64 protein-coding genes are annotated in these 56482 nt (G+C 29.1%); 20 read left to right on the top strand and 44 right to left on the bottom strand.

Annotated features, from left to right (window positions below; translation table 11 throughout):
• A partial coding sequence (locus CAMP5063_RS05285; RefSeq protein WP_337194943.1) for an autotransporter outer membrane beta-barrel domain-containing protein occupies nucleotides 1-1208 on the top strand: 1208 nt, incomplete at its 5' end.
• Between the two features lie 24 nt (nucleotides 1209-1232).
• Nucleotides 1233-2126, top strand: coding sequence for a signal peptide peptidase SppA (gene sppA, locus CAMP5063_RS05280; RefSeq protein WP_337194942.1), 894 nt, complete (start codon nucleotides 1233-1235; stop codon nucleotides 2124-2126).
• Here the strand turns inward: sppA and ribD are convergent.
• Nucleotides 2123-3115: a bifunctional diaminohydroxyphosphoribosylaminopyrimidine deaminase/5-amino-6-(5-phosphoribosylamino)uracil reductase RibD gene (gene ribD, locus CAMP5063_RS05275; RefSeq protein ID WP_337194941.1), complete on the bottom strand. Its 993-nt coding sequence runs from the start codon at nucleotides 3113-3115 to the stop codon at nucleotides 2123-2125. The genes sppA and ribD overlap by 4 nt on opposite strands.
• 103 nt (nucleotides 3116-3218) lie before the next feature.
• Between ribD and CAMP5063_RS05270 the strand changes: the two genes are divergently transcribed.
• Nucleotides 3219-3884: a BspA family leucine-rich repeat surface protein gene (locus CAMP5063_RS05270; RefSeq protein ID WP_337194940.1), complete on the top strand. Its 666-nt coding sequence runs from the start codon at nucleotides 3219-3221 to the stop codon at nucleotides 3882-3884.
• Here CAMP5063_RS05270 and CAMP5063_RS05265 read toward each other — a convergent pair.
• The 11 genes from CAMP5063_RS05265 to CAMP5063_RS05215 all read right to left on the bottom strand — a co-directional run bounded on the left by CAMP5063_RS05265 (nucleotide 3881) and on the right by CAMP5063_RS05215 (nucleotide 15223).
• A complete protein-coding gene (locus CAMP5063_RS05265; protein WP_442863209.1) occupies nucleotides 3881-5260 on the bottom strand; it encodes an McrC family protein in 1380 nt (459 codons plus the stop codon). The genes CAMP5063_RS05270 and CAMP5063_RS05265 overlap by 4 nt on opposite strands.
• 5 nt (nucleotides 5261-5265) lie before the next feature.
• Entirely contained in the window at nucleotides 5266-6927 is a 1662-nt protein-coding gene (locus CAMP5063_RS05260; protein ID WP_337194938.1) for an HTH-like domain-containing protein, read from the bottom strand.
• A 115-nt stretch (nucleotides 6928-7042) separates the two neighbouring features.
• On the bottom strand, nucleotides 7043-7465 hold the full coding sequence (gene rimP / locus CAMP5063_RS05255; RefSeq protein ID WP_337194937.1) for a ribosome maturation factor RimP: 423 nt from the start codon (nucleotides 7463-7465) through the stop codon (nucleotides 7043-7045).
• Entirely contained in the window at nucleotides 7455-7817 is a 363-nt protein-coding gene (gene rbfA / locus CAMP5063_RS05250; RefSeq protein ID WP_149061987.1) for a 30S ribosome-binding factor RbfA, read from the bottom strand. Before rbfA ends, rimP begins: the two co-directional genes overlap by 11 nt.
• Nucleotides 7814-10444: a translation initiation factor IF-2 gene (gene infB / locus CAMP5063_RS05245; RefSeq protein ID WP_337194936.1), complete on the bottom strand. Its 2631-nt coding sequence runs from the start codon at nucleotides 10442-10444 to the stop codon at nucleotides 7814-7816. Before infB ends, rbfA begins: the two co-directional genes overlap by 4 nt.
• The gene (locus CAMP5063_RS05240; RefSeq protein WP_133319640.1) at nucleotides 10425-10691 is read right to left on the bottom strand and encodes a DUF448 domain-containing protein; all 267 of its coding nucleotides are present in this window, start codon (nucleotides 10689-10691) and stop codon (nucleotides 10425-10427) included. Before CAMP5063_RS05240 ends, infB begins: the two co-directional genes overlap by 20 nt.
• Nucleotides 10692-10715: 24 nt before the next feature.
• A complete protein-coding gene (gene thrB, locus CAMP5063_RS05235; protein WP_337194935.1) occupies nucleotides 10716-11594 on the bottom strand; it encodes a homoserine kinase in 879 nt (292 codons plus the stop codon).
• A gap of 9 nt (nucleotides 11595-11603) precedes the next feature.
• Complete coding sequence (locus CAMP5063_RS05230) at nucleotides 11604-12011, bottom strand: tRNA threonylcarbamoyladenosine biosynthesis protein TsaB (protein ID WP_165955275.1); 408 nt, start codon at nucleotides 12009-12011, stop codon at nucleotides 11604-11606.
• Between the two features lie 41 nt (nucleotides 12012-12052).
• Complete coding sequence (gene lpxC, locus CAMP5063_RS05225) at nucleotides 12053-12937, bottom strand: UDP-3-O-acyl-N-acetylglucosamine deacetylase (RefSeq protein WP_220566489.1); 885 nt, start codon at nucleotides 12935-12937, stop codon at nucleotides 12053-12055.
• Nucleotides 12938-12939: 2 nt separating this feature from the next.
• On the bottom strand, nucleotides 12940-14319 hold the full coding sequence (locus tag CAMP5063_RS05220) for a M23 family metallopeptidase (RefSeq protein ID WP_442863208.1): 1380 nt from the start codon (nucleotides 14317-14319) through the stop codon (nucleotides 12940-12942).
• A gap of 76 nt (nucleotides 14320-14395) precedes the next feature.
• Nucleotides 14396-15223, bottom strand: a complete 828-nt coding sequence (locus CAMP5063_RS05215; RefSeq protein ID WP_133319645.1) for a prephenate dehydrogenase — start codon at nucleotides 15221-15223, stop codon at nucleotides 14396-14398.
• 77 nt (nucleotides 15224-15300) lie between these two features.
• Here CAMP5063_RS05215 and bamA point away from each other — a divergent pair, with 77 nt between their 5' ends.
• From bamA to CAMP5063_RS05180, 7 genes are all read left to right on the top strand, one after another.
• Nucleotides 15301-17517 carry an outer membrane protein assembly factor BamA gene (gene bamA, locus CAMP5063_RS05210; RefSeq protein ID WP_337194933.1) on the top strand — a complete coding sequence of 739 codons (2217 nt, stop codon included), beginning with the start codon at nucleotides 15301-15303 and terminating at the stop codon, nucleotides 17515-17517.
• Between the two features lie 50 nt (nucleotides 17518-17567).
• Nucleotides 17568-18410, top strand: a complete 843-nt coding sequence (gene accD / locus CAMP5063_RS05205) for an acetyl-CoA carboxylase, carboxyltransferase subunit beta (protein ID WP_263660733.1) — start codon at nucleotides 17568-17570, stop codon at nucleotides 18408-18410.
• A 2-nt stretch (nucleotides 18411-18412) separates the two neighbouring features.
• A complete protein-coding gene (locus CAMP5063_RS05200; protein ID WP_337194932.1) occupies nucleotides 18413-18868 on the top strand; it encodes a 23S rRNA (pseudouridine(1915)-N(3))-methyltransferase RlmH in 456 nt (151 codons plus the stop codon).
• 8 nt (nucleotides 18869-18876) lie between these two features.
• A complete protein-coding gene (dksA, locus tag CAMP5063_RS05195; protein WP_133319649.1) occupies nucleotides 18877-19233 on the top strand; it encodes an RNA polymerase-binding protein DksA in 357 nt (118 codons plus the stop codon).
• Nucleotides 19230-20213 (top strand): hypothetical protein, encoded by a 984-nt coding sequence (locus tag CAMP5063_RS05190; RefSeq protein WP_263681163.1) that lies wholly within the window; start codon nucleotides 19230-19232, stop codon nucleotides 20211-20213. Before dksA ends, CAMP5063_RS05190 begins: the two co-directional genes overlap by 4 nt.
• Nucleotides 20210-21136, top strand: a complete 927-nt coding sequence (locus CAMP5063_RS05185) for a tRNA dihydrouridine synthase (RefSeq protein WP_220566496.1) — start codon at nucleotides 20210-20212, stop codon at nucleotides 21134-21136. The genes CAMP5063_RS05190 and CAMP5063_RS05185 overlap by 4 nt, the downstream gene beginning before the upstream one ends.
• 61 nt (nucleotides 21137-21197) lie before the next feature.
• On the top strand, nucleotides 21198-21518 hold the full coding sequence (locus CAMP5063_RS05180; protein ID WP_039617382.1) for a hypothetical protein: 321 nt from the start codon (nucleotides 21198-21200) through the stop codon (nucleotides 21516-21518).
• On the opposite strand, the gene recO is transcribed toward CAMP5063_RS05180, so the two are convergent.
• From recO to CAMP5063_RS05040, 28 genes are all read right to left on the bottom strand, one after another.
• On the bottom strand, nucleotides 21502-22116 hold the full coding sequence (recO, locus tag CAMP5063_RS05175) for a recombination protein RecO (RefSeq protein WP_133319653.1): 615 nt from the start codon (nucleotides 22114-22116) through the stop codon (nucleotides 21502-21504). The two genes, CAMP5063_RS05180 and recO, sit on opposite strands and share 17 nt — an antisense overlap.
• Entirely contained in the window at nucleotides 22117-22629 is a 513-nt protein-coding gene (locus CAMP5063_RS05170) for a cysteine hydrolase family protein (RefSeq protein ID WP_133319654.1), read from the bottom strand.
• A complete protein-coding gene (locus tag CAMP5063_RS05165; RefSeq protein ID WP_039627820.1) occupies nucleotides 22622-23383 on the bottom strand; it encodes an ATP-binding protein in 762 nt (253 codons plus the stop codon). Before CAMP5063_RS05165 ends, CAMP5063_RS05170 begins: the two co-directional genes overlap by 8 nt.
• Nucleotides 23380-24066: a 5'-methylthioadenosine/adenosylhomocysteine nucleosidase gene (locus CAMP5063_RS05160; RefSeq protein ID WP_337194931.1), complete on the bottom strand. Its 687-nt coding sequence runs from the start codon at nucleotides 24064-24066 to the stop codon at nucleotides 23380-23382. Before CAMP5063_RS05160 ends, CAMP5063_RS05165 begins: the two co-directional genes overlap by 4 nt.
• Nucleotides 24063-24983 (bottom strand): ACP S-malonyltransferase, encoded by a 921-nt coding sequence (fabD, locus tag CAMP5063_RS05155; RefSeq protein WP_263665004.1) that lies wholly within the window; start codon nucleotides 24981-24983, stop codon nucleotides 24063-24065. Before fabD ends, CAMP5063_RS05160 begins: the two co-directional genes overlap by 4 nt.
• Nucleotides 24983-25567 carry an FKBP-type peptidyl-prolyl cis-trans isomerase gene (locus CAMP5063_RS05150; protein WP_263660726.1) on the bottom strand — a complete coding sequence of 195 codons (585 nt, stop codon included), beginning with the start codon at nucleotides 25565-25567 and terminating at the stop codon, nucleotides 24983-24985. Before CAMP5063_RS05150 ends, fabD begins: the two co-directional genes overlap by 1 nt.
• A gap of 14 nt (nucleotides 25568-25581) precedes the next feature.
• Nucleotides 25582-26574 (bottom strand): tetratricopeptide repeat protein, encoded by a 993-nt coding sequence (locus tag CAMP5063_RS05145; RefSeq protein ID WP_337194930.1) that lies wholly within the window; start codon nucleotides 26572-26574, stop codon nucleotides 25582-25584.
• A gap of 11 nt (nucleotides 26575-26585) precedes the next feature.
• Complete coding sequence (gene pal / locus CAMP5063_RS05140) at nucleotides 26586-27071, bottom strand: peptidoglycan-associated lipoprotein Pal (protein ID WP_133319660.1); 486 nt, start codon at nucleotides 27069-27071, stop codon at nucleotides 26586-26588.
• 66 nt (nucleotides 27072-27137) lie between these two features.
• Nucleotides 27138-28337 carry a Tol-Pal system protein TolB gene (gene tolB / locus CAMP5063_RS05135; protein WP_337194929.1) on the bottom strand — a complete coding sequence of 400 codons (1200 nt, stop codon included), beginning with the start codon at nucleotides 28335-28337 and terminating at the stop codon, nucleotides 27138-27140.
• Nucleotides 28337-29113 (bottom strand): TonB C-terminal domain-containing protein, encoded by a 777-nt coding sequence (locus CAMP5063_RS05130; protein ID WP_264283696.1) that lies wholly within the window; start codon nucleotides 29111-29113, stop codon nucleotides 28337-28339. The genes tolB and CAMP5063_RS05130 overlap by 1 nt, the downstream gene beginning before the upstream one ends.
• Nucleotides 29114-29116: 3 nt before the next feature.
• The gene (locus CAMP5063_RS05125; RefSeq protein WP_133319663.1) at nucleotides 29117-29506 is read right to left on the bottom strand and encodes an ExbD/TolR family protein; all 390 of its coding nucleotides are present in this window, start codon (nucleotides 29504-29506) and stop codon (nucleotides 29117-29119) included.
• A complete protein-coding gene (locus CAMP5063_RS05120) occupies nucleotides 29507-30067 on the bottom strand; it encodes a MotA/TolQ/ExbB proton channel family protein (RefSeq protein ID WP_220566504.1) in 561 nt (186 codons plus the stop codon).
• On the bottom strand, nucleotides 30067-30459 hold the full coding sequence (atpC, locus tag CAMP5063_RS05115; RefSeq protein ID WP_133319665.1) for an ATP synthase F1 subunit epsilon: 393 nt from the start codon (nucleotides 30457-30459) through the stop codon (nucleotides 30067-30069). Before atpC ends, CAMP5063_RS05120 begins: the two co-directional genes overlap by 1 nt.
• A 2-nt stretch (nucleotides 30460-30461) precedes the next feature.
• Nucleotides 30462-31859 carry a F0F1 ATP synthase subunit beta gene (gene atpD, locus CAMP5063_RS05110; RefSeq protein ID WP_133319666.1) on the bottom strand — a complete coding sequence of 466 codons (1398 nt, stop codon included), beginning with the start codon at nucleotides 31857-31859 and terminating at the stop codon, nucleotides 30462-30464.
• 14 nt (nucleotides 31860-31873) lie between these two features.
• Nucleotides 31874-32758, bottom strand: a complete 885-nt coding sequence (gene atpG / locus CAMP5063_RS05105) for an ATP synthase F1 subunit gamma (protein WP_337194928.1) — start codon at nucleotides 32756-32758, stop codon at nucleotides 31874-31876.
• 9 nt (nucleotides 32759-32767) lie between these two features.
• Nucleotides 32768-34273, bottom strand: a complete 1506-nt coding sequence (gene atpA / locus CAMP5063_RS05100) for a F0F1 ATP synthase subunit alpha (protein WP_133319668.1) — start codon at nucleotides 34271-34273, stop codon at nucleotides 32768-32770.
• Nucleotides 34274-34282: 9 nt separating this feature from the next.
• The gene (locus tag CAMP5063_RS05095) at nucleotides 34283-34804 is read right to left on the bottom strand and encodes a F0F1 ATP synthase subunit delta (protein WP_133319669.1); all 522 of its coding nucleotides are present in this window, start codon (nucleotides 34802-34804) and stop codon (nucleotides 34283-34285) included.
• The gene (locus tag CAMP5063_RS05090) at nucleotides 34804-35316 is read right to left on the bottom strand and encodes a F0F1 ATP synthase subunit B (protein WP_133319670.1); all 513 of its coding nucleotides are present in this window, start codon (nucleotides 35314-35316) and stop codon (nucleotides 34804-34806) included. Before CAMP5063_RS05090 ends, CAMP5063_RS05095 begins: the two co-directional genes overlap by 1 nt.
• Nucleotides 35317-35325: 9 nt before the next feature.
• Nucleotides 35326-35751 (bottom strand): FoF1 ATP synthase subunit B', encoded by a 426-nt coding sequence (locus tag CAMP5063_RS05085; protein ID WP_133319671.1) that lies wholly within the window; start codon nucleotides 35749-35751, stop codon nucleotides 35326-35328.
• 63 nt (nucleotides 35752-35814) lie between these two features.
• A complete protein-coding gene (locus tag CAMP5063_RS05080) occupies nucleotides 35815-36666 on the bottom strand; it encodes a ParB/RepB/Spo0J family partition protein (RefSeq protein WP_263659714.1) in 852 nt (283 codons plus the stop codon).
• Nucleotides 36667-36669: 3 nt separating this feature from the next.
• Nucleotides 36670-37452 (bottom strand): ParA family protein, encoded by a 783-nt coding sequence (locus CAMP5063_RS05075; RefSeq protein WP_012660935.1) that lies wholly within the window; start codon nucleotides 37450-37452, stop codon nucleotides 36670-36672.
• Nucleotides 37449-38084, bottom strand: a complete 636-nt coding sequence (locus CAMP5063_RS05070; protein WP_220566507.1) for a biotin--[acetyl-CoA-carboxylase] ligase — start codon at nucleotides 38082-38084, stop codon at nucleotides 37449-37451. Before CAMP5063_RS05070 ends, CAMP5063_RS05075 begins: the two co-directional genes overlap by 4 nt.
• Nucleotides 38065-38976, bottom strand: coding sequence for a methionyl-tRNA formyltransferase (gene fmt / locus CAMP5063_RS05065; RefSeq protein WP_337194927.1), 912 nt, complete (start codon nucleotides 38974-38976; stop codon nucleotides 38065-38067). Before fmt ends, CAMP5063_RS05070 begins: the two co-directional genes overlap by 20 nt.
• A complete protein-coding gene (locus CAMP5063_RS05060) occupies nucleotides 38973-39440 on the bottom strand; it encodes a DUF6194 family protein (RefSeq protein WP_133319675.1) in 468 nt (155 codons plus the stop codon). Before CAMP5063_RS05060 ends, fmt begins: the two co-directional genes overlap by 4 nt.
• A complete protein-coding gene (gene obgE / locus CAMP5063_RS05055; RefSeq protein ID WP_087685080.1) occupies nucleotides 39440-40483 on the bottom strand; it encodes a GTPase ObgE in 1044 nt (347 codons plus the stop codon). Before obgE ends, CAMP5063_RS05060 begins: the two co-directional genes overlap by 1 nt.
• A 95-nt stretch (nucleotides 40484-40578) precedes the next feature.
• Entirely contained in the window at nucleotides 40579-40833 is a 255-nt protein-coding gene (gene rpmA / locus CAMP5063_RS05050) for a 50S ribosomal protein L27 (protein ID WP_039649045.1), read from the bottom strand.
• Nucleotides 40834-40843: 10 nt separating this feature from the next.
• Nucleotides 40844-41152, bottom strand: coding sequence for a 50S ribosomal protein L21 (rplU, locus tag CAMP5063_RS05045; protein WP_263659711.1), 309 nt, complete (start codon nucleotides 41150-41152; stop codon nucleotides 40844-40846).
• A gap of 150 nt (nucleotides 41153-41302) precedes the next feature.
• Nucleotides 41303-42337 carry a cytochrome-c peroxidase gene (locus CAMP5063_RS05040; RefSeq protein ID WP_133319678.1) on the bottom strand — a complete coding sequence of 345 codons (1035 nt, stop codon included), beginning with the start codon at nucleotides 42335-42337 and terminating at the stop codon, nucleotides 41303-41305.
• A 198-nt stretch (nucleotides 42338-42535) separates the two neighbouring features.
• On the opposite strand from CAMP5063_RS05040, the gene plsY reads away from it, so the two are divergent.
• The 5 genes from plsY to CAMP5063_RS05015 all read left to right on the top strand — a co-directional run bounded on the left by plsY (nucleotide 42536) and on the right by CAMP5063_RS05015 (nucleotide 46062).
• Entirely contained in the window at nucleotides 42536-43147 is a 612-nt protein-coding gene (gene plsY / locus CAMP5063_RS05035; protein WP_337194926.1) for a glycerol-3-phosphate 1-O-acyltransferase PlsY, read from the top strand.
• The gene (locus tag CAMP5063_RS05030) at nucleotides 43132-43449 is read left to right on the top strand and encodes a dihydroneopterin aldolase (protein WP_133319680.1); all 318 of its coding nucleotides are present in this window, start codon (nucleotides 43132-43134) and stop codon (nucleotides 43447-43449) included. The genes plsY and CAMP5063_RS05030 overlap by 16 nt, the downstream gene beginning before the upstream one ends.
• A gap of 77 nt (nucleotides 43450-43526) precedes the next feature.
• Nucleotides 43527-44201 (top strand): homeostatic response regulator transcription factor HsrA, encoded by a 675-nt coding sequence (gene hsrA, locus CAMP5063_RS05025; RefSeq protein ID WP_133319681.1) that lies wholly within the window; start codon nucleotides 43527-43529, stop codon nucleotides 44199-44201.
• Between the two features lie 119 nt (nucleotides 44202-44320).
• Nucleotides 44321-44566, top strand: coding sequence for a YfhL family 4Fe-4S dicluster ferredoxin (locus CAMP5063_RS05020; protein WP_012660922.1), 246 nt, complete (start codon nucleotides 44321-44323; stop codon nucleotides 44564-44566).
• The gene (locus CAMP5063_RS05015; RefSeq protein WP_263671103.1) at nucleotides 44566-46062 is read left to right on the top strand and encodes a Ppx/GppA phosphatase family protein; all 1497 of its coding nucleotides are present in this window, start codon (nucleotides 44566-44568) and stop codon (nucleotides 46060-46062) included. Before CAMP5063_RS05020 ends, CAMP5063_RS05015 begins: the two co-directional genes overlap by 1 nt.
• On the opposite strand, the gene CAMP5063_RS05010 is transcribed toward CAMP5063_RS05015, so the two are convergent.
• From CAMP5063_RS05010 to CAMP5063_RS05000, 3 genes are read right to left on the bottom strand one after another with little or no spacing between them, the layout of a single operon-like run.
• The gene (locus CAMP5063_RS05010) at nucleotides 46059-46817 is read right to left on the bottom strand and encodes a hypothetical protein (RefSeq protein ID WP_337194925.1); all 759 of its coding nucleotides are present in this window, start codon (nucleotides 46815-46817) and stop codon (nucleotides 46059-46061) included. The two genes, CAMP5063_RS05015 and CAMP5063_RS05010, sit on opposite strands and share 4 nt — an antisense overlap.
• The gene (fliN, locus tag CAMP5063_RS05005; RefSeq protein WP_133319684.1) at nucleotides 46814-47110 is read right to left on the bottom strand and encodes a flagellar motor switch protein FliN; all 297 of its coding nucleotides are present in this window, start codon (nucleotides 47108-47110) and stop codon (nucleotides 46814-46816) included. Before fliN ends, CAMP5063_RS05010 begins: the two co-directional genes overlap by 4 nt.
• Nucleotides 47107-47529: a chemotaxis protein CheX gene (locus CAMP5063_RS05000; protein ID WP_337194924.1), complete on the bottom strand. Its 423-nt coding sequence runs from the start codon at nucleotides 47527-47529 to the stop codon at nucleotides 47107-47109. The genes fliN and CAMP5063_RS05000 overlap by 4 nt, the downstream gene beginning before the upstream one ends.
• Nucleotides 47530-47648: 119 nt before the next feature.
• Here CAMP5063_RS05000 and pseI point away from each other — a divergent pair, with 119 nt between their 5' ends.
• The 5 genes from pseI to CAMP5063_RS04975 are packed head-to-tail and all read left to right on the top strand — an operon-like array spanning nucleotide 47649 to nucleotide 56143.
• Nucleotides 47649-48683, top strand: a complete 1035-nt coding sequence (gene pseI, locus CAMP5063_RS04995; RefSeq protein WP_337194923.1) for a pseudaminic acid synthase — start codon at nucleotides 47649-47651, stop codon at nucleotides 48681-48683.
• Between the two features lie 2 nt (nucleotides 48684-48685).
• Complete coding sequence (locus tag CAMP5063_RS04990) at nucleotides 48686-50587, top strand: motility associated factor glycosyltransferase family protein (RefSeq protein WP_337194922.1); 1902 nt, start codon at nucleotides 48686-48688, stop codon at nucleotides 50585-50587.
• 56 nt (nucleotides 50588-50643) lie between these two features.
• Complete coding sequence (locus CAMP5063_RS04985) at nucleotides 50644-52380, top strand: motility associated factor glycosyltransferase family protein (RefSeq protein ID WP_337194921.1); 1737 nt, start codon at nucleotides 50644-50646, stop codon at nucleotides 52378-52380.
• Between the two features lie 2 nt (nucleotides 52381-52382).
• Nucleotides 52383-54230 (top strand): motility associated factor glycosyltransferase family protein, encoded by a 1848-nt coding sequence (locus tag CAMP5063_RS04980; RefSeq protein ID WP_337194920.1) that lies wholly within the window; start codon nucleotides 52383-52385, stop codon nucleotides 54228-54230.
• Nucleotides 54231-54262: 32 nt separating this feature from the next.
• On the top strand, nucleotides 54263-56143 hold the full coding sequence (locus CAMP5063_RS04975) for a motility associated factor glycosyltransferase family protein (protein WP_337194919.1): 1881 nt from the start codon (nucleotides 54263-54265) through the stop codon (nucleotides 56141-56143).
• Nucleotides 56144-56170: 27 nt separating this feature from the next.
• Here CAMP5063_RS04975 and CAMP5063_RS04970 read toward each other — a convergent pair.
• A partial coding sequence (locus CAMP5063_RS04970; RefSeq protein ID WP_263673186.1) for a flagellin occupies nucleotides 56171-56482 on the bottom strand: 312 nt, incomplete at its 5' end.

Genomic DNA, 56482 nt, shown 5'->3' with positions numbered 1-56482 from the left:
AGCCAAAACCTGAGCCAAAACCTGAGCATGATAACTCTCAAATAATAGTCAAGCCTATTATAAAAAACAATGCATATAATACTCAAAATAGCACCATAGGACAAGCATTAAGAAGCATTAGAATGATGGATAACTTAAATGAAAACTATAAAAATTATTTTATTTTACTAGATAATGCAGATAAAGAAATCGTTCAAAGTAGTCTAAAAAGCTTGGAATCAAATGATTATTTATCCAATTCAATCCAATTATTAAACACCTACAGTAATTTCGGACAAAATAACATGCTCTCGACTCTTAATCCAACTTTCATAAATACACCTATGGAGGATATTAGATTAGCTAGTAATACTTATCCGACAAATTTATTATATCAAAGTGATGTAGCTAATTTTAATTTTTATGATAATCAAACATATATCTTCCAAATGGGACCTAGTTTTAAAAAAATATATGGTAATGATTTTCATGGAAGCTCCTATGGACTCAATCTTAGCGTAGGAAAAGAAATTAATTCTTCAATGTTCGCAACGCATTTAAGTACTTCATATTCTAATGTTGATTTTTCAACATCTAATATCAAAACAAAAAACGCAAATTTATCAAGCAATTATATTTTGAATTTAGAAAATTTTAAAATTTTAAGCGGTATTGGCATAGGATTATACTCAAGCAACATGCAAAGATATATACTAAATTCAGATACTTTAAAAGGAACATATAATGGATTGATAACTTCTACCCAATTAGGTGTAGCAAAAGAATTTAGTTGTAATAAAAATTTAAATTTAACTCCTTTGGTATATTTTAATTACAATTATTTTCAACAAAATGCATTTAGTGAAAGCGGTGGAATTTTTTCAAAATCTTACGATAGTATAAAACACAACAGCACATCTTTAGTTTTAGGGATTACTTCTTCTTATGTATTACCAAATTTAGATGAAAATAAAAATACTATAACAGGTTCTATATTGTATGAAAAAAGATTAACAGGAAAAAAGATAAGCAATAATGCAAATTTTATTGATTTTAAAAATCAAAAATTTAAACAATACTATGATTTAGATACTAACTTACTCAACATTAACCTTGGGCTAAATTTCAAACCAAATAAAACATTCTTTTTTGATATAAAATTATTAAATGAAATTTATAAAAATCAATATAATGTTAATTTGGTGTCAAATTTTGGATTTAATTTTTGATTAAACAACTTAAAAAGGAAAAGAATGCAGATTATAAAATCATTTTTTAAAGGAATTGGAAAAACCATTTCTTATATCAACACTTATTTTAAAACCTTTGTGTTTTTATTTGTCGTGTTTTTAATCCTTACTCCAAGCGGGGATAATGCCAAACTTTCTAATGCAAACCTAGCTCAAATTAATCTTAAAGGTGAAATTAGCGATGCGAGCAATCTTTTAGAACAAATTTACAAAGTCAAAGATGATAAAGCTATAAAAGGGGTTTTGCTTTTTATAGATAGCCCTGGTGGAGCTTTTGCACCAAGCATGGAAATAGCTTTAGCTATACAAGATCTTAAAGCTAAAAAACCTGTGGTAGTCTATGCAGGTGGAACTATAGCAAGCGGAAGCTACCTAAGCGCAGTGGGAGCTGATATGATCATCGCTAATCCTGCTAGCTTTGTAGGATCTATTGGGGTAATTATGCAAGGTTTTGAAGTAAGTGAGCTTGCACAAAAACTTGGTATAAATGAGCAAACCATCAAAGCAGGAAGCTATAAAGAAGCAGGAACTTTCATGCGTAAATGGAGCACAGAAGAAAAAGACTTTTTGCAAAATTTAGCCAATCAAAGCTATGAACTTTTCACGCAATTTGTCGCTAAAAATCGCAAGCTAGATTTAAATCAAACAAGCTCATGGGCTGATGCGAAAGTGTTTTTAGCAAATGAGGCTTTAAAATTAAAACTCATTGATAAAATAGGCAATTATGAGCAAGCCAAAAAAGAGTTAGAAAAACTAGCCAAAGTGCAAAACCCTATCTGGCAAAAAGAAGATGCTATAGATAAGTTTTTAAAACGATTAGAAGAGCAAAGTGCTAGCTTTTTTGCTAACACTTTAGCGCAATTTTTCACACAAGTAAGCTCACAAAAAATCTACTAAGATTTAATAATCTCATAAAATCCATAAGTATCATTTTCTAAAAAGCCTTTGTATAAAGGCTTTAGCTTTAAATCTAACTTAACATTTTCAAAGGTATTTAAATTCGAGCTTGAAAAAATCAAAAGCATATCTAACTCATCTTTAAAGGCTTTTAAAAAGTTCTCCCCACCCTCATACATGATGAGCTTAGCTTCACTAGGAATGCTTGTAAAAATTTCTCTTTTGGGCACGCTAAATAAAGGAATGTTTGGATCAAAACTTTCTAAATTTTGACGGCTTAGTATGCATAAATTTGGTGCTTTAGCCTGAACTAACCTTGCATCTAAAATAGGCCTATCATACCTTATAGTTTCTCCACCTACTACTAGCAAATCAAGCTTTGAGCGCAATGCATGAGCGTAAGTTCTACTTGCTTTAGAACTTACGATTTTGCCATAAGCAGAACCATTTAAAGAAAGGGCTAGTTTAAAAAATTTAAAACTTGATTTTTGCCATTTTAAAAAAGGTTTTAAAAGCTCTTTGGCTCTTTGCTCGCAAATTCCCATGTGAACTTTTATGCCTTGATCTTTTAAAAATTCTGCCCCACCACTTGCGAGCTTATGCTCATCCTTAGTAGCGATAAAAACTTCACTAAAACCAAGTGCGCTAAAAAGTTTCGCACAAGGTGGGGTTTTACCCTGATGATTGCAAGGTTCTAAACTCACATAAGCACTAGCGCCTTTTAATAACCCTTGATGATTTTGACAAATAAACTCATGCAAATCATTTGCATTTTGTGGTAAATCTAAATTTGGATTAAGCACTTTTAAGGCTTTACTCACTGCTTCAAGCTCTGCATGAGCCTTACCTGCTTCTTTGTGTGCTTCTATGCTTAAAATTTTGCCATTTTTATCTAAGATTACACAACCTACGGCTGGATTGGGGTAGGTCAAAAGCTGATATTTCCAAGCTTCATCTATGGCTAAATTCATATAAAATTCGTGATTCATATTACCTTCTATAATTTTATTTTTAAAAATATAGCAAAATATATTAATCACTTATCAATAAATAATCAATATAATAAAATTAATATAATTAATTAGGAATAATATGATTTGGACTATCGTAGGAATAATGATATTTATACTTTTACTCTTAGCTTTTTGGAAATTATGGCTAGGTTTAGCTTTATTTATATTAATCCCAACACTCATAATTGGAGCAATCGTAGGAATAGGGCTTTTAATATACTATAATATCGATGTTGTTATGCTTGTCTTCTCTTTCATAATTGGTGCTATATTAATAATCGGAGCAATTCTTATAGGTATAGTATTTTTATATTATATTTACACGAAAATTTTATCTTTAAAAAATTATCACCCAAAAACAAAAGATGAGTTAAAAGAGTTGATTGAAGATGAAATTAATTTAAAAGATATAGATACCCGCTTTATCACAGATATGAGCGAATTATTTAAAAATTCTACAAGAAGTGATTTTAAAGGATTAAAATATTGGGATGTTTCAAATGTAAAAAACATGGCTTCAATGTCTGAAGGTTGTGAAAATTTTAATCAGGATTTATCGAGTTGGGATATTTCTAAAGTAAAAAATATGGATTTTATGTTTGAAAATTGCGTTAATTTTAATCAAGACTTATCTAATTGGGATACAAGTAAAGTTGATTATATGCATAAAATGTTTAGAAACTGCCATAAACTTGACAAAAGCATTGCGCAAAAATGGAAACTAGATCAAGATTACTTGTTTTAAAAAGGTAAAGGTGCAAAAAATACCTTAAGCTTTACATGTTCATCGCAAGCTTTTAAAAAACCTTGTGCTAAAAACTTAATATCTTTAGTTTTTAACTTCTCTCTTAAGTCAAAAGTTCTCTCACATAGAGGATAAATAAGATAAATTTCCTTTATCTCGTATTTATTTGCATAAGCAAACATTTGATATAAATCGCCTTGCGATATACCGTGCTTTTTCTCATCTTCGTTATCATCTGGAATTTTCCATTTGGTATCTAAAATCATTTTATTTTCTATATATAAATCAGGCTTTAACATAAAACATTTTTCATCATTTTTTGAAATTAGATATTTTCCACTACTTTGGGTTTTTATATTTTTGCTAGGATTAGCAAGTTTAAACATATAAGCCACATAGTTTTCAAAAAGCTTTTCCATAGGAAAAAGCAAAGCAAAGGCTTCTTTTTTACCTTTATATGGAGCAAAGCTTTGATTTTGTAAAAATACCTTACACCAAGAAAGTATATTTTCATAATAATCAAAATGTCTTGAAATTTTAAAACTAAAATCTTTTTCATAATTTATAGAAAACTCTACCTCATCAAGCATTTGCATAGCTTTGATGATTTTAAATTTATTCAAGCTTGTTTTGGATTTTAAAAAATTTAATGTTGATTTTATCAAACGATTTGGCGCTATGTCTAAAACAAATTCATCGCTACTTGTGAAAAATCTTTCTTTGTGTATTAAATTTGATTTTATATGCTCATTAAAAAGTAATTTTCCTTTTAAAAAAGTTCTGTTTTCTTCGCTACTTACATAAGATCTCATCAAACCTTTTTTATACACACTATCAAATTCATCTAAAAACATCGTGATAAATACTTCAAACAAAGGCATTTTAGCAATTTGTAAAGATGAAATTTGAGACTTTTTAAAGGGAGAATTTTTTAAGGTTTTTAGCATGTTGATTAAAAGATTTTTGGGGTTGAAATTTATTTCTTTTATACTATACCACTTCTTTACTTTAATATTTTTCACAATTTTATATTCTTGGAAATAACTAAAATTAGTATATAATTTATTGTCGTTACTTATTGCATAGGCGTAATTTAACTTACTCTTTGAAACTTTCAAAGATTTATCTTTTTTTTCTTTATAGCTATCCAAATTTGTGCATTTTGGTAAGATCTCTAAAACCCCGCTTTTAGTCTGTATAATACCAACATAATTTTTAGCTTTTAAAGTGTTTTTGTTTTTAAAGCCTAGAAGGCTTTCATTATTTTTTGCAAAATCTTCTAATTCTTTATAAAACTTTTCAGCTTTTTCTTCGAAAATTTCACGCAAATTTTCTTTAGAAAAAACTTGGTGCTCGATGATAGAAAAGGTGTTGATTGTTTTCATTGTTCATATATTTTTATAAAAGTGCTTTTATCCCAATCTTTGCTATTGCTAAATTTATAAATAACCTTATTACTTTCTATAAAATCTGTCATATTTTTTTTATCTTGTTTTTTTAGCATACCATTTTCATTTAAAACCGCGTCAATCAATGCATAATCATTATAAAAATACTCTTGCAAAAGCGGAATGATTTTGTTTTGAAAAACTTTTTTTAATTTCTCTAAATTATCAATGCCTATAAAAAATGCATGTCCTATAGTCTTTTCTCTATCTAGTAAGTATTCTATACGCGTATTGATAGCTTTTAATAATTCTTGCAAATTAACACCTTCGCAATTATCAGACAAAACATTAGGTTTAGGCATCATCTCGATAAATTCAAAGCGTCTTCTTAAAGCTGTATCAAGAGAAGTTATACTTCTATCAGCTGTATTCATAGTGCCTATGATATAAACATTCTTAGGTACTCCGAATTCATCTTTACTATAAGGCAATCTTACTTTTAGCTCTTCATTAGCACCTATTCTTTTGCTAGGTTCTATCAAGGTTATAAGCTCACCAAAAATCTTACTTACATTACCACGATTAATTTCATCTATGATGATTATAAATTTATCATTTAAATGATCTTTTATAGTTTCTATTAAATTACTTGGTGAAATATTTTTTAGTTTATAAACAGTATTTAAATCTAATTCAGTATTACGATTTAATTTATATATATCAATTATCTTATTTTTTAAAATCCATTCAACATCTCTATAAGTTTGATATTCATACAAATCAAATCCGTAATCTTTTTCAAATTCCTCCTCTTTGCTATACTTAACTTCACTTTTTACAACTCCGATAGCCTTTATGGTTTTTTTAGTATCCAACACACAAACTAAATCTCCAATTTTCATACTTTTAAAATTATTAATAGAAGATTCATTGGAAATTTCTTTAGTATTACCCCACCCTATACGAATTTGATTATTCTCAAAACAATATTTTTGCAAAAACTCTGTATCTTTACGACTTTTTTCTCCAAGAGAAATTTTCCAAACACTAGTTTTATTATCAATCTCAAGTTTTTCCAAGTTATTATTTTTTACCTCTTTATTTAAAGCTTCATCACATATTTTCTTGAAAATACCTGATTTTACTTCATACTTCAATTCTTTTTCATCAAATTCAGGTTTGATACCTTCTACAAATTCTTCATATCCATAACTTTGATGAAAAGTTGTAAAAACTATTTGTCCTTTTTTTACATATTCATTAAATTTTGCTTTTTTCTCATATCTACTTGCTAAATTTTCACCTAAAATTTCTAAAGCTTTATCTATCGTATGATAAGTTTTTCCTGTCCCTGGAGGCCCGTAAAGAATTTGATTTAATCTTGGAATGTTTTGATTTTCTTTATTTTTATAACTATTGTGATTATATTGGGTTGTATTATTTTGATTTAATACATCAGCTAAAGAAATAGCCTTTGCTATTTCAGTTGCATAACTTTCAGATATATTTGCATATTTAACAATTTCATTGAGACTATTTTTTCTAATTTCTTCTGCAAATTTAATGCCAAAATAATGAATATAAGTAACTTTATTTCCTTTGGGTGCATTTTCATACATATCCTTTAATTTTAAGCCTAATTCTTCCGCGGTCATTATCACTCCTTGATTAAAAACTAAACATCATGTCTATTTATAGACAATTGAAAAATCGTAGTTTATACAACAAATTATTATATATTAATTTGGTAAATATTTATATTTTAATTTTTTACCACTGCACAAAAGTTTTAGCTTTTCTTATGTCGCTAAAATTTATAGTAGTTTTTTCTTGAGTTTCTAAATTTTCTAAAGTGATATTTTCATCATCTACGGCGATGATTTTTGCTTCGATTTTTTCTTTTTCATTAGTTGTGATTTTTACAAGTTCGTTAATGCTTTTTGCAAAATGCTCGATTTTGCTAAGTTTTCTCTCAAGCCCACAGCTTGATACTTCTAAAAAATACTCCCCACTCACAGGTGGCTCTACATCAAAAATAGGCGATAAAATCTCACTAAGCCTAGCACAATCATCAAGATTTACCCCACCTTCTTTTTGCACATAAATTCTATAAATCTTTCTACCATTTTCACTTGTTAGCTCATCATCATAAAAGCTAAGTCCTGCTTCTTTACAAAGTGCTTCAAGATTCATTTTGTTCCTTTTTGATTTTTTCAAATAAAGCATCCATATGATTTTGATACTCTAATCTATCATCAAATTTAAAGTGAAAATTCGGACATCTATACCACCCTTGCTCACTCATGCAGTAATTTTGCAAAGCACGGGCGGCTTTTTTAAGTTGATTGAGTATGATTTCTTGCTCTTGGGTATTAAAAAACATTTTATCTAAATACACAAAAGCATCATATCTGCCTTTTTTACACTCTACATCCACTACGCACAAGTTTTTTAAAACTTCGTTGTCTAAATTTGCTAAAGCTTCTGGTATAAGCTCTTTTAAAATGCTTTCTGTGCGTAGCTTTTTGATTTCAGCTGGGTTCATAGGCTTACTTGTTCCTCAACTTCTTTATAACTTTCTATATAATCGCCCACTCTCATATCATTACAACCTTCTATGCCTACACCGCATTCATAGCCTTTTGCAACTTCTCTTACATCATCTTTAAAGCGTTTGAGCGAGCTTACATTACCTTCAAATACCACAACCCCATCTCTAATGAGCCTGATTTTCGCGCCACGATTGATTGTGCCTTCTGTCACCATACAACCTGCGATTTGTCCTAGTTTTGGTACATTGATCACTTGGCGAATTTCAGCTTGACCAAGTTGTTCTTCAGAGATGATAGGACTCATCATACCACCTAGTAAGGCTTTTACATCATCAAGCAAATTGTAAATAACATTATAAGTTTTTATCTCTACGCCTTTATCTTTAGCGCGTTCTTTGATCTCACCAGTTGGGCGTATATTAAAACCTAAAACGATAGAGTTTTCACTCGCACTTGCAAGCTCTATATCACTTTGAGTAATCCCACCTACCCCACTATGGATGATATTAACCTTGATCTCATCATTTTTGAGTTTTTCTAAACTAGCCTTAATCGCTTCAAGTGAACCTTGCACATCTGCTTTTAAGATCACAGGAAGGGCTTTTAAATTGCCTTCTTTGATTTTTGCACCAAGCTCATCTATGCTTACTTTAGTGGATTTGCTTAGTTCTTTTTGGCGGTTGTATTCATGGCGTTTATTAGCATATTCTCTTGCTTGCTTATCACTATCTACAGCTATTAGAGTTTCTCCTGCATCGGCTACTTCACTAAGACCTATGATCACCCCGCACTCACCTGGACCTATTTCTTTTAAAGCTTTGCCTTGATCATCACTCATAGCACGCACTTTACCATAAGCTTCCCCTGCTACGACTGTATTTCCTGCTCTTAAAGTACCATTTTGCACGATGATAGTAGCCACAGGACCTCTACCTTTTTGCACTGAAGATTCTATAATACTTGCTTTAGCATGGGCTTTTGGATTTGCTTTAAGCTCTAAAATATCAGCTTGTAATAATACAATTTCAAGTAAATCCTCTATACCATCACCTTTTTTAGCTGAAACTGGCACAAATTCATGGCTTCCGCCCCATTCTACTGGCATGATGTCCATTTCTGCTAGTTGGGTTTTTACCATGTCAGGATTTGCGTTTTCTTTATCCATTTTATTAATAGCAATGATGATAGGCACATTAGCTGCTTTTGCATGATTGATCGCTTCTTTAGTTTGTGGTTTTACCCCATCATCTGCAGCTACTACGATAATAACAATATCAGTTATACTAGCTCCCCTTGCACGCATAGCAGTAAATGCCTCATGGCCTGGAGTATCGATAAAAGTGATTTTTCTACCATTTTTTTCCACCATATAAGCGCCAACATGCTGAGTAATCCCACCTGCTTCGCCACTTGCAATGCGTGATTTTCTTATATAATCAAGCAAAGAAGTCTTACCATGATCAACATGCCCCATAATAGTGATAACCGGAGCTCTTTGGCTTAAATTTTCTTCTGTTTGATTTTCATCATAATCTTTTACATAATCAAACTCATCAGCCTCATCAATGATATTAATCTCCACTCCAAATTCAGCAGCAAGAATTTCTATAGCATCTTCATCTAAAAAGTCATTTTTAGTCGTCATCACACCAAGCATGAAAAGTTTAGAGATAACTTCTCCGGTGTTTTTACCAAGTTTTTCAGCAAATTCATACACACGAATTTCTTTAGGTATACTTACACTTGTTATAGCTTCGCTTTCTTTTTTCTCTACCTTTTTAGGTGGTTTTTTACGACTTCTTCTTTGTATACCACCCTCGCCAAATGGGTTGATAGAGTTATTTAAAGATTGCTTTAAAATATTTGGTTGTTTTTTGTTTGCTGGTTGTGCTGGTTTGTTTTCTTTTACACTAAAATCAGGTAAAACTACCATATCGTCATCTTCTAAAGAAATATCAGCAAAGTCTTTATCTCCTAAAAGATCCATTTTAGTAGTGTTTTCTTTTTTACTTATCGCAGGATGATTTTTCTTTTCTTTTTTCTTTCTTTTTAAATTCTCATCTGAATTTGAAAAAATCATACTAAGGCTCAAGCCTTGAGTATTTTGCATATTAGATTTTTCTTCATTGTTTATTTGGTTTTCTTTACTTTCTTCTTTTTTCTTTTTAACGATAACTAAACCTCTTCTTTTAGCTAAATTTAAATTAGAGCCTAGTTTTTCATCGAATTTAATTTCTTCTTTTTTTTCTTCTAATGCTTCATTTTTAATAGGATTTTCAGGTTGCTTTTCTTCTTTTTTACCTTCTTCTTTCTTTTCATTTGTTGTTTTAACAGGAGTTTTTGTTTCTTTTTTAGTAGTTTTTTTCTCTTCTTTTTTACTTTCTTCTTTTTTAGTAGTTTTTTTTGCCGTACTTTCTTTTTTAGGTTTGGCCACTTTTTTTACCACATCTAGTATTTCGCCTGATTGTACATATTGATAAATCGCTTCTGCGATTTCAGAAGATACTTTTTTGTTAGGGGATTTTATATCCTCTAAGCCTATTTCATTGGCTTTTTCTATAATTTCTTTACTAGTATATCCTAACTCTTGAGCGATTTCGCTAATCTTTACATCTGTCATTAAAAAATATCTCCTTTAAATCCTGCTGATTTATACTGCCATAAAAATTGCCTTTGCAAGCTCTCATAAAAGCCTTTTGCAATGTTTTTTCATCTTTTTCAAAACATGGATTACAAATATATAAACTCCTACCAAATTCCACTTTAGTGATAATTTGAGAATTTTTTATTTGAAATTGATGCAAACTTTGCTTTTCATAACGACCTTTGCAAACAATGCACATTCTAATGGGTATATGGTTTTTCAAAATTATATCTTTTTTTTGGAATTTTTAGCAAATTTTAAAGCCCTCATCATCAAATTCTAAAAGCTCAACTCTAAATTTAGCAAATTTATTTTTGATTTTTTCTTTGATTTGTTTAGCATCATCTTTATAAGCTAGAGTGAAAAAACTCGAACCTGAGCCTGAAAGCGTGCTCATGAGAGCATTATTATCTAAAGCTAATTTTTGTACTTCAAAAAGCTCAGGTAAAAGTTTCATTCTTTGGTTTTGATGAAGTTTGTCTAAACTTGCATATTTCAACACGTCATATTTTTTTTCTAAAAAACAAGCTGTTAAAAATGAAGCATGACAAAGATTAAAAACAGCATCTTCTAGATTAATTTTTTTAGCTAAAACTGTTCTTGATTTTTGAGTATTCATCGCTACATTTGGTATAGTTATAACAGCTTGTAAGTCTTTATCTACTTCTTTTTTTATAGCTAAGACTTTTTGATTGTGATTTAATGCACACACAAAACCTCCAAGAGCTGCTGGAGCTATGTTATCTGGATGATTTTCATATTTTAAAGCTTCATTTAAAATGATATTTTTATCTGCTTTAAATCCGCTTAATTCATAAGCACAAGCAATAGCTCCAATTATTACAGCAGAAGAACTTCCCATACCTCTTGCTAAAGGGATATTATTTTGAAAAACAAAACGAAAATTATCTTTTTTACCGCTAAGTCTTTGATAAATTTCATAAAAAATATTAACAAAAGTATTATTTTTTTTAAGATAGATATTATTTTCACCTTCTCCATGTATGTTAATACTAAAAAAATTAGATTTTTCAACTATAGTTTGATTAAAATGTTTCAAACTCAAGCCCAAACAATCAAAACCAGGACCTAAATTTGCACTTGTCGCAGGAACTAAAATTTTCATTTTTTTACCTTAATTAATTGCATCTAAAACATAAAAAGGTGTATTTTCTTTGCTTAAATTTAAACCTTTTAAACTTTGAGGCATAAAAAAACTTCCTGCTTGTGTCTTCTCTAAAATAATTTCGCCATTGTCTTTTTTTACAAAACATAAATGTTTGTTTGCAGATATAGGAGTGTTGTTATTTAACTCAAAAGCACTAATTGCTTTTAAAGGAATGTTTTTGACTATGGCTAATGTCTCAAAAGAAACATAAGAAATCTTTATACCCATGTAAGAACCTGGCCCATGTACATAAATAAGCTTTTCAAACTCATATTGTGAAAGTAATTCTTGCAATATTTTTGGTAAAACCTCGCTAACTTTTAAATCACTTTCAATAGTATTTAGTAATAAATCATTTTCATAAATACCAAGCATTAAAGGTTTTGCTATGGCATTTAAAAGCAAAGTAACCTTTTTTATGCAAAAACCTTTTCATAAACCTTATGTGTGCTTTTTTCTAAGCTTACTACCTCATATGTACTAGGATCTTTTAAAAGTTCTTTAGTTAAAAGATGATTAAGCTTGTGTGAACCTGCATAAGAAGTATAATCTCCAAAAACTCTACATCCAAGCAAGGTTAAATCCCCAATAGCGTCTAAAATTTTATGACGCACAAATTCATCCTTAAAGCGCAAACCTTCAGGGTTTAAAATACGATTATCATCAATCACAACAGCATTTTCTAGGCTTCCACCAAGACCTAAATTCATAGCTCTTAAAGCTTGAACATCCTTTAAAAACCCAAAGGTTCTTGCTCTTGCTATTTGCTCTATGTAGTTTTGTTTGCTAAATTCAAAACAATAATTTTGTTTGCCTATAATAGGATTATCAAATTCGATTGTATAGTTTATAATAGGCATATCCGTAGGACTTAAACGCACAAATTTATTGCCTTCTTTTACTTCTACACTTTTTTTAATCACTAAAATTTTTTTTGCCGCTTCAAGCTCTTTTATACCTGCTTCTTCAAGCATCATACAAAAACCTATACTGCTACCATCCATTACAGGAGCTTCGTTTGCGTCTAAAACTATACGCACATTATCAATACCATAAGCATTAATCGCACTCATTAAATGTTCTATAGTAGAAACATAACCCCTATGATCGCCTATTACAGTAGCCATTTGTGTATCGATGACATTTTCAGGCTTTGCTTCATAAGAAATTCCCAAATCACTTCTATAAAACACTATACCACTACCAGCTTCTAATGGCTCTAATTTTATACTAATAGGCTCACCCTTGTGCAAACCTATACCAACACCTTTAACTTCTTTTGCTATTGTTGTTTGATTCATTTTTATTCACTCAAAATTCTTTTTTTGCTTGATTCTAATACATTATAGATATTTTCTTTTATCCATTTTGCATCTTGCCATTGCTCAGGACGCACTTCAACACCTTGCACCAAAACACCAAAATGCACATGATCTCCAAGCGCTAAGCCTGTAGTGCCTGTAGTGCCTATAACATCACCTGCTCTAACTCTATCACCCACATTTACATCCACATTAGTGCAATGTCCATAAAGAGTATAAATCCCAAAACCATGATAAATAATAATATTTAGTCCATAAATTCCATTTTCTTGTACAAATACCACTTCACCATCATTATTGCTAATGATAGGCGCTTCTTTTACACTTGCTAAATCAAGCCCCATGTGATAAGAGCTACTAAATGCTTGATTATTATAAGAATAAAACCTATGATCAGCATAATCAGCTACTTTTTGGCCATTTTTTAAAGGCTTGAAAAGATTGACTTTAAAATTATTAATCATAGTATCAGGAACTTTACTCGTAATATCATGAATGATAACTTCATTAGAAGCTCTTAAGTCCTCATTAACAAATTTAAATTTTTCAAGCCTGCTTAACTCTCTATCTTTTGGAGCATATTTTTGTGCTAAAAATTCAATCTTTCCATCTAAAAATCTATCACTTACTTTTATATTTGATACACGGTATTTTTTATTGGTAAAATAATATCTAATTCTTTGCTTGTTTACATTACCTGCTTTATCTACTGCCACTACATAAGCTCTAAAATGCTCATCAGTTACCTCCCAAGGAATCAAAGCAGCATAATATCCTTCTTTCACATAAGGAGTTGCTTTAAAAATTTTGTCTTTATCAGTTGTGATATAAACTTCTTGCAAATTCTCATCACTTGCTTTAAATACCACACTACCTACTCCACCTTGTTCGATTTGATAAGAATTGTCTAAAATTTCTACAAATGGTTTTTTGGTATCAATGATAACTTTCACTTCTTTAAGCGCTTGATTTCCTAAAAAGAAATTCCAAAAACTACTATCACTTGCTTCTATTACAAGCTTATAAGAATCAACATTTTCTTTATAAGCTGGTTTTGGTAGTTTTAAATCAAAATGGACACTTTTTTTATTACCTTTAACATGTTCATTAACAAGCATTTCACCATTTAATTCATTTGCTTTAAATAGCGTGACTTTAACATCTTTTAAAACGCTTTCATCGCTTATTTCTATAGATATAGGATCTGTTAAATTGCTATAAATAATATCTGATTTTGTTTGGATTAATGGAGGATTTTTTTCAAACAGCTTTGTATTTAACACAAAAACCCCAAAGGCTAAAAGTATTAAAAAAACTAGAAAAATCCATTTTTTATTTGATCTTTTACGCGTAAAAACCATATTCTCCACTTTCATTGTATAATTTTTGTAAAAATATATTATGCTTTAGCAAATTAAGAGTAAATTATAAAAAATTTTACAAAATTTCTCTTAACTTATTTGCGCTTTTAATCCAAGCTTCAAGTTCATTTATATCACATTTTTCTATCATTTTTTTACACTCTTGTAATTCTTTTTGAAATAAATCAATAGAATTTAATAAATTTTGTTTGTTTTGTTCAAAAATACCACTCCACATTTGAGGGTTTGATTTTGCAATTCTACACATATCTTTAAAAGAAGGACCTCCTAGGTGGGCTATATTTTTTTTATTTTCTTCTTTCATTACAAAATTTGCCAAGGAAAAACTAATCACATGCGGTAAGTGTGAAATGATAGAAGCATGATGATCATGTGAAATACTATCCATAAATACAAGCTTCATTCCTAAATCTGAAAAAATTTCTATAGCCCTTTTTTGATGAATATGATCAGCATTTTGCACATCGCACAAAACACAAACTGCATTTTTATACAAGTCTTTTATAGCTGCATTTGGACCACTATTTTCAGTTCCTGCCATAGGGTGAGCTGCGATAAATTGACTTTGTAAATCAGATGGTAAATTTTTAATAATTTCTTCTTTTGTACTTCCAAGCTCAATGATAGTGCAATCTTTAGAAATATCTTGAAATTCTTTTAAAATTTTTACAATAGCTCTTACAGGGATAGCTAAAAAAATCACATCACATTTTTTTAACTCTTCAAACGAAACAATTTTATCTATTAATTTTCGCTCTAGCGCGATTTGTTCAAATTCTTTGTTTATATCATATCCGCAAACTAAATCTATTAATTTATTCTCTCTTAAGCTAAGGCCCAAAGATCCACCTATTAAGCCAAGTCCGATTATACCTACTTTCATAAATTTTCCTTAAAAAGCATTAGTTAAAAATATTTTGGTATTATAACGATTTTGTATATAAAAATTTAGGTAAAATGATGAAAAAATGGTTTGTTTTCTTTGCACTCTCAAGTTCTTTATGTGCAGCTACGATTAAAGATATAAAATTTGAAGGCTTATCGCAACTTTCTAAAGAAAGTGCTATTGCGATTTCTAAATTAAAAATAGGACAAAAAATCGATCCTGCTAGTATAGACATAGCGATTAAAAACCTTTTTGATAGAAATTATTTCAAAGACATAGTAGTAGAAGAAAAAAATGGGGTGCTAATTTTTAAAGTAATAGAAAAACCTTCCATTGGAAAAATAGACATTCAAGGTATAGCAAGTAATGATAGAAAACAAATAGAAAGTCTTGTTGGTTTAAAACCTGGAATTTTATATGATGAAAATTCAGCTAAAGACGCAGCTGAAAAAATCAAACTTTTTTATCAAGCCAAAGGTTTTTATGATACTGTTGTAGAAATCAAAGATGAAAAATTAAGTAATTCAAGCTCATTAAAACTTACTTTTGTTGTAAATCGTGGGGAAAATATCATCATAGAAAAAGTACATTTAAGTGGTGCAAAAAATTTAAGTTATTCAGATATTGAACCTGCGGTAGCAAATAAACAAAGAGAAGCCCTAGGCTGGATGTGGGGCTTTAATGATGGTAAGCTTAAAATCTTTGATCTTGCAAATGATAGCTCAAGAATTTCAGATGTATATTTAAAAGAAGGTTATCTTGATGTGAGCGTATCTCCTGCTTTTTTAAATACTTACACAGATACTTATCAAGCTGATTTAACTTATTTTATCAACGAGGGTGAGGTTTATAAAGTTAAAGGAATTAAAATTTTTAATCCTATTTTTAGTGATGAAGAAAATGAAGCTTTAGCAAATGATTTAAAATTAAGTGTTGGAAAAATAGTTAATATAGAAAAACTAAGAGAAGATATAAAAACTATAGAAACAAAGACAGCTGATTTGGGTTATGCTTTTGTACAGGTTATACCTGATATACAAAAAGATAAAGAAAACCATGAAGCTATGATTATTTTTAAAGTCATACCTAATGAAAAAGTATATGTTAGAAATGTTGAAATTTCAGGTAATACTAAAACAGTTGATAGGGTTATTCGTAGAGAGCTTTATCTAACCGAAGGCAATCTTTATAATAGAACTGATTTAATAGACTCAAGAAATGCTCTAAGAAGAACTGCATATTTTGAAAATGTAGATATTAAAGAACAAAGAGTAGATGATACACATATTGATTTGATAGTAGAAGTCAAAGAAGCTTCAACTGGAGCTATTTCAGGTGGTATTGGTTATGGAACTAGTGATGGAATTTTACTTAGTGCTTCATTATCTGATGCAAATATCTTAGGCTCTGGCATGAAAGGAAGTGTAAGTATAGACAAAGGCGATGATACACTTTCAGGTAGAATATCTTTAAGAAATCCTAGAGTAAATGATAGTGATTATTCTCTTGGAGGATCATTATATTCAGATCGTTTAGAATGGGATAGTTATGATGAGAGAAACTATGGTTTTGATATAAGTGTTGGTAAAACTTTGGGAAGATATACAAGCATAGATTTAACTTACAATCTTGAGCAAAGTGATATTTATCATTTGAGTGATCGCTTAATCGCTCAAGGATATAAACTTGGTAAAACTTACAAAAGTTCTATCACTCCTTCAATAGTATTTAACAATACAGATGATTATTATCTACCAAGATCAGGTTTTATCGCTTCAACCTCACTTGAATATGCAGGCTTAGGTGGAGATCAAGAATTTATAAGCTCTACTACTAAATTTAATTATTATCAAGGTTTAGAAGAATTTATAGGTTGGGATTTGATTTATCGCTATAAAGCAAGTTTTTATAAGGTATGGGATCAAGGTTATTTACCTATCAATGAGAAATTATACCTTGGAGGCATAGGAACTATTAGAGGTTTTGATAGAAGAAGCGTGAGTCCTAAAAACAAATGGGGTGATGAAACAGGTGGTACAGTGGCTTTTGCAAATTCTGTAGAGCTTAGCTTTCCAATCTTTGATAGAATCAAACTAAGAGGAAGTGTGTTTTTTGACTATGGTGCCATAGGTGAGAGTTCTTTAAGTCAAATTCAAAGATGGAGCACAGGTGTTGGCTTTGAGTGGCTAACCCCACTAGGTGCTTTAAATTTAGTTTTTGCTAAACCATTTAACACTAATTCAAAAGACGACTTAAGCAAATTCGAGTTTATGTTGGGTGCAAGATTTTAAAAATACTAAAATCTTGCTATAATTTTGAAATTTTATTTTAGGTAGAGATAATGAATTTTTTAGATATTTTTTCTAGTATAAGACGCAAACAAGCCGCTCCAAGCGAAGCTCCAAATCACTGGGTAAAATGTAATTCTTGTCATGCGTTAATGTATTATAAAGAAATAGAAACTTGTTATAATGTTTGTCCTAAATGTAATTTTCATATGAGATTAAATCCTTTAAAACGCATCGAGCTACTTAGTGATGAAGATACTTTTGTAGAAATGGATAAAGATTTACATGCAATTGATCCACTTAAATTTGTTGATAGTAAATCATATAAAAAAAGATTAGCAGAAAATGAAGAAAAAACAGGAAGAAAAAGCGCTATAATAAGCGGCGAGTGCAATATAGATGGCATTAAAACTCAATTAGTTGTTTTTGATTTTTCTTTCATGGGTGGAAGTTTGGGCTCAGTAGAAGGTGAAAAAATTCTTAGAGCTATTGAAAGAGCGATTGAGAAAAAAACTCCTGTTGTTATAGTGAGTGCAAGTGGTGGAGCTAGAATGCAAGAAAGCACTTATTCTTTAATGCAAATGAGCAAAACAAGTGCAGCATTAAAGCTATTAGCAGAAGAAAAGCTTCCCTATATTTCTGTCTTAACTGATCCAACTATGGGTGGAGTGAGTGCATCGTTTGCTTGGCTTGGAGATATCATTATGGCTGAACCTGGTGCCCTAGTAGGCTTTGCAGGAGCTAGAGTTATCAAACAAACTATAGGTGCTGATTTACCAGAAGGCTTTCAAAAGGCCGAATTTTTACTTGAACATGGATTAATTGATGCTATTGTAGAAAGAAGTGAACATAAAAAATTTATAGCAGATTTTTTAAGATTTTTTTCTAAAAATTAAAAATGCATATTAATCTTTTAAGCATTCAAAAAAATAATAATAATGAATTTAGTAAAATAGATGAGCACTACACCGAGCTCATCAAAAAATTTTGCAATTTTAATGATATTTGTATTTTTAACAATAAAATTAATTTAGCACAAAATACCAATACCATAGAAGCAAAAAAATCTTATACAAACGCGCTAAATCCTTATAAAAAAGGTTTTTGCATAGCTTTAGATGAAAAGGGTAAAGAGCTTACAAGTATAGAATTTGCTAAATTATTACAAGATAAAAATGAAATTTCTTTTTTTATAGGCGGTGCTTATGGCCTTGAAAAAGAATTCATCGCACAAATGCATACAAGCATAGCTCTTAGCAAAATGACTTTAGTGCATAAATTTGCTAAAACTATGCTTTTAGAACAAATTTATCGTGCATTTTGCATTAATACAAATCATCCATACCACAAATAGGAGCATTTATGCAAGAGTTAAATCTTGAAGAATTTAAAAATATATTACTTCAAAGACAAAAAGAAATTTTACAAGAACTTCAAGGCAATATAGACAATATCCATGATCTGCAAGATAGTGAACCAAGAGATGAAGTTGATTTACAACAAATTGACAACAGCTCACATATTGACTTAAAAATCAACGAAAATTTAAAAACAGAATTAGAAGAAATTAAACATTCATTAAGCAAAATAGATAACAATACTTATGGAATTTGTGAGTATTGTGATGAAGATATACATCCTGAAAGACTCAAAGTAAAACCTCACGCAAAATATTGTATAAATTGTCGTGAAAACTTAGAAAAAAGGAAAGAATTATGAAAGTAAAATTATTTTTCTTTGCAAGTTTAGTTTATCTTTTAATCGTAGCAGCCTTAGTTTATAATCTAAATTTGGGAAATTACACTTTCACAATTTCTGCTTTTGAGCTAAATTTACCTATCAGCTTGTGGGTAATTTTACCTGCATTTATTTTGATGGTTTTAGCTTTATTGCATATGAGTTTTTATGGCTTTTTAAAACATTTACAATACAAAAATCTTATTAAAGATAGCAAAAATTATGAAAATTTTTTAATTGATGTATTTTTGAAAAAAATAAGCAAAATTAAATTTAAAACTCAAGAATTTCAAGATATAGCCAAAAACACTCAAGCTCTTTATTTTAAAGAAAAAAATCAAAATACAAAAATAGATGATATTATAAATATTTTAGAGCAGTTAGACAAAAAGGAATTTGTGGAATTAAAAAAATACAAACTCGATCCACATAATGAAATTTTCATTTTAAATGAAAAAAATCATTTCCAAAAAGATAGCGACTATGCTTTTTCTTTTATTAAAAATAAAGAAACTCTGACAAATGAATTAGAAAATTTTGCTTATAAAATGGTATTAGATAATGCACCTTATAGCCAAATTAAAACACTAAAAATACAAAAAAATCAAGATGATATTTTATTACTTTTGGATAGATTTGAAAAAGAAAATTTGGAATTAAATCATGCTGAAATCGAAGTTTTACTTAGCATGAATACCTTAGATGATAAGTCATATTTACAATGCACAAAAATACTTTGTAAAAAAATAGAGCCTCAAATATTAATTGCTTTATTTAAAAAGTTAAAAGATAGTCATTCTCAAGCTTTAAGAGCTTATCTTTATACTTTAGCAGAATTTGGTATGTATGATGAATTGCTTAATGAATTAGGAAATGATCAAAACGAACATAAGGATTTTAGACTCTTGCTCTTTTTAAGAGAACATAATAAAAAAATAGAACTTGAAAAATTTATACAATGATAGATTTTAGTAAAAAACCTTTGTTTTTAGCTCCTATGGCAGGTTTTTCAGACTTGCCTTTGAGAAATTTAGTTAAACAATTTGGGGCTGATGTAACAATTAGTGAGATGATAAGTTCTAATGCTTTAGTGTATGAAAGCTCAAAAACTCTTAAAATGTTGGAAAAAGCTGAACTTGAGAATCCTTATATAGTTCAAATTGCAGGCTCGGATGAAAGTGTGATTCAAAGAGCGGTAGAAATATTAAATCGTTTTGATTTTATAGATGGGATTGATTTTAATTGCGGCTGTCCTGTAAATAAAGTTATAAAACAATGTGCAGGCAGTGCTCTTTTGCAAGATCTTGATAAATTGCAAAGAATTTTAGAACTTATCAAAAAAACAAGCAATAAAAAGCTAACTAGTGTCAAAGTAAGATTAGGGTTTGAAAAAAAAGATCCTATTACCATTGCTAAAGCATGTGAAAATGCTGGGGTAGATTTTATCAGTATGCATGGTCGCACTAGAAAACAAATGTATAGTGGAAATTCTGATTATGAAGCTATAGCTTTAGCTAAAGAAAATATCAAAATTCCTTTAGTTGCAAATGGCGATATTAGCACAGAAAATGCTAAAGAAGTTTTTAAAATAACAAATTGTGATGCATTGATGATAGGGCGTGCAAGCATAGGAAAACCTTGGATATTTCACGAGGTAAAAACTGGCAAAAAAATCGATAAAATTTTAAAAAACAAAATCATCTTTACACATTTTGAAGAAATGCTAAAACATTACAAAGAACAAGGTATAAGCATATTTAGAAAGCACTTACATGAATATTCTAAAGGCTATGAAGATGCTTCAAATTTTAGAGATTGTGTTAATCGCATTAATGATGCAGAAATTATGCGAAAATATATGCAAGAATTTTTCAATAAGGAATGATTTTTGCTTGTAAAATTCTAAGCAATATGAATGAAGAGATACCATAAAACAAGGAAGGTTCATGGCAGCTCATATCAATTCAAAAGGGATTTACAAAGCATTAGGTGGCATTAGAACAAGTGCAAATAATCTAGCAGCACATGCTTCAAAGCTTAACAATCAAAGTTTAAATTTCGAGCAAGTTTTACAACAAACACAACCAAAATGTATAAGCACTTGCTTACAAAGCTCCCAAAAACAACTTGGAAATTTGCTTGAAGATATTAAAAATAGCAAGGAAGCTATTATAAAAAATACACATATTGATAGTGCAAATATCATCGCAAAATTAAGACAAGAGGCTATTATGATGTATGATATTACTCTTAAAAACCCTCTTTAATGATTTTATATAAATTATCAATATATTCATCGCTAAAATGCGATGAATTAAAATTTTCATAAAACCTCACAAGATCTTTAGCTTTAAACTCATAGCCAAAAGCACATTTTTTATGCGCAGGCAAAAAAGCCCTTATCAATACAACATCTTCTTTTATACACTCATCACATAAAAAGCAAATAAAATCCTTATGCAAGCGTCCTTCAAAGCTTAGAATCTTTAAATAAGCATCCACAATCACACGCTTGCAATCTTGTTTTTCAAAACGCTTAGCACAATCTTCTAAAAGCTCAAAATAAAAACTATCAATCTCCTCAACATCTTTTAAATGCCAATAAAAAAGCCTGATAAATTCTTGCCAAAAAAACATTTTTTCTCTATCTAAAACCCAAGAAAATCCAATGTGTAAAACATCTTTTAAGCGCGGTAAAAATCTTGAACTTTCCTCAAGTTCAAAATCAATCTTATATCCATTTAGAATATTAGAATGTCTCATTCCGTAAAATCTATAACTTTTAATAACTTTTTTGGCGCTTAAAAGATAAACAATCAAATCCTCATCTTTTACGCTCTGAGTGTGCAAAATAAAGCCTTGCATCTATAAAAGCTCTATGCCATAAGCTTGTAAAATTTCATAAGCACTATTTTCTAAAGATTCATTAAAACTTGCAGTAGCGTTTTTATGTAAAATAATTTTAGAATTAGGCGTGGCGCTTTGAGCTAAAATAATATTACTAAATACACAAATATGCGAAACCAAACCACAAAATTCTATACTTTCATAATGATTTTGTTTTAAAAAATTAGCCAATTCTAAACTACCAAAAGCATTCTTATAAAAGATTTTTTTTGCATTTTTTAAATACACATTAAAATCACTTGGCATTTGCCAACCAAAAGTATCTTTAATACAATGATAAATAGGCAGTTTTTTTCCTTCTTGGGTTTTTAAATAATTCTCATCATGCGTATCAAAAGTAAAAACAACATCACCTTGATGATTTTTTAAAAGAGTAAGAATATTATCTTTTATCTTGGTAGCTTTTTCAAAACCTAAGCTACCATCGATAAAATCATTTTGATAATCAACTATAATTAAAAGTTTAGTCATTATCCTTAACCATGAAAAAACTATCCGTGTGGATATTTTCAAATGCAGTTTTTAAGCTCGTAAATAATTTTGGATTTTCTTTTTCTAAATTTGCTAAAAGCTGTTTAGCTTCTTCTCTAGCATGAGGAAATTTTACATTTTTTTCACTTAATTTCATACCAGGACAAAATTCATTACCAATTACTTCTAATTCATTATTAATAGCATTTTCCCTTAATTGTCTTTCTCTTACAAAAATCAAAGGACGGATGACTTCTACACCTCTTTTACTTTTATATTTTGGCGCTAAACTTCTAAGAGCACCATTATAAATGAAATTCATAAAAAAACTCTCTACTGCATCATCTAAATGATGAGCTATGGCTAATTTATTAAAACCATTTTCTAAGGCGTAAGTATATAAAGCACCACGTCTCATTCTTGAAAAATAGCTACAAAAGCTTGAATTTTTTCTAATGGTATCACCTGAAATTTCATAAATATTAGAATCAATAACCTCATGGTCAATACCATGTTCTTTGCAGTGATTATGAAGTTTGGTGTAATCTTCACCCATGCCATAACTTAAAGTTACTGCTTTAAGTTCAAATTTAAAAGGTGCATGTGCTTGCATACGCTTTAAAAGATGAGCTAGAGCTAGAGAGTCTTTCCCGCCACTAAGTCCTAATAAAACTTTATCATTATCTCCTATTAAGGAAAACTTAGCATTTGCTTTTGCAACTTCTCTGATTAGTCTTTTGCTAAGATTTATCATAATTTCTCACAAATTTTTAAAACAAAATTAGCTGAAATTTTAGCGGATTTTTCTACAAACTCATCAAAGTCAAATTCAGCTTTTTCACCTGCCTTATCACTCATTGATCTTAAAATCAAACATGGAATTTTTAAAGCATCACATACCAAAGCCACACTAGCTCCTTCCATTTCACAAGCATCTGCATTAAAAATTTCTCTAATTTTTGCTTTTTTATTCTCATCACAAATAAATTCATCACCCGTAGCGATAATACCTGATTGTAATTTAACACCAAGTTCTTTAGCAACCTCTATGGCAAGATTATTAAGCTTATCGTCTGTTTTTATAAAAATTTCATTACCAGGAACATAACCGAGCGGATGTCCAAAAGCTGTAATATCTAAATCATATTGAGCTAATTTTGTAGCATAGATTAAATCCCCTATTTCCAAACTAGGATTAAAAGCACCAGCCACTCCTGTAAAAAGCATAAGTTCAGCTTTAAATTTTTCTATCATAATAGTCGCGCTAAGAGTGGAATTTACTTTCCCTATCTTAGAATAAGCGATGATTAATTCATGATTTTTGTATTTTGCAATATAATAAGTATTATTTGCATATTCAATTGTTTGATATTCTTTTAATGTTTCGAGTAAAGGAGTAACCTCTTCGGGCATAGCTCCTAAAATAGCTATTTTCATTTAATCACCTTTAGAATTTCATCAATATCTTCTATTTTACTTAAAGCATAAGTTTCTTTTTGAGTGATTTTTTTATTTAAGCCCTTTAGCACGCTCGCACCAAATTCTATATAAAAATCCACTTCATTGTCTATTGTTTTAATGCTTTGTTTATAAAGAACAGGCTTTATAAGTTGCTCGCTTAAAAGTGTTAAAGCTTGAGTTTTATCACTATATATTTTTGCATTTACATTTGAAACTACACTTTTAAAATCATCTTTTAACACAAGCTCTAGTTCTTTTGTAAGTTTTAAAGACGCATTTTTTAATAATGGACAATGGCTTGCAACACTCATATTCAAAAGCATAGCTCTTTTGGCTCCTGCATTCTTAAACTCACTCTCATAAGAAGCTAAATCAGGCTTTAAGCCCGCTACTACAATCTGTCCTTCACAATTATAATTAGCTGCAAAAATACTTTTTTGCTCACTTAATGCCTTTTGACAAAGTTCTTCTATTACTTTATCTTCAAGTCCTAAAACCACCATCATACCAGCTTCGATTTTAGAGCAATCCTCCTGCATAAATTGGCCACGCTTGTTAACAAGTGCTATAACATCTAAAAAGTCAAATGCACCTTGAGTCGCTAAAGCACTAAATTCTCCTAGTGAATGGCCTAAACTATACTTAGCTTCTATACTAGCTTGCTCTTTTAAAGCTTCATAAGCCATTAGTGAGTTTAACACTATGGCCATTTGTGTAAATTCACTTTTATTTAAATTTTCATTTTCTTTAAAAAGCAAATTTTTAAAATCAATCTTACAATAATCACTTGCACAATCTAATAATTCTCTTGCTTTAAGTGAATTCTCATAAAAACTAAGCCCCATACCAACACTTTGAGAGCCTTGGCCTGGGAAAATAAATGCACTATTCATTAGTGTCCACCGCAGCAACCGCCACCACCATGTCCGTGGCCACCACAACATCCACCACCACCATGTCCGTGATGATGATCATGATGATGTCCTCCACCACCACATCCACAACTTCTGCTACCTGCAATAATTCCTGTTAAAATTTCATCTTCACTTGCAGCTCTAACATCTACAATATTAATTGAAAATAACAAGTCTTTTCCTGCGTAAGCATGATTATAATCAATAGTAACTTCATTCTCAGTAATTTCTCTAACAATTACTCTTACTGTATTACCATCTTCGCCTTCGCCAAAAAGCTCCATACCAACTTGCAAATCAATCCCTGCAAATTGTTCTTTTGGTAAAGTTTGCAATGCATTTGCATCATATTCACCCAAAGCATTTTCTTTTTTTATCACAATATCAGCATTACATGGGGCATCAAGTTTTTGAATTTCCTCTTCTAGTCCTTCTAAAATTTGACCCTTACCTAAAATAAAAGAAATAGGTTCAGCATAAATATTTGATTCTAAAACTTCATTTGTGTTTGCATCTTTTAACTCATAAAACATTGAAACTACACTATTTTTTTCTATAGCCATTTTATCTCCTTTTTTTATTTTCTATCTGGCGAAACTTTTGCTTCAGGACTATCAGGATAAGCTGTCTTTAAAGCTTTGTAAAATTTATTAGCACTTTTTGGATCCCCAACTTTATCTAAGCTAATAGCCGTATGATAAAGTAATTTTGGCACATAATCACCCTTGGTGCTTATAGCAGAACTTTTTTTGTAAAATCCCAAAGCGCCTGCATAATCTTTTTGTTTATATCTTATCTCTCCAAGCCAAAAAGTAGATCTAGCAGGTTTATAATGGATACTAATTAAATGCTCAAATTTTTCTTTTGCATCATCAAATTGATTTTTATTGGTTTCATCAATAGCTTTTTTTAAAATTTCGCTAGATTGCAGTTTTTTCCAACTATCATCTTTCGCTTGAACAATTTCTTTTTCCAAAGTCGTATTTACTTCTTTAATGACTTCTTGGGTTTTATTGCTTTCACTAGCAATAGGAACAACTTGGATATTATTTGTTTGATTTTGCACTCTAGCTATTTCCGATTGAAAAAAAGTTATGGTTTGGTTCATATCTTCTTTAGAAACATAATCATCATTAATTTTATTGATCAAAGTTGTTATTTCGCTCAATACTTTTTGAATTTCTTGGTGATTTTTTTCTTGAATTTGCCTATTTTCTTCTACATAAGCTCTTAAATTTTGAATTTCTTTTGTGATATTTGCATCAAAATTTTGATAGTTTTCTTCTAGTGAAAGTAATTTTGTATTTGCTTTAGAATATTGAGCATTTAAACCCTCAGTTACACTTTGTAAACCTTCTATATTTTCTACAGCAGTATTGATCTTACTAGTCAAATTAGTATAATATTCATTTAAAGCTTTTAAGCGTTCTTGATTTTCGTATTGTAATTTTTCGTTTTGAGTTAAGCCATAAGGTGTTTTTGTATCTACTTTTCCTGCATCAAATGCTGAAATTTCAGCGTATAAAAAAGTAGCTCCTAAAAGAGCTACTGATAATAATTTGATTTTCATTTATTTAAAACTTATTTTGATAATTTAAATTCTGCACGACGATTTTGCGCATCACAAGCTTTTGTTCTTTCAGTACATACAGGATTAGTTTCTCCATAACTTTTTACGCTTATTCTATCTGCGCTAACACCTTGAGCTACTAAAGATTCTTTAACAGCTTTAGCTCTTTTTAAACCTAAAGCTTGATTATATTCATCAGTTCCCCATTCATCGCAGTTTCCCTCAACTACAATTGCAGCATTCGCGGCTTCTTTGTTGAAAATTTCAGCATTATCTGCAACAACTTTTTGCATATCTTTTCTAACATTAAATTTATCAAAATCAAAATACACATTTGCAATAGAATTTAAAGATTCAAGATTTTCAAATCTATCAGAACCACCACTACCTTTTGATCCATCTACACTACTTGAACTGCTTACACTAGTATTTTTTGTAGCACAACCACTTACAATAACAGCAAACGCAGTAATTGAAGCAAAAATGATTTTTTTCATTGCTTTTCCCCTTTTTTATTTAAAAATCATGTTTAATTATAACAAAAAAAATACAATTTTGATATTTTACCAATCAATTGATTGAATTTTACCCACCTTTAAACCATAATGAAAAGCCCTATTTGCATTAATTCTAATGACTCCTAAGGCACTTTGTGAACCTAAATATTTAATAAATACTACACTTTCTCCATCACTTGAAAATCTTGGAAAAAGATTTTTACCATTTGCAGTGAGTTGTCTTATATAATCACTCTGGGTTGACATTAAATAAAGATTAAAAACCCCACTTTGATTTACCTCCCTGCTAGAATAAACCATATAATGTTTATAGGTAGAAACTGAAGAATTATTTTTACCATGAAAAACTACTTGTTCTGTTAAATTAGAATCTAAATTTTGCATAAAAATATTTGGATAACCTAAACGATCTGATACAAATACGATTTTTTTATCATCATCTACAAAGTTACCATTTACATCAATACCCGTATAATTTGTAATCTGTTTTAAATCTTTTGTATCTGTATCATACAAATACACATCTGGCTGATCTTTTGGCGCCATAGTAAGTAAAATTTTTTTACCATCATCGCTAACATCAGAAGCAACCATCATACCCTTACTAGCAATGATTTTTATGATGTTTTTATTTTTCATATTATATTTATAAAGTGTTGGAATTTCATCTTCATAAGCAGTGAAATAAAATGCATCTTGTTCTTTATTTGCCCATTTGGGAAATAAATTTAAACCTTTTGATATTAATATCTTTTGATAAGTTAAAGTATAATCTGCTAACAAAATATCACTTTGCTTATTACCTTGAGTCCTAGCTATTAAAATTTTATGATCCATCCAATCAACTGGTGCAAAACCTAATTTTCTATTCATTTGAGCGACACTTCTATGTGCTAAAAATGGATATTCTTCAATGGAAAGAATTTGCTCATAAAATCTCGTTTTTGTTTCATTTGCAGCTAAAATTTCAACATCAATATCCAAAAGCTTACCATTTTTATTTAAAACATAAGAAAAAATATAATCACCTTGTTTTTCATCTTGAGTTAATTCAAAATTTGAACTCACTTTTATATCATTAACAAGCATATTATAAAAGCTTTTTTTAAGATCTAAATCATTCAATCTTGATTGATCTTTAATATAAATTTTAGGTAATTGCATACCTTTATTTACAACAGATATTGTCGCATCTTGCCCAAATAATACTGAACAAAAAAATAAAAAAGCTAATATTTTTCTCATCACTTCTCCGTTTTAAACTCAATTATATCACTAAGTTTCATTTTAATTTTTATTATTTTACCATTTGGAGGTAAAGTTATGTATTTTCCTTCTAAATTTTGTAAAAATTCTTTTGCCTTTTTATCAAAATTATCACTATGTGCACTAGTGGTACTTAACAAATAAAAATATCCGTTATTATCAATTACAAATTCTACTTCTATACTTAAATTACCACTAGGATTGTATATTCTCCATCTATCTTCAAGATGTTTTCTAACAGCACCTAAAAATTGATCATAAACTCCTATTTTTTGTTCTATAACAGATTGTCCTAATTCTTGATTAATTTGTAGATTTTCATTTAATTGCTTAGAAAAATCATTGATTTTTTCTCTTTGAGTAAAAGTAGGTTTTTTCGATGGCATTGAAGATTGTACTTTTGTAGTTTTTTCTTCTTGATAGTCTTCTATTTTGCCAAATAACTCATTGAAAACACTAGCTTGTTGTTCTACATTTTGAGTATTAACATTTTTATTTGTAGTGTATTTTTGCAAAAGATTCTCTTCAAATAAACTTTGCAAATTTTCCTTTTGTAGCTCTTGTATCATATTTACTTGATTTTGATTTATACTATCTCCAAGTTCTATATTAATAAAACTATTGGGATCATTAGTATATTCAATAGCTTTTGGCTTATATTCGACTAACTTAAAAAATACTAAAAAAACAACAAAAAAATAAACTAAAATCGCATAAGTAAAAGCTTTAAAATTATATGTAGAATTTTCTTCCATTTTTTACTCAGTTTGCAAAGCAACTTTTTGAAAACCCAAATGCTTCATTGTTCTTAAAACACTCATTACATCATCATATTTTAAATTCTTATCCGCTCTAATGAAAACTGTTTCTTGAGTATTATATTGCACTTTTAATGCATTCATATTATCCGCAAAACTTAAAAAATTAAATTTATCTTTTCCTATAAAAATTTCTTTTTTTGCATTAATTGTTATAATTAAACTTTTGATATTTGGAGCACTTGAAGTTTTTTGTGAACCTTGAGGAAGTTGAACTTTTTCTTCATATGTAATACTTGGTGCTGTTACCATTAAAATAGCAAGCAATACAAGCATAATATCCACTAAAGGTGTAATATTTAGTTCGGGTTTTTCTTCTAAAAACATCAATTAAACCTTTGCTGAACTTACTAATACTTTTATCTCACTATCTAAAATATTAATTAGTTCATAAGCTTTGCGTTTGATAATCAAATGAAAACTATATGCAGGAATTGCCACTAAAATTCCACAACCTGTAGCTACCAAAGCTTCACTAATTTTTGGCGCAATAATACTCAAAGAATTTTGCATTTCTAAACCACCAAAAGTTTCAAGTATAGAAATAACTGTACCAAAAAGACCTATAAAAGGAGAGGTTGAAGCAATAATACTAAGCCAAGTTAATCCAATTGTGGCTTTTTTTTCAACAGAATTTTTATAAATATTCATCTTAGTTTCATCAATCTCAATACATTTTTTTAAAATTGATGCACTTTGGCTTAAATCCCTCTCTCCTCTCATCAAAGCTTCTAAAGCCTGACTTTCATCTTGCATCCATTTATTAATAAGCATTAATCTTGAGAATAAAATGCTAAAACTAAGTATAAAATACACCGAAAGCCAAGCCAATACAATATAAGTAATTAAGCTTGTATTTTCAAAAAAATGAAAAATTGATTGAAAATCCACTATTTTTGCCTTACATTATTATCCATCTTAGCAAAAGTAGAAGCTAAAGCAACACTATCACTACTCATAGATTTGATTAAATCTTTTGCATCTGCTAATCTTTTTGCTATTTCACTATCACTATTTCCTCCAACCCACACAGCACCTTTTGCTAAAACGCTTACTTTCGTTTCAGAAACTTTTGCATGACCTGAATCAATAGCAACTAACTCATGGGTAGAATCTGATTTTTCTATATCTATAATCCCTGCCCTTAAAGAAGAAATTAAAGATGCATGTCCTTTTAAAACACCAAATTCACCTTCACTTCCAGGAAGAACAATAGATTTTACATTATCATTGTAAATCATACCAAGAGGCGTTACCACCTCTATATGTATTAAATTATCCATTATTAAGCCTTAAGTTTTTCTGCTTTTTCAATAACTTCATCAATTCCACCTACCATATAGAAAGCATTTTCAGGTAAATGGTCATATTTTCCTTCTAAAATACCTTTAAAACCTGCTATTGTATCTTCTAAACTAATATATTTACCAGGACTTCCTGTAAATACTTCAGCAACGAAGAATGGTTGAGATAGGAATTTTTCAATTTTTCTTGCTCTTTCAACGATCAATTTATCTTCTTCACTCAATTCATCCATACCTAAAATAGCAATAATATCTTGCAAATCTTTGTATTTTTGAAGTACTGATTGTACTCCACGAGCTACTTTATAATGCTCTTCACCAATAATTTGTGGATCAAGCATTCTTGAAGTAGAATCAAGCGGATCAACAGCTGGATAAATACCTTTTTCAGCAATTGATCTATTTAAAACCGTAGTTGCATCCAAATGCGCAAAAACAGTTGCAGGAGCAGGGTCTGTTAAATCATCTGCTGGCACATAAACTGCTTGAACTGAAGTAATAGAACCTTTTTTAGTTGAAGTAATTCTTTCTTGGAATTTACCCATTTCGCTAGCTAAAGTTGGTTGATAGCCAACGGCTGAAGGAATTCTTCCTAAAAGTGCTGACATTTCAGAACCTGATTGTGAAAATCTAAAGATATTATCAATAAACATCAACACATCAAGTCCCATTTCATCTCTAAAATACTCAGCCATAGTAAGACCTGTTAAAGCTATACGATTTCTTGCTCCTGGTGGTTCATTCATTTGACCATAACATAATGCAACTTTATCTAAAACATTACTTTCTTTCATTTCATTGTAAAGATCATTACCCTCGCGAGTTCTTTCACCAACACCTGCAAAAACAGAATAACCACTATGTTTGAATGCAACATTGTGGATTAACTCCATAATAATAACGGTTTTACCAACACCTGCACCACCAAAAAGTCCTACTTTGCCACCTTTTGCATAAGGAGCTAACAAATCAACTACCTTAATACCTGTTTCAAAAATTTCACTTTTTGTACTTTGCTCTTCAAATGGAGGTGGATCTCTATGGATTGACCAATGTTTATCAAAATTGATCTCTTCACCCTCATCAATCAAATCACCTGTTACATTGAAAATTCTTCCAAGTACTTTTTCGCCCACTGGAACGCTAATTGGGTTTCCAGTCGCAACAGCCGTTAAACCCCTAACAAGACCATCAGTCATATCCATAGCGATAGTTCTTACTTTATTATCACCCAAATGCGCAGCTACTTCAAGCACTAGCTTGCATTCTTTTCCTTCTAATTCATAATTTACGATTATAGCTTCGTTAATTTGTGGAAGATATTCTTTAAATTCAACATCAACCACTGGTCCTAAAACTTGAGAAATAAAACCTTGCATCATCACTCCTAAATTTATTTCATTGACTCAACACCACTGATAATTTCTATCAATTCGGTGGTAATAGATTCTTGTCTTGCTTTATTATAAGCTAAATTGAGTTGTTTAACTCTAGCTTTTGCATTATTGGTTGCATTATCCATAGCTTGCATTCTTGCACTATGCTCAGCCGCCAAAGAATCAACTAAAGAAAAATACATATTATATTCAAAATAAGTTTTTAATAAATCATTTAAAATTTCTTCATCTTCAGGTTCTAAATCCATTAAAGATTGAGACTCTTGTTCTTCTTTGCTCGCAATAGCTTGCACTGGTAATAATTCATTAATACAAATTTCTTGTGAAATCATATTTTTATAGCCATTATGTACAATTACAACCTTATCTGTAACTTCATTTATAAAATCATCAACTGCATTTTTAATAATAGCACAAGCTTTTTCATAATCAGGGCTAGAGCTTGTGTCTAAATATTTTTCTAAAATTTCAATATTTTGAAAATTAAAATACTCAATACCTGTTTTACCAATAGCTCTTAATCTTACCTTGATTTTTTTTGCTTTACAATCTTCGAGCATTTCATTTACTGTTTTAATAGTTTTAATGTTAAAACCGCCACACAAGCCTTTATCAGCAGTAATGAAAATAATATCCATTTTTTCAATATTGTCTTTTTTTCTAAAAAATGGAAGTTTATCATCAAGACCTTCGTATTGATTAATCTTGAAAGCAATTTCAGATAAAACTTCATCAATTTTTTGAGCAAAAATCTTTGACTTTTTAGCTGCCTCTTCTGCCTTTCTTAATTTGGCAGTAGAAACAAGCTTCATTGCATTAGTTGTTTTTTGTGTATTATGGACACTTTTTATTTTTCTTTTTATTTCTTTTAAATTAGACATTTAAAAACCTTATATATGGTTTGCTTTAAACTCACTCAACGCTTTAGCTAATTTTTCTTCCAAATCTTTATCTAAAGCTTTTTTAGTTCTAATTTGCTCAAAAATTTCTGGATATTTAGCTTCAATAAATGGATATAAGGCTGCTTCAAATTCTCCTATTTTTGAAACTGCAATATCATCTAAATATCCTTTAGTTCCTGCATAAATCATCACAACTTGATTCTCTGCTGAAAGCGGAGAATATGGAGGCTGCTTTAGAACTTCAACCATTCTTTGTCCACGCTCAAGTTGTTTTCTACTTGCTTCATCTAAATCACTTGCAAATTGCGCAAAAGCTTGCAATTCTCTATATTGAGCTAAGTCAAGTCTTAAAGTACCTGAAACTTGTTTTGTTGCTTTAATTTGTGCAGCACCACCAACACGAGATACAGATAAACCAACATTAATCGCAGGACGAATACCTGAGTTAAACAAATCTGTCTCTAAGAAAATTTGACCATCAGTAATTGAAATAACATTGGTTGGAATGTAAGCTGAAACATCCCCTGCTTGAGTTTCAATAATAGGTAATGCTGTTAAACTTCCTGCACCAAGCTCATCACTTAATTTACTTGCTCTTTCAAGCAATCTTGAATGTAAATAAAATACATCCCCTGGATAAGCTTCACGACCCGGAGGACGACGCAAAATCAAAGACATTTCACGATAAGCAACAGCATGCTTACTCAAATCATCATAAACAATCAACGCATGTCTTGAGTTATCTCTAAAATACTCACCCATAGTTACACCTGTATATGGAGCAAGATATTGCAATGCAGCAGGATCTGAAGCACCTGCATTTACTACTATACTATAATCCATTGCACCGTATTCTTCAAGCTTTTTAACTACTTGAGCCACTGTGCTTTGTTTTTGACCAATTGCCACATAAATACAAATAACATCTTTACCTTTTTGACTAATAATTGTATCTATTGCAACAGTAGTTTTACCCGTTTGTCTATCACCAATAATTAACTCTCTTTGTCCTCTACCAATTGGAACTAAAGCATCAATAGCTTTAATACCCGTATGTAATGGTTCATGAACACTTTTTCTAGCCATAATACCTTTTGCTTTTTCTTCCACAAAGCGATATTCACTTGTTTCAATCGCTCCTTTAGCATCAATTGGCTCACCTAAAGCATTTACAACACGGCCTATCAATGCATCACCAACTGGAACCTTTAGAAGTTTTTTTAATCTTTTTACAGAACTTCCTTCTTTTAAGCCAAGTCCCTTTCCTAAAATAACAATACCAACACTTGATTCTTCAAGGTTAAGCACCATTCCCTTTTCGCCATTTTCAAATTCAACCATCTCACCGGCCATAGCATTTTTAAGACCATAAACCTTAGCAACACCATCAGCAACTGAAATAATCTTACCGGTTTCTTCTATTTCAAGATTAAAATCAAATTTTTCAATTCTTTCTTTTATAATAGAACTAATTTCATCTGCTTTAAATTTCATCAAGTCTCCTTAAATTGCTTTTAATATATATTCATTCATTTTAGCTTTTAAGCTTTGCATTGAAAATGAAATTTCATAACCAAGTCCATCTAAGCTAATTTTTACACTGTCATTATCACTTATTTTACTATCTAATCTAATCTTTGCGTTGAATTTAAGACTAAGTTTTTCTTCTAAATTTTTAATTTCTTCTTCACTTAATTTTTCTTTTGAATAAACTTGCCCTAAAAATTCATTTTCTTTTAATGCTTTTTGTTCACTCAATTCTTTAGTAATACTTGGAATTAACATCTCTCTATTGTTACCAACAACTAAGCTCATAAAATTTTTAAAAGCATCACTTGGATTATCTAATAAAGAAAGTATAAAATCTAATTTTTTTTCTTGTTTAAGCTCATAAGCATTTAAAATACTTACAAATTTATCAGAAGCAAAAGCTGAACTAAGTTGTAATAAATTTGAATAAAAATTTTCAAAATCTTTTCTTTCTAATATAGCTTTTGCATAGGTTTTTGCAATCACACTTTCCATCAAGACACCTTTTTCATCATGATATTTAAAATTTCTTTTTGCTGAAGCTGTAAACTTTGATCTTCAAAAATTTCTTCTAAAACCGCTTGCACAACTTCTTTTTCCATTCTTCTTATTTCATATTCTTTATGCTCTTCATAAGTTTTTTCTAAAGCCTTAATCTCCATTTTTGTTTCAGCTTCTATTTTATCTGTAATGATTTCTGCTTCTTTTTTTGCAAGAGCAACTGCATTAATTGCTTCTTGTTTAGCTAAATCTAGTTTTTTCATCATTTCTAATTTATGATTTTTGCTTGCAATAAGTTTTTCTTGTATTTCATTCATCCTAGAGGCAATTTTTGCAATTCTTCCGTGGTAAAAATTTTTTAAAGGTGTTGCTATAAAATAATATAAAATAGCAGCAAACAAAACAAAATTAACTGCTCTTGGGATAATATCATACTCGCCACTTCCATTACCTGCTGCAAAAGCATAAAAAGGAAGCACCGATAATAATGTAATTTTTTTCAACATTTATCTTCCTTAAATTTTACTCAAGCTATCTTTAAAGCTTTGCTTAAATTCTGGCATTTTTAACCGCATCTCTTCTTTTAATTCTTTTTCTTTTTCTCTTAGACTTTTTAGAAAAACATGCATTTGTTCTTCTAATTCTTTTTTCTTTATTGATAATTCTTTTTCTTGTTTTATTTTAGCTTCTTCTACTGCTTTTGCTTTGATTTGATTAATCTCATCTCTTGTTTGTATATGAATTTTTTCCAACTCATTTTCTACATTTGAAACATCATCAGAATTTTTTTTCATTTTTTCTTCGTCATTTTTAATGGTCAAATCTCTAGAATCCATAAATTTAATCAAAGGTTTATAGAGTATAGAATTTAAAATTGCTATCATGAGCAAAAAAATGACACCAGTAGCTATCATGATGGAAAAATGTACATCATTAAACATTAATACTCCTAAATAAATCTAAATAAAACGCGCAATTATACCAAAATATACCTAAAAGCATATTTAATCTAGTATTTTTAAAAATTTTAAAATCTCATTTTCGTCAGAAAAATTAACAATAATTTTTAAATCTTTCACCACTGTCTTAAATCCAAAAGATTCTATTTTTTCTTTTAAATTTAATATAGATTGATTTTGCTTATTTAAATTTGTATTTTTTTCTAAATTATTTGAATTTTTAAAATTTTTAATCAGTTTTTCTGTATCTCTTACATTAAGTTTTTGACCTATGATAGTATCAACTATCATTTTTTCTTCTTCTTTTTCAAGTCCTACTAAAACTTTTGCATGACCTTGTGAAATTTTACCTTCTATAATGAAATTTTGCGTTTGCTCATTTAAATTTAAAAGTCTTAAGGTATTAGCAATTTGTGGTCTTGACTTGTGAATAAGATCTGCTAATTTTTCTTGAGTTATGTCATGAATTTCCAATAATTCTTTATAAGAATGTGCCAATTCTATAGGATTTAAATTTTCCCTTTGGATATTTTCAATCAAAGCAAGCTCGCGTAATTTTATATCATCCACATTTAAAACTACGGCTTTAATCTGTTCTTTTTCTAAAAGCTTACATGCTCTAAATCTTCTCTCGCCAGCTATTATAATATAATCAAATTCATCTTTTTTAAAAACTACAATAGGCTGAATTAAACCATATTCTTTAATAGACCCCGCAAGCTCTTCTAAAGCTTGTGTATCAAAATTTTTTCTTGGCTGATAAGGATTTGGACTAATTAAATCTATATCAATTTCTTCTATTTTGCCTTCTTTTGATCCTAATTCTTTTTCATAAACCTCATCAATATCAGCCAAAATACTACTTAAACCTCTTCCTAATGCACTTTTTTTTGCCATTTTTTATCCTAATATAGAATGTGCTAAATTTTGATATGCTACTGAACCTGGGGATTTTATATCATAAAGTATAATAGGTTTTCCATAGCTTGGACTTTCAGCAAGTTTTACATTTCTTGGTATGATGATAAAATCATCTTCATTATCACCTGTTCTAAATAACTTTTGTTTGAAATTTTGCTTTAAATCCTCCACAGTATCTTTTGAAAGATTATTTTGTGAGCTATACATAGTTGGTAAAAAACCTTTTATTTTTAACTTTGGATTGATAGTTTTTTTCACAAATTTTATGGTGTTTAAAACCATCGCAACACCCTCAAGCGCATAAAATTCACATTGTATAGGGATAATAACACTATCGCTTGCTGCAAAAGCATTTACCGTAATGCTTCCAAGTGCAGGAGGTGAGTCTATGATAATAAAATCATAATCTTTAGCAATTTCTTTGATTTTTTCTCTTAAAATCGTTCTATATTCTCCGCTTTCTTTTACTACTTCTTGTTCAATTCCAACCAAAGAAATATTTGATGGAGCTAAGTATAATTGTGGAAGTTCAGTTTTTAAAATGATTTCAGAAAGTTTTTTCCTGCCTATAAAAACATGGTAAATATTATACTCATAATTACTTCTATTAAAACCAAGTCCTGTTGTAGCATTAGCTTGTGGATCAATATCTATCAAAAGAACCTTTTTTTCAGCTACTGCTAAAGAAGCCGCTAGATTAATAGCGGTAGTAGTTTTACCTACCCCACCTTTTTGATTTGCAATAGTTATTATCTCACTCATCTTAAACTATATATCCTTTTATTATCTAACAATATAGAACCATCTTTATACAACAAAGCATCTTTTAAAGATAAAATCTTACCTTCATTATGTATAAAAAAATTTCTTGATTTTTCAAATTCTAGCATATACTTGCTAAAAATATTCTTCCATAAAATTTTCTCATCTACATAAGAAAAATACTCATTTAAAAGTTTTGCTATATCTACTTCTATATCTAAAATTTCAGCATTAAATGGAGCATATTTAAGATTAATCCCTATTCCTACAACCAAAAAATCATTGATTTTAGAACTCATCAGACCGCCTATTTTTTTATCTTCTATATAAAAATCATTAGGCCATTTAATCCATACTTTCGAATTTTTTCTTTGCAATACTTCTTTCATTAAAAATGCAAAGTATATACTAGCAGAAGCCAAAGGAAGATCTTGTGCTAATTCTTGAGTTTTTATGCAAAAAGATACATGTAAATTTCCTTGCTTACTTTGCCAAGTATTGTCCCTACTACCTATACCAGCACTTTGAATAAAAGCACAAATGGCTGTATTGTTAGTAATTTCTCCACTACGAATTTTATCACTTAAATAAATTTGAGTTGATTCAAGCTCATCAAAATAAACTATCTCCAAGTTTTAACCTTTTTCCATTTAAATAAGTCTTAGCATCTAAAGCCTTTTTTCCACTTTCTTGTAAAGTTTTAATCCTTAAAATACCTTTTTCACATGAAAGCAAAAAGCTTTCCTTTTCTATTTGTAAAATCACACCTGATTTTTGAGTTTTTTCATTATCGATTAATTCTATGTCTAAAAATTTCACACCATTTTCTAAAAAAATTCCAGGCCAAGGTGTAAAGGCTAAAAATTTTTGATAAATTTCACTTGCATTATCTAAAGCAATCAAGCCATCTTCTTTTTTGATTTTTTTACAATGTGTAACTAAATTTTCATCTTGTTTTTTTGGGATAATTTTTTCAAAATTTAAAAGTGTAGAAACAGTAAGTTTAGCAGCTAAATTTGAAAGCATAATAAACACTTCAGCTGAATTTTTACCTTCTATATCACATTCTATACTTTCTAAAATTGCACCACTATCAAGCCCTTCTTCCATAAGCATAGTACAAACCCCGCTTATTTTATCCCCATTTAAAATAGCACTTTGTATAGGCGAAGCCCCGCGATATTTAGGAAGTAAGGAAGCATGTAAATTGATACAAGGAGCAATATCTAAAATTTCTTTTGGTAAAATCTTCCCATAAGCAGCAACAACTATAAAATCAGGTTTTAGGCTTTTTATTCTATTAGTTATGTTTTCATCTTTTAAGCTTTTTGGAGTGAAAATTTCTATATTTAAATTATCTTCTAAAACAAATTTTTTAGTATCACTTGGGGTTAAAATTTGTTTTCTACCCACAGGTTTATCAGGTTGGGTAAATAAAGCTTTGACATTAAACCCTTTATCAACAAGCTCTTTTAAAATACAAGTTGCATAAGATGGAGTTCCCATAAAAATGATATTTTTCATAATACCACTATCCTTTTTTTATAAGTTTTTATAGCTTTTTGATATGAAAGCTCAAGATAATCTTTAAAAATTTCAAAATTTTTTCTAGAAGGGTTGTTGATGCAAATATATCCCATATAAGCATAAATTGGATGAGGCATGATAAAATCAAGCATAGAAAAATCATAATTTAAACTAACAACCTCACCCTTTAAAGCTTTTTTAGGTTTTTTACCAAAAAGATTTTGGTAATCTTGATCACAAAGAGAGCAACTTAGACGAAATACACCTTCTCTATTTAAATTCGAAGCTTTATCATTTATGCCATCATTTTCTTTAATAGTGCAAAAATAAACTCCGTTTTTTAAAACCTTATCGGGATTATAAAAAAAGCTATGTTCTTTATAAGTAAATTTATATACCAAGCCTTTAAAATTAGACTTGATATATTCTTGAATAAAATCTATAGTTAAATTTTCACTCATCAAAGATTATTTTGACTTCTAATTTTTTTAACTTCTTCTAAAAGCATAAATTTAAGCTCTTTAAGTCCAGTTTTTTCAAGGCTTGATACTTTAATAAAAAAACTTTGCGGATTATTTTGACTTTGCAAATAAGCTTTTAGCTCATTATAATCATCTTCCATTTTTTGTGCAAATTCTTCGCCTAAATTTACACTATCACTTTTTGAAAGCATTAAGCCAAAATTTCTTGCATAAAGCTTGCTTGAAAATTTTTCCAATTCTTTTCTTAAAATACAAAATTGCTCTTTTAAACTCATATCTCTTAATGGATCAAGCACAAAAAGCAAAAAAGAAGTCCTTTCTATATGTCTTAAAAACTCAAGTCCCAAACCCCTGCCATCGCTTGCACCTTCTATAATACCTGGGATATCTGCCATCACAAAAGAATTATAATCATCTACTTCAACCATACCAAGTTTTGGAGTTAAAGTAGTAAATTCATAATTAGCTATTTCAGGTCTTGCATTAGATACTACGCTTATAAGAGTGGATTTTCCTACATTTGGAAAGCCCACAAGTCCAACATCTGCTATGAGTTTTAATTCTAAGCGCACGCTTAAGGTTTTTCCTGCCACGCCTGGTTGGGCATAATCTGGGCGTTGATTAGTAGAGTTTTTAAAATGAGTATTACCAAGACCACCTTTACCGCCTTTTAAAAATAATTCTTTTTGGCCCTCTACTAACATATCAAGCAAAACTTCCCCACTTTGTGCATCAATTACTTGAGTGCCTTGAGGAACGATTAATTCTAAGCTCTCCCCTCTTTTGCCGTTTTTATTACGACCTAGGCCTGGCTGGCCATTTTGTGCTTTAAGTTCTTTTTTACCTTTAAAGTGCGCTAGCGTATGGGTATTATTATCACATATAAAATATACATCGCCGCCATTTCCACCATCGCCGCCATCAGGCCCACCGAGTGGAACATGTTTTTCACGGCGAAAACTCACAGCACCTTTGCCACCATTACCTGAACTTAAAACTAATTTCACATTATCTATAAACATACAATCACCAAAATATAAATTTTTAAAATGATATTATATTTTTTTTAATATATTAAGATTAAAAAGAAGAAAAAGGCTACAAAGTAGCCTTAAAATTATGCAGGATAAACAGAAACTTTTTTTCTATTTTTATCTTTTCTTTCGAATTTTACGAAACCATCAATTAAAGCAAAAATTGTATGATCTTTTCCTATGCCTACATTATTACCCGCATGAGTTGCTGTTCCTCTTTGGCGGATGATGATGTTGCCAGCGCGAACAAATTCTCCACCAAATTTTTTAACACCTAGACGACGACCTATAGAATCACGATTATTCTGAGTTGAACCTTGACCTTTCTTGTGTGCCATTCTTTACTCCTTAAGCTTTAATATCTACTACTCTAACGCGAGTAAATTGTCTTCTAAAACCGCGTTTTAATTTTGAGTCTTTTCTGCGTCTTTTTTTATAAATCACAACTTTTTTGTCTTTTCCATGAGCAATCACTTCTAAAACAACTTTTGCACCCGCAACAAACGGCGCACCTACCTTTAATTCTTTATCGCATATAGCAAGAACTTCACTTACTTCTATGCTTGATTTTGCTTCAGCTTCAAAACGATCTAGTTTAAGCTCATCACCTTGGCTTACTCTGTATTGTTTTCCACTGTGTTTTATAATAGCATACATACAGCTATCCTTTCTTAAAATATTTTGGTAGCACCATAAAGCATTATGCATAAACATAAATTTAGAAAGCTTTAATGGCTAAAAGCAGTAATTATATCTTGATTTTATATAAAGTAAGCTTAAGACGCAAAAAGCGTCTTAAGATTTAAATTAAAGCTCTGGTTTTGGAGTTTTTTCAGTTGCTTTTGGAAGTTGAGGGTAAGTAATGCTTGGTTTTTTACCTGTTAGGGCATGTAAGAAAGTTTCTATAGAAGCTGCTTCTTTATCAGAAATTTCTATGCCAAGTTGCACACTGCCCATTTCTTTGATTGCTTCTTGTAAAGACCAAATAGCACCATTGTGAAAATACGGAGCAGTTTCAGCAATATTTCTTAAGGTTGGAGTTTTAACTAAGCCATTTGCATCACCTTTAAAATCTCCTACATTTGCAAATTTATATTTAGCTGCTACTTGGAAAGCCTGCATACTACCACCTAAATTTACCCCTGTATGACAAGCTGTACAGCCTTTATCGATGAAAGTTTTCAAACCTTCTTTTTCTTTTTTATTTAATGCTTTTGTATCACCTTCTAAGAATTTATCAAATTTAGATGGAGTTAAAAGTGTTCTTTCAAATGTAGCAATAGCATCTGCAATATTATCAAAAGTTACTCCACTGCTACCATAAACTTTTTTAAATTCTTTTACATATTCTGGCATAGAAGCTATTTTTTCTACTGCTAATTTGGCAGGAGTTGCCATTTCAGGTTCTGCTTCGATTGGCCCTTTTGCTTGGTCTGCTAAAGTTCCTGCTCTACCATCCCAAAATTGAGTTGAATTTAAAACTGAGTTATAAACTGTTGGCGAATTTAAATGATGAGGATTAGCTGTCCATTTATGTCCTACAGCAGCCGCTATACCATCAGTACCACCCATACCTAAATTATGACAGGTATTACAAGAAATCAAACCACTTTTAGAAAGTCTTGGCTCAAAATACAGCTTTTTACCAAGGTTAGCTTTCTCTTTAGAGAATTTACTAGCTTTAATACCCATTTCTTTTAATAGTTTTTCAACACCTGTCTGATCTTTTGGTAAAGGCGCCAAACCTGCAGCTTTTGCTTCATCAAGCAAAGCTTTATCGTTAGCAAAAGCAGTTGATGCAACTAATAATGATGATGCAACTAATAATGAAATTTTTTTCATTATCTACTCCTAAATAAGATAAAATAAAGCCTATTTAAAATAAACTTATTGAAAATATATCTATAATTTTCTTTAAATAATATAAAAAATTTATATTTAACAATAAAAATTATTATAGGAGAAAATGTCTCTTAAATATTTATTTCAGGGTTTTTTGCTATTATTACAGAGTTTTACAAAAATCTTAGGGAAAAGTAAATGGAAAATTTAATAATCTATCTTTTAGCTTATCTCATAGGCGCTATACCATTTGGGCTTTTACTAGCTCAAATCTTTGCTAAAATAAACATTAAAAATATGGGTAGTAAAAGTATAGGCGCTACAAATGTTTTAAGGGTAGTAAAAGAAAGCGATCCTAAACTAGCTAAAATACTTGCTATTGCAACCGCTATTTTAGACGCATTAAAAGGAATCATACCTATATTAGTGGCAAAATTTATGGGCTATGATGAAAATATCTTATGGACTATGGCTGTTTTAGCAGTATTTGGGCACTGCTTTTCTCCTTATTTAAAATTTGAAGGTGGTAAAGGAGTGGCTACAGGGGCTGGGGTTTTAGCAGTATTTTTACCTTTTGAAATAATATCTGCGGTTTTAGCTTGGTTTATCATAGGAAAGGTATTTAAAATTTCAAGCTTAGCTTCATTAGGAGCTTTAATTGTTTTAATAGCTACTTCATTTATTTTTCATTATAACATGCCTGTGATCAACACCCATGCACCAATTTTTGTTATTGCATTTATAGTAATTTATAAACATATACCAAATATTTTAAGGCTTATTGGAAAACAAGAATGCAAAGTCATATAAAAGTCAGTTTAGAATTTAAATGTATTATAGGGCTTTTGGATTTTGAAAGAATTCAAGAACAAAAAGTTATTATAGAACTAGAAGCTAAAAGTAAAAAATTTTTAGATTATGCAAAACTTTGTATTAGAATAGAAAAAATTTATAAAAAGAAAAAATTTAAAACTATAGAAAAATCTTTAAAATACATATGCAAGGATATTAAAAAACATAATAAAAAGCTTAAATTTATAAATATCACTTGTTACAAACCTGATATTATCAAAAATGCATGCGTTGGAGCTAGTCTGAGTAAAAAATATTAAAATTTTTTTAAAGAATTTTGAACATTTGCTTAATTTGTGTTATACTTTTGCACTAAAACTATCTTCAAAGGAATAAAATGCGTATTTTAGTTGTAGAAGATGAAGCATCACTTAATAAAACTCTATCAAATACCTTAAATGAGTTTGGCTATCAAAGTGATACTTCAGAAAATTTTAAAGACGCTGAGTATTTTATAGGTATTAGACACTATGATTTAGTATTATCAAATTGGACTATTGGCAATAATGATGCAAGTGATTTAATTAATGCCATTAAGCAAAAATCTCCAAGAACCGCTATAGTTACAATATGCGCAAAAGCAGATAAAGAAAATGAAATCAAAGCTTTGAAAGCTGGAGCAGATGATTATATAAAAAAACCTTTAGATTTTGAAATTTTAATGGCGAGAATTGAAGCTAGACTTAGATTTGGCGGAACAAATGTGATCAAAATTGATGATTTAGTGATTGATCCTGATGAAGAAAAAATCACTTATCAAGGAAAAGATATAGAATTAAAAGGAAAACCTTTTGAAGTTTTAACTCATTTAGCTAGACATTCAGATCAGATTGTGTCAAAAGAACAACTTTTAGATGCTATTTGGGAAGAACCTGAACTTGTAACTCCAAATGTTATAGAGGTTGCAATCAATCAAATAAGACAAAAAATGGATAAACCGCTTAACATCTCTACCATAGAAACCGTGCGTCGTAGAGGGTATCGTTTTTGTTTTCCTAAAAAAACTAACTAAAATTTTAGAATGATTTAATCATTCTAAAAAGTAGATTTTGTTTTTTCTTTCATTTTAAATTACCTATAAGTTTTTATATAGTATAAGTTTGCTTTATTACTTATAAAAAGGAAAAAAATATGTCACTTTTAATCACTAGAGAATGCATATCCTGTGATGCATGTAGGGAAGAATGTCCCGATGAAGCAATCTATGATAATGATCCAATTTATGTCATAGATCCTGATCTTTGTACTGAATGTGTGAATGAATTTTCAGAACCAGCTTGTATAGTAGCTTGTCCAGTAGATTGTATCATACCTGATCCTGATAATGTAGAAAGCATTGATGAGCTTCGTTTAAAACATAAAAATAAAGATATTTAATGGCTAAAAAAACAGCAGTAATTGACCTTGGCTCTAATTCCGTTCGTATGGTAGTTTTTGAAAAAACCTCAAGATATGGTTTTTTCATTTGCAGTGAGCACAAAAAGAAAGTAAGACTTGGAGAAAATGCTTACAATAATAATAAAATTCTTCAAGAAGAAGCCATGCTTAAAGCCGAAAAAGCTTTAACTTATTTTAAGGAAAAAGCTTTAAAAGAAAAATGTAGAAAAATTATTGCTGTTGGAACTTCTGCATTAAGAGATGCGCCCAATGCTAAAGATTTCATAGCTAGAATAGCAAAAAATGTAGGTTTAAATATAAAATGTATTAATGGAAAAACAGAGTCATTTTTAGGTGGGCTTGCTGCGCTAAATTTACTATCAGATATTCAAAATGCCACCACTATAGATATAGGTGGAGGATCGACTGAGCTTTGTTTAATCAAAGAAGGTAAGATTGTAGATTGTATTTCACTTGATCTTGGCACAGTAAGATTAAAAGAAATTTTTTACGATACAAAAAAATTTAATGCACTAGACCAATTTATACAAGAAGCACTAAAACAAGTTCCAAAGCATTTTCAAAATGAAAATATCATTGCCATAGGTGGAAGTTTAAGGGCATTGTCAAATTCTATAATGAAAAAAAACTCTTACCCGTTAAAAATGATTCATAATTTTAGTTATAGTTTTGAAAAAGAAAAAAATCACATAGAAAAAATTCAAAATGCTAAAAATTTAAATGATTTTAACATAAAAAAAGATCGTTTTGATACTATAAAAGAAGGATGTGTGATATTTTTAGCACTAGCAAAAAATTTAAAAGCTAAAAATATCATCACCTCTGCAGTGGGTGTTAGAGAAGGTGTATTTTTATCTAATCTTTTTCAAAAATATACTAAAATAAAAAACGAAACAACGGATTTTTCAAAATTTAATGCCAAATTTCCTCCGAATTTCAATCCAAGCTTAAAATCTATACAAGATCGTTTTAGTATAGATTATAATGATAAAAGTGCTTATTTTGCAAATAAACTATTTGATACTCTTTTGCCTATCCATAAAATTAATCTTACTTTTAAAAAAGATCTTATAAATGCTGCAAAATTATCGCATATAGGCGAGAGAATTAATTTTTATTTTGCCAATGAACATAGTGCTTATATAGCTCTAAATAGCCTGCATTTTGGTTTTTCACATAAAGAAATTTTATTAATTTCTACTATTTTAAAAGCCAATGGAAAAAAAATCAATCCATTTGCGATAGAAAATATAAAAGATTTACTACCAAATAATCACATATTAGCTTGGCTTAATTTTATTTTAGCTTTATCAAAAAAACTTGCAAAAGACACTGATGAGAATCTTGATTTCACGCTAAAAAATCATACTTTGTATATATACTCGACTAAAAAACAAATTTATTTTTCAAAAGAAGAAATCAAAAAAATTTCAAAGCCAAAACTTATCATTTTGGCTTTTAATCAGCAAAATTAATTATTTTGTTTTAAAAGTAAATTTTGCAATCTTTGTTTATTTTCTTCAAAATAAGAGTCAAAATCTTTTTCTTTTGGCTTTTGAGGTGCTTTGTTTTGTTCTTCATTTTTTATCAAAGCTTCATTTGTTTCTAATACCACATTAGAGTTTCCTATAATCATAGTATAACGCTTCAAACCATACTCAAAAACTACAAGTTGATTGTGTCTATCAAGTGGTCTTTGAAAGATTAAATTAAAATTCCTATCTAAAGGGTGTTTTTGTCTTAGATATATTTTTAAAAACCAAAGTCCAACAAGCAAAAGTATCAAAACGCTTACAACTAAAATATAATTTGTAAAATCATATTCTTGCATTTTTATTTCCTCGTTTTTTTCCTCTAAGCTTTTTTTAGTACTTAAATTTACACCTTCTTTTTGAGCACGCAATCTTAAACCATATTCACCAATCGCATCAGCGGTAATTTGTATTTTATCACCTACACTTAAAGCTATAAAAGTTTTTTTATCTTCTGAAAAAATTTTAATTTTTTTTATAATATCAGAATTTAACGCTCTATCTTCCTCTTTTGCACTTTTAGCATTTAAAGTAAAAATAATAATACCATCTTTTTTCTTTCGACTAATACCTTCTTTATAAGGAACATCAAATGAAAAAGTAATATCCACCCTATCTTCTCTTGGATAAATATTGTAATCAAGAATTTTTGCCCCAAAAAGAGGTAAAGCAAGTAGTAAAATCCAAATAAATTTCATTGCAATTCTTTTTTGAAATACTGCAATACTGATTTAGAATCTAAAATTTCATTAATCCTTATAGCAAGGTTTTTCTCATACACCATTACCTCACCTTTTCCAAAAATTCTTCTATTTAAATAAAGTTCCACGCTTTCACCCGCTGGCTTTTCAAGGTCTATCACAGAACCAACTTCTAGCTTTAAAAGCTCTCTTACGCTCATATTAGTAGTACCAAGCTCACTAACAAAATCAACGCTAATATCTAAAATATCTTCATAAGATTGCAACAATCCTAAATGATCTTCTATCATAATTTTTTATAACCTATTCTAAAACGAGCATTTTTCATTTCATAAGTAAATTTTTCTTTGAGTTTGATTTTTGAAAATCCATCAATACGTCCTAAATATTCAGGAACACCCAAGCGATATTCATCTTTGCCATTAGTGTCATTAAGTAATTTTTTGGCATAACCTATAATTTGATTAGCTACTTCTTTTACTAAATCTGCTAGATCATCTTCTTTTAACTCTTCATGCAATAAAAATTGCGCAATCTCATTAAGAGCCTTTTTTTGAAAAAACAGATAAAAACTATATTCTTCATCTTTAAAATACAAAGGTATAGAAGCCCCATAAAGCTCGCCTCTAATCACGCTTGTTGATGTAATTTTAAGTTTTAAAATGTGTTCACAAAAGTGATAAATTGAATATTCTAGTGTTTTAGTCATAGTTTTTTCCTTAGATAACTTTATAATAAATTTATTTTACTAAATAAACCTTTAATCACAATTAATAATTAAAATATAAAATATAGTAAATTTTTATTTAAATTAAAAAAGGTTTTTTGATGTTTATAGAAAATTTTAACATAAATGAAAAAGTTTTCATCATCGCTGAACTTTCAGCCAATCATGCAAATAGTCTTGAAATAGCTTTAAAAACTATACAAGCAGCTAAAAAAGCAGGAGCTAATGCTATAAAAATTCAAACCTATACCCCAGATAGCTTAACACTAAATTCTGACAAAAAAGATTTTATTATTGAAGGTGGTTTATGGCATGGACGCAAACTATATGAGCTCTACGAAGAAGCTAAAACTCCTTATGAGTGGCATGAAAAACTTTTTGAATGTGCTAAAAATGAAGGTTTAATTTGCTTTTCTAGTCCTTTTTCTAAAGAAGATGTAAATTTTTTAAGGCAATTTAATCCCCCAGCTTATAAAATCGCCTCCTTTGAAGCAAATGATTATGATTTTTTGCGTTATGTAGCAAAAGAAAACAAACCTACTTTAGTTTCTACAGGCATAGCCTATGAAGAAGAACTTGAAATGATTGTTAAAATTTTTAAAGAAGAAAACAATCCGAATTTGATTTTGCTAAAATGCACCTCAGCTTATCCTTCACAAATTTGTGATTTAAATTTAAATGTCATAAAAACTTTACAAGAAAAATTTAACACTATTATTGGTTTAAGTGATCATAGCGAGGGATTTTTAGCACCAACTTTAGCCGTAGCTCTTGGTGCAAGAGTTATAGAAAAACATTTTATATTAGACAAAACTTTAAATAGCGCTGATGCTAAATTTAGTCTTGATTTTGAGGAATTTAAGCAAATGTGTTCTATGGTGCGTTTAAGCGAGCAAGCTTTAGGAAACAAAGAATTTAGCATGGATGAAAAAACTTTAAAAAACCGCCATTTTGCAAGAAGTTTATACGCAAGCAAAGACATCAAAAAAGGTGATATTTTCACACGAGAAAATATAAAAAGCGTAAGACCGAGCCTAGGTTTGCATCCTAAATTTTTACCTATCATGCTTGGTAAAAAAGCAAGTTGTGATATAGAATTTGCTAAAGCTTTAGAAGAAAAACATTTCAAGGGATAATCATGGAAAAACATATTTTTAATAAAAATTTAGAAGCTTTAAAAAATAAAAAATTAAAAGAAAAATTAGAAAATTTTAAACCCCAAAATTTCCAAATTCTACAAGGAAAAGACTCCCTAGATATTAATTTTATACATCATGGGGGGGGGTATACACTATATAGCAATACTCTTAGTGAGTTAAATGAAAAACTAAACTTATATAATGATAAATATCTTTTATACCCTGTGCTTTATTTTTATGGTTTTGGTAATGGAATTTTATATAAAGCCCTTTTACAAAACAAAAATAGACAAAAAATAGTTATTTTTGAAAAAGAAATAGAATTTATTTATCTAAGTTTTCAATGTATAGATTTTAGTGAGGAATTAGAAAATAATTCTTTGATTATTTTAGATAATAATGATTTAAAAGTGATTGATTTTCAAATACTTTTCTACAATAACCCTTTCTTTAATTTTTTAAGAACATATTTTTTAGATTTACACTGCAATTATTATGAAAAATATCAAGAAGATATTTTAAAACTCAACATAAAAATACAAGAATACATAAAGCAAGTTGTGTTAAGCAATGGAAATTCATCTCAAGATGCCTTACAAGGTATAGAAAATTTTGTTTATAATCTTCCTGATATTATCTCAAATTATTCTTTCAAAGAATTACTTTTAAAAAGAAAAAAACAAGCAAAAAACGCAATCATAGTTTCTACAGGACCATCGCTAATAAAACAACTTCCTTTATTAAAGCAATATGCTAATTATGCTAGTATATTTTGTGCTGATAGTGCTTATCCTATACTAGCAAAACACAATATAAAACCTGATTATGTATTATCTTTAGAAAGAACAGAAAAAACATCAGAATTCTTTAATAATAATTTTGGTGATTTTGATAAGGATATAGTGTTTGTTTTGAAACATTTGGTGCACAAAAATACTTTTATATATCTAATCAAAAAGCAATTAAAAATTATTAATATTATGGATTTTTCACCGATAGCACATTCTTTAAAACTAACTCATTTTGGACATATGGGCATGGGAAGTAGTGTAGCAACCATGGCATATTTTTTAGCTTTAAATTTAGATTTTAAAAATATTATATTTATAGGTCAAGACTTAGCTTATGCTGATGATGGAGCTTCGCATCCAGAAGAATATTATTATAGCGCTAACTACGAAAGTAATATATTTAAGCAAGAAAAAATCATAGCTTATGGTGGAAATAGCTTGGTTAAAACACATGAAACCTGGATACTTTTTAAAACCCAAATAGAAGAAGCTGTTTTTAATGCAAAGAAATTTCTTAATATTACAACCTTTAATTGCACCGAAGGTGGAGCCAGAATTAATCATACCATAGAAAAACCATTTAAACAAGTATGCAAAGAACTACTAACAAAAGAACTCAAAAAACCTTTTGCTAAACTTGAAAAATTAAATGAGAACAAGCAAAAAGAATTAATGTTAAAAGCATTTTACAAAATTCATCAAGTTTTAAAGCTATGCCATACTTTAATCAAAGAATGCATTCACTTATCAAACAAATTAAATTTTATGGGAAATGATGAAAAGAATTTTTCATTATTGATTAAAGAATTAGATTGTTTTAAAACTAAATTTGAAAAAATAAATGTTTTAAAAGAATTAGTTAATCCTTTAAATACTCAATTTGAGCTTAATCTTGCTAGAATTTATGTACTTAACCCAAAAACAAAAGAAGATGTTTTTAACAAAAATTATCTTTGGATTAAAGAACACTTAGAATGGTTAGAACTTATAATAGGCCATATAAAAAAATTACAAGAAAGTCTAGAAAAAAATATTACAAATTTAGAAAAAGAATTGATAAATAAAAATCTCCAAAAACAAATTTCAAGGATAAAAAATACCTTGTTTTAATGTTTTTTATAAAATATAGTAATTTTGATATAATAAAATAAAAATTTGGACTTTAAATGAATAAAGAATTATTTTTAAAAAACACCCAAGCTCTTTTTGAAGTAGATCAAATACTAGCTTATGAGTTGAGAAAAATCACTCAAAATCATAAATTTAAAATCATAGAAAATAAAATTTTTGATTTGCAAAATCAAGTTTTTTTAGATGAAAATCATTCTTTTGATTATGATAAATTTCAATTATATCCAGTATTATTTTTTTATGGTTTTGGCGATGGAAAATTTTTTATAGAACTTTTAAAAAATCAGAATTTAAAACATATTGTTATTTTTGAAGAAGAATTAGAAATTTTATATCTAGCTTTTCATATGATTGATTTTACCACACTTCTTAGAAAAGAAAAACTTATTTTGTTTTTTACACCAAATATCAACACCGCTCAACTTAAAGTTTTATTTAATTATCCGCAAATCAAACATACGCTGAAAATTTTCAATTTTCATTTTTATAATGATTTTTATATTAATTTTTATACACCCAATGCTCAAAATGTGATGCAAATTTTATTAAATCTCATAAAAACACTAATGCTTGCTCGTGGAAATGACCCAAAAGATGCTTTGCTAGGAATAAAACATAATATTATAAATTTAGAAAAAATCATCACTCATACGCCTTTTAAAAATCTAATAAAAGATAGAAAAGCAAAAGCAAAAAATGCCATTATAGTTTCAACAGGTCCTTCTTTGATGAAACAACTTCCGCTTTTAAAAAAATACCAAGAAAATGTTGTGATTTTTAGTGCTGATAGCTCTTATGCTATCTTAGCCAAAGAGGGAATTAAGCCTGATTATGTCTTTTCACTAGAAAGAGTAGATTTTACTAGCGAATTTTTTAATAATGATTTTGGAGAATTTGATAAAAATATATTATTTATCATAGCTTCTTTAACTCATCCTAAAACCATAGAATATTTAGAAAAAAATAATAGAAATTATATGCTTGTTTTAAGACCTTTGTTTTTTGAAAGCAAACTTGGCTTAAATGAATATGGTTTTTTGGGAAATGGCATGAGTGTTGCTAATATGGCTTATGAGTTAGCTGGAGCTTTAAGATTTGAAAATATTATTTTAATAGGGCAAGATCTAGCTTATAGTGATGATGGAAAGTCTCACCCAAAAGAACATTTATATGGTGATCAAGGAGACGAAGAAGTTGTTTATAAAACAATCTGTGCATATGGAGGCAATAAAGAAGTAAAAACACAACTCACATGGTATTTGTTTTTAAAAAGTTTTGAAAAAGATATAGCTCTAGCTAGAGATATATTAAAAATCAAAACTTATAATGCCACAGAAGGTGGGGCAAGGATAGAAGGGACCATAGAAAAACCTTTTAAAGAAATTTGTGAAGAGTTTTTAAAAGAAAAAATTGAAAAAAATATTATTTTAACAAAAGCAAAAAATCCACAAAAAAAACTAAAACAATGCAAAGAAAAACTCAACAAACAAATAAAACAAAGTGAAATTTTTATCAATGAATGTAAAAAAGCTATTAAAGATAAAAGCTTAGAAAGATTAGAAAAACTAAGACTTAAGCTCCCAAAAAGTGAATTTTTTTCAGATATTTTACAAGCTAGATGCTTTCAAAATGAATGTGAGGTTTTAAAATACAAAGTTGAAAAAGAAAAAAATACAAAATCTTTCTTAGAACAACAAATCGATTTTTTTGATGAGATTATTTTATATCTTGAAAATTATAATAAAACTATAAAAGAAAATTTAAAGGTATAATTATGAATCATGAGCTTTTTAAGAAAAATATCCAATCCCTTAACCCATCTTTTCAAAAACTTTTTAAAAACATCAAAAAAACACCATATAAAATAATACAAGGAAACGATTCTTTAGATATTAATATTAAAGATAAACAAGGAAAGATAATTTATGAAAATCCTATTTTAGAATTAAATACTATGCTGGCAAAATATGATCAAATGTATAAATTATATCCTGTGCTTTATTTTTTTGGATTTGGAAATGGAATTTTATATAAAGCTCTTTTGCAAAATCCAAATTTAAAGCATATCATAGTTTTTGAAGACAACTTGGAATTAATATATAGCTTGTTTTTTCATATAGATTTTTCAAAAGAATTAAAAACAAATAAACTAATTTTAGCACAATGCAATATGCCAAATTCTGCATTACTTTCTTTAATGTCAAGAAATCCTTTTAGAGAATTTATAAGAACATATTTTTTAGAAATACATTCTAGATACTATGAAAGATTTGCAAATGATATCTTAAATTTAAATCAAAAAATACTCTCTTGTATAAGATCTATTGCAACTATAAAAGGAACAGACACTAAAGATACTTTACAAGGGATAGAACAATTCATGGAAAATATTCCAAAAATGCTTTCAAAACCTTGCTTAAAAGAATTGCTAAATAAAAGAAATACATTGAGTAAAAATGCAATCATAGTATCTACTGGACCATCTTTAAGCAAGCAGCTACCTTTACTCAAACAGTATCAAGATAATGTGGTAATTTTTTGCGCTGATAGTGCTTATCCTATTTTATATCAAGAAAATATCAAGCCTGATTATGTTTTTATGGTTGAAAGAGGAAAAATTACTGCGGAGTTTTTTAATAATGACTTTAAAAATTTTGATAAAAACACATTATTTATTTTAACTTCATTAGTTCATCCTAATGCAATTAACTATCTAGAGCAAAATAATAGAAAATTTATATGCATATCAAAAGAAACTTTTGAAACTTATTTTGGTTTAAATGCTTTTGGTTATGTTGATTTAGCAATTTCTGTTGCTCATTTAGCTTTTATATTTGCCAATCTATTAAATTTTAAAAATATTTTCTTTATAGGACAAGACTTAGCTTTTAATGATCTAGGACACTCTCACCCTACAAACTACAAGCATAGTCCAACTTATGAAAGTCGATTGGAAAAAATTGATACTTTGGCTTATGGTGGCAAGGGCTATGTAAAAACACATATTGCATGGGATATGTTTAAAACTAATCTTGAACATTTAATCACAAATTCAAAAGCAAAAATTTACAATGCCACAGAAGGTGGAGCAAGGATAGAAGGAGCTATAGAAAAACCTTTTAAAGAAATTTGTGAAGAGTTTTTAAAAGAAAAAATTGAAAAAGATTTTCCTATTTTAGAAAACTTTACCCCGGATAAAAAACAAGAATATTTGCTAAAGACCTATCATAAATTAATTAAATTATTAGAAGATATAGAAAAATACTTAAAAAAGTATCAAAATATAATCAATTTTATCAACAATTCATCTGATGCAAATATTACATTACAATATCTAGACGAGTTTGATCTTGATGATTTTAAAGATAATGCTTTAATAAGACTTTTACTCGCTTGTTATTTAGATCAACTACGCTTTCATCTTGCAAAAATTTTTGTAATAATCCCAAAAAGCCAACAAATGCAAAAAGAAAAAAGTAAATTTTGGATCAACTCTCATTTAGAATACTTTCAACTCATTATTATCACCCTAAAAAAATTAGAAATAATTCTTTTAAACAAAAAATGTTTTATAAAAGACATTCTGACTAAAAATAATTTAGAAAAATATATTAAAAAATGACGATATTATTTTTTTAATCAAAAAGGATAAAAATGAAAACAGAGATTTTTAAAAAAAATTTAAAAGCCTTAAAAGGAAGTGAATATCAAACACTAAAAAGAAAATTAGGTAGAATAAAAGAAGCTAAAGATTATATTTATGTTTTTGATAAAGATCCTTTAAATTGTAATATATGCTATAAAAATATAAAAAATTTATATATAAATCCTTTAAAAGAACTACAAGAAAAAATTGAGTTATTTAATAAAGAATACTTAAGATACCCTATACTTTTTTTCTATGGATTAGGCAATGGTATATTTTACAAAAGTTTGCTTGCAAATAAAGAACATAAAAAAGTTATTGTATACGAAAAAGACATTGAGTTAATATTTTTAGTTTTTAATATGATAGATTTTTCCAAAGAACTTTTAGAAGATAGATTTATTTTAATCCATACAAAGGAATTTAACTATACAAAAGCTGATACATTGTGCTCTTTTTTAAATTTATTTTTAAAAACTTACACTCTACATATTCATTGCGAATTTTATGAAGAAAGACAAAAAGAAGAAATTAAAAACATAAATGATTTAAATTCCAAAGTTATTAAAAATATTGCTTTAAGAAGAGGAAATGATCCAATTGATGCTATGCAAGGCATAGAGCAATTTGTTCTAAATTTACCTAAAATGCTTACACATCCAAGTTTTAGCGAATTTAAGAAAAAAAGATCAAATAAAAGCAAAAATGCTATATTGGTAGCTACTGGACCTTCTTTAAAAAAACAACTTCCTTTACTTAAAAAATATGCTAATAAAGCTACTATATTTTGTGCTGATAGCGCTTATCCTATCTTAGCAAAAGCGGGTATAAAACCTGATTATGTTTGCATGCTAGAAAGAGATGATGTTACTTCAAAATGCTTTGATAATGATTTTAAAGAATTTGATAAAGACATTACTTTTATTTTAGTTTCACTAGTATATAAAGATAGTATAAAATTTTTAGAAAAAAATAAAAGAAAATATATTTTAGTTTCAAGATCAATGCCTTTTGCTTATTCTTTAGGATTACATGATTTTGGCTATGTAAGCGGTGGAATGAGCGTAGCACATTTAAACTATGAACTAGCACTTTTACTAGGGCATGAAAATATCATCTTAATAGGACAAGATTTAGCTTATAGTGATGATGGACAAACTCATAGTGAAGGATTTTTACATGAAAGTTATCACGAAGGAGATTTTGAACGCGATCATGGAAAATTTGAAACCTTAGCTTATGGCGGAAAAACTTATGTGCAAAGTTCAGAGGTTTGGATATTATTTAAACAAATTTTTGAAAGTTTATTTCACAAACAAACAAAAGCAAAAATTTACAATGCCACAGAAGGTGGGGCAAGGATAGAAGGAACCATAGAAAAACCTTTTAAAGAAATTTGTAAAGAGTTTTTAAAAGATGAAGTAAAAAAACCTTTTCCAAAGCTAAATCCGCCAAAACGCAAAGATAGCCAAGAGCTTATGCTAAAAGCTTACAAACAAATCAAACAAAATATAAAAGCTAATGAAAAATTCTTAAAAATTTGTAAAAAATTACATAAAGAATTAAACTATCAAAGCAAAACACACTATACCTTACATGAGTTAAATGCAAAAATAGATCAACTAAAAGAGACTATAGAAAGCAATAAATACATTTTCTTAAGAGAAGTTTTAAGTCCTTCTTTATTTCATCTTGAAAGTTCTTTTTCAAAAATTTATGTTAATCCTATGCGCAATGATAGCGATAAACAAAATAAACTTGTTGCTTGGATTACAGCACATAAATCTTGGCTAGAAGAAATCAGCGAGTTAGCTTTAGTCCAAGAAAAAGCTTTAAAAATAGCCATCATACCTTTACAAGATATTTTAGAAAAAAGAAATTTAATATAAGGCAAAACTGCCTTATATTCTTTGGATTTATTGTAAGAGTTTTAAAACATTTTGTTGCACAGCATTAGCCTGACTCATAGCATAAGATCCACTTTGAGCTAAGATGTTGTATTTAGAGAAATTTGCACTTTCTGCTGCAAAGTCTACATCCCTGATGTTTGATTCAGCTGATTTGATATTTACTTGGGTTACACTGATGTTATTTAGTGTAGCTGTAATTTGATTTTGCACCGCACCAATATCAGCTCTAATGGCATCTAAATTTGCTGTAGCAGTTTCTACTATATCCATCACAGCCATAGCACCTTTAAGAGTAGTAACGCCTGGAGTTTGATCATT

Source organism: Campylobacter sp. RM5063 (assembly GCF_024723655.1).
In the GTDB taxonomy this organism is placed as follows: Bacteria; Campylobacterota; Campylobacteria; order Campylobacterales; family Campylobacteraceae; genus Campylobacter_D; species Campylobacter_D lari_D.
Note: the sequence above shows the minus strand (reverse complement) of the source record. Positions and strands in the feature narration are given on the sequence as shown.

Excerpts from the sequence above, each read along its gene's own strand:
- sppA (WP_337194942.1), top strand. The coding sequence starts at position 1,233 with ATGCAGATTATAAAATCATTTTTTAAAGGAATTGGAAAAACCATTTCT.
- ribD (WP_337194941.1), bottom strand. The coding sequence starts at position 3,115 with ATGAATCACGAATTTTATATGAATTTAGCCATAGATGAAGCTTGGAAA.
- CAMP5063_RS05270 (WP_337194940.1), top strand. The coding sequence starts at position 3,219 with ATGATTTGGACTATCGTAGGAATAATGATATTTATACTTTTACTCTTA.
- CAMP5063_RS05260 (WP_337194938.1), bottom strand. The coding sequence starts at position 6,927 with ATGACCGCGGAAGAATTAGGCTTAAAATTAAAGGATATGTATGAAAAT.
- rimP (WP_337194937.1), bottom strand. The coding sequence starts at position 7,465 with ATGAATCTTGAAGCACTTTGTAAAGAAGCAGGACTTAGCTTTTATGAT.
- rbfA (WP_149061987.1), bottom strand. The coding sequence starts at position 7,817 with ATGAACCCAGCTGAAATCAAAAAGCTACGCACAGAAAGCATTTTAAAA.
- infB (WP_337194936.1), bottom strand. The coding sequence starts at position 10,444 with ATGACAGATGTAAAGATTAGCGAAATCGCTCAAGAGTTAGGATATACT.
- thrB (WP_337194935.1), bottom strand. The coding sequence starts at position 11,594 with ATGAAAATTTTAGTTCCTGCGACAAGTGCAAATTTAGGTCCTGGTTTT.
- CAMP5063_RS05230 (WP_165955275.1), bottom strand. The coding sequence starts at position 12,011 with ATGCTTGGTATTTATGAAAATGATTTATTACTAAATACTATTGAAAGT.
- lpxC (WP_220566489.1), bottom strand. The coding sequence starts at position 12,937 with ATGAATCAAACAACAATAGCAAAAGAAGTTAAAGGTGTTGGTATAGGT.
- CAMP5063_RS05220 (WP_442863208.1), bottom strand. The coding sequence starts at position 14,319 with ATGGTTTTTACGCGTAAAAGATCAAATAAAAAATGGATTTTTCTAGTT.
- CAMP5063_RS05215 (WP_133319645.1), bottom strand. The coding sequence starts at position 15,223 with ATGAAAGTAGGTATAATCGGACTTGGCTTAATAGGTGGATCTTTGGGC.
- bamA (WP_337194933.1), top strand. The coding sequence starts at position 15,301 with ATGAAAAAATGGTTTGTTTTCTTTGCACTCTCAAGTTCTTTATGTGCA.
- accD (WP_263660733.1), top strand. The coding sequence starts at position 17,568 with ATGAATTTTTTAGATATTTTTTCTAGTATAAGACGCAAACAAGCCGCT.
- CAMP5063_RS05200 (WP_337194932.1), top strand. The coding sequence starts at position 18,413 with ATGCATATTAATCTTTTAAGCATTCAAAAAAATAATAATAATGAATTT.
- dksA (WP_133319649.1), top strand. The coding sequence starts at position 18,877 with ATGCAAGAGTTAAATCTTGAAGAATTTAAAAATATATTACTTCAAAGA.
- CAMP5063_RS05190 (WP_263681163.1), top strand. The coding sequence starts at position 19,230 with ATGAAAGTAAAATTATTTTTCTTTGCAAGTTTAGTTTATCTTTTAATC.
- CAMP5063_RS05185 (WP_220566496.1), top strand. The coding sequence starts at position 20,210 with ATGATAGATTTTAGTAAAAAACCTTTGTTTTTAGCTCCTATGGCAGGT.
- CAMP5063_RS05180 (WP_039617382.1), top strand. The coding sequence starts at position 21,198 with ATGGCAGCTCATATCAATTCAAAAGGGATTTACAAAGCATTAGGTGGC.
- recO (WP_133319653.1), bottom strand. The coding sequence starts at position 22,116 with ATGCAAGGCTTTATTTTGCACACTCAGAGCGTAAAAGATGAGGATTTG.
- CAMP5063_RS05170 (WP_133319654.1), bottom strand. The coding sequence starts at position 22,629 with ATGACTAAACTTTTAATTATAGTTGATTATCAAAATGATTTTATCGAT.
- CAMP5063_RS05165 (WP_039627820.1), bottom strand. The coding sequence starts at position 23,383 with ATGATAAATCTTAGCAAAAGACTAATCAGAGAAGTTGCAAAAGCAAAT.
- CAMP5063_RS05160 (WP_337194931.1), bottom strand. The coding sequence starts at position 24,066 with ATGAAAATAGCTATTTTAGGAGCTATGCCCGAAGAGGTTACTCCTTTA.
- fabD (WP_263665004.1), bottom strand. The coding sequence starts at position 24,983 with ATGAATAGTGCATTTATTTTCCCAGGCCAAGGCTCTCAAAGTGTTGGT.
- CAMP5063_RS05150 (WP_263660726.1), bottom strand. The coding sequence starts at position 25,567 with ATGGCTATAGAAAAAAATAGTGTAGTTTCAATGTTTTATGAGTTAAAA.
- CAMP5063_RS05145 (WP_337194930.1), bottom strand. The coding sequence starts at position 26,574 with ATGAAAATCAAATTATTATCAGTAGCTCTTTTAGGAGCTACTTTTTTA.
- pal (WP_133319660.1), bottom strand. The coding sequence starts at position 27,071 with ATGAAAAAAATCATTTTTGCTTCAATTACTGCGTTTGCTGTTATTGTA.
- tolB (WP_337194929.1), bottom strand. The coding sequence starts at position 28,337 with ATGAGAAAAATATTAGCTTTTTTATTTTTTTGTTCAGTATTATTTGGG.
- CAMP5063_RS05130 (WP_264283696.1), bottom strand. The coding sequence starts at position 29,113 with ATGGAAGAAAATTCTACATATAATTTTAAAGCTTTTACTTATGCGATT.
- atpC (WP_133319665.1), bottom strand. The coding sequence starts at position 30,459 with ATGGATAATTTAATACATATAGAGGTGGTAACGCCTCTTGGTATGATT.
- atpD (WP_133319666.1), bottom strand. The coding sequence starts at position 31,859 with ATGCAAGGTTTTATTTCTCAAGTTTTAGGACCAGTGGTTGATGTTGAA.
- atpG (WP_337194928.1), bottom strand. The coding sequence starts at position 32,758 with ATGTCTAATTTAAAAGAAATAAAAAGAAAAATAAAAAGTGTCCATAAT.
- atpA (WP_133319668.1), bottom strand. The coding sequence starts at position 34,273 with ATGAAATTTAAAGCAGATGAAATTAGTTCTATTATAAAAGAAAGAATT.
- CAMP5063_RS05095 (WP_133319669.1), bottom strand. The coding sequence starts at position 34,804 with ATGGAAAGTGTGATTGCAAAAACCTATGCAAAAGCTATATTAGAAAGA.
- CAMP5063_RS05090 (WP_133319670.1), bottom strand. The coding sequence starts at position 35,316 with ATGTTGAAAAAAATTACATTATTATCGGTGCTTCCTTTTTATGCTTTT.
- CAMP5063_RS05085 (WP_133319671.1), bottom strand. The coding sequence starts at position 35,751 with ATGTTTAATGATGTACATTTTTCCATCATGATAGCTACTGGTGTCATT.
- CAMP5063_RS05080 (WP_263659714.1), bottom strand. The coding sequence starts at position 36,666 with ATGGCAAAAAAAAGTGCATTAGGAAGAGGTTTAAGTAGTATTTTGGCT.
- CAMP5063_RS05075 (WP_012660935.1), bottom strand. The coding sequence starts at position 37,452 with ATGAGTGAGATAATAACTATTGCAAATCAAAAAGGTGGGGTAGGTAAA.
- fmt (WP_337194927.1), bottom strand. The coding sequence starts at position 38,976 with ATGAAAAATATCATTTTTATGGGAACTCCATCTTATGCAACTTGTATT.
- CAMP5063_RS05060 (WP_133319675.1), bottom strand. The coding sequence starts at position 39,440 with ATGAGTGAAAATTTAACTATAGATTTTATTCAAGAATATATCAAGTCT.
- obgE (WP_087685080.1), bottom strand. The coding sequence starts at position 40,483 with ATGTTTATAGATAATGTGAAATTAGTTTTAAGTTCAGGTAATGGTGGC.
- rpmA (WP_039649045.1), bottom strand. The coding sequence starts at position 40,833 with ATGGCACACAAGAAAGGTCAAGGTTCAACTCAGAATAATCGTGATTCT.
- rplU (WP_263659711.1), bottom strand. The coding sequence starts at position 41,152 with ATGTATGCTATTATAAAACACAGTGGAAAACAATACAGAGTAAGCCAA.
- CAMP5063_RS05040 (WP_133319678.1), bottom strand. The coding sequence starts at position 42,337 with ATGAAAAAAATTTCATTATTAGTTGCATCATCATTATTAGTTGCATCA.
- plsY (WP_337194926.1), top strand. The coding sequence starts at position 42,536 with ATGGAAAATTTAATAATCTATCTTTTAGCTTATCTCATAGGCGCTATA.
- CAMP5063_RS05030 (WP_133319680.1), top strand. The coding sequence starts at position 43,132 with ATGCAAAGTCATATAAAAGTCAGTTTAGAATTTAAATGTATTATAGGG.
- hsrA (WP_133319681.1), top strand. The coding sequence starts at position 43,527 with ATGCGTATTTTAGTTGTAGAAGATGAAGCATCACTTAATAAAACTCTA.
- CAMP5063_RS05020 (WP_012660922.1), top strand. The coding sequence starts at position 44,321 with ATGTCACTTTTAATCACTAGAGAATGCATATCCTGTGATGCATGTAGG.
- CAMP5063_RS05015 (WP_263671103.1), top strand. The coding sequence starts at position 44,566 with ATGGCTAAAAAAACAGCAGTAATTGACCTTGGCTCTAATTCCGTTCGT.
- CAMP5063_RS05010 (WP_337194925.1), bottom strand. The coding sequence starts at position 46,817 with ATGAAATTTATTTGGATTTTACTACTTGCTTTACCTCTTTTTGGGGCA.
- fliN (WP_133319684.1), bottom strand. The coding sequence starts at position 47,110 with ATGATAGAAGATCATTTAGGATTGTTGCAATCTTATGAAGATATTTTA.
- CAMP5063_RS05000 (WP_337194924.1), bottom strand. The coding sequence starts at position 47,529 with ATGACTAAAACACTAGAATATTCAATTTATCACTTTTGTGAACACATT.
- pseI (WP_337194923.1), top strand. The coding sequence starts at position 47,649 with ATGTTTATAGAAAATTTTAACATAAATGAAAAAGTTTTCATCATCGCT.
- CAMP5063_RS04990 (WP_337194922.1), top strand. The coding sequence starts at position 48,686 with ATGGAAAAACATATTTTTAATAAAAATTTAGAAGCTTTAAAAAATAAA.
- CAMP5063_RS04985 (WP_337194921.1), top strand. The coding sequence starts at position 50,644 with ATGAATAAAGAATTATTTTTAAAAAACACCCAAGCTCTTTTTGAAGTA.
- CAMP5063_RS04980 (WP_337194920.1), top strand. The coding sequence starts at position 52,383 with ATGAATCATGAGCTTTTTAAGAAAAATATCCAATCCCTTAACCCATCT.
- CAMP5063_RS04975 (WP_337194919.1), top strand. The coding sequence starts at position 54,263 with ATGAAAACAGAGATTTTTAAAAAAAATTTAAAAGCCTTAAAAGGAAGT.